The organism is Maribacter polysiphoniae, from assembly GCF_003148665.1.
GTDB classification, from domain to species: domain Bacteria; phylum Bacteroidota; class Bacteroidia; order Flavobacteriales; family Flavobacteriaceae; genus Maribacter_A; species Maribacter_A polysiphoniae.
Map to the genome: position 1 here is coordinate 314775 of NZ_QGGQ01000001.1, position 57671 is coordinate 372445.

Sequence of the window (57671 nt, forward strand, 5' to 3'; positions counted from 1 at the left end):
ACCGCTTCATCTGCATTTTTTACCGTTTGTAAAATCTGCTCGTATTGTTGTTTGTTTGCAAGGGCTTCTGGGTATTCCTTGTCCAGTTTGGCCTGTGCCTTGGCTTGCAAATCGGCATCCCCGAGTTTTAATCGAAGGATCCTTACGTATTCCAATTGCTCGTCATAAGACTCCCCCAATAGGTTATACCCATGAATATCATCTATATAACCATTATTGTCATCATCGATGTTATTGCCTGGTTTTTCTTTCTTATTGGTCCATAGAACATCATCCAGGTCCTCGTGTGTAAGATCCATACCGGAATCAAGGACAGCTACAATGACCTTGGTGCCTTTTTTGTTACCAATAATTTCACGATAGGCTTTGTCGACACTCATCCCGGGAATGGTATCGGTAAGTAAATCGGCATGACTCCAGGATTTTTTCTGACTTTCGGTCATATCCGCGATCTTAAGCGGCATGGAATCAATATTTTCAACAGGTGTCGAAATTATAGCGGTTGCCCCGCAACCCATTAATAAGCTTGCTATGAAATATCCTAATATGGGTCTATAAAGTTTATGTGTCATGAATGGAATATTAAATTAATTTCTATGATTAGTGTATGTTGTGAAGTATGGGGGTTTTTAAAATTCAGATAAACGTGGGTAATTAGGTGTTAATTGAACAAATCATCGAACGTGTATATTTTGTCTAATCGTGCCCCTTTGGCTGTATCTTTTAGGGTACAGATTTGATGGTGGGCATCATGCTCCAAAAAGAGGTAGTAGTCATTTGACAGGGCCTTATCCATAAACACTTGTTTTTCGTCCATACTCAATAGTGGACGTGTGTCATATCCCATTACATAAGGTACGGGAATGTGACCTGTAGTCGGCAGTAAATCAGCGGCAAAGACCAAGGTCTTTCCTTTATATTGGATATGGGGAAGCATTTGTTTATCGGTATGTCCGTCGACAAATAGTATGCCAAAGCCCAATTCTGATTTTTCGATATAGGTACGGTCGTTCCTGGCAATGAACTTAAGTTGTCCGCTTTCTTCCATGGGGAGTAGATTTTCCTTAAAGAAAGAAGCTTTTTCGCGAACGTTCGGTTCAATGGCCCATTGCCAATGTTCTTCATTGGTCCAAAAATGGGCATTTTTAAAGGCAGGTTCATATCCCGTTCGGTCCTTGTTCCATTGAATGCTGCCACCACAATGGTCAAAATGAAGATGGGTCATAAACACATCGGTGATATCGTCACGGTGAAAGCCGTATTTCGCAAGGGATTTGTCCAAGGAGTGGTCGCCCCATTGATAGTAATAACCGAAAAATTTCTCCGACTGCTTGTTTCCCATACCTGTATCAATGAGAATCAATTTGTCGCCATCCTCGATCAGGAGGCTTCGAGCGGCCATATCTATCATGTTATTACTATCGGCAGGGTTGGTATTGTTCCAAATGTTTTTAGGAACAACCCCGAACATGGCACCGCCATCTAACTTAAAATTACCGGTTTCAATAGGATATAATGTCATTGCGCTCTAATGAAAAAAAGTGCAAATTAATAAAAGTGTGGAGTTTATCTGTTGTGGTTCCTGTTTTATTAGGTGTTTTTAACAAAAATATAGCTGTTTTGATGGTTTTGGACCAAAGCATTAAACTGTTGTCCAAAATAGAGCAAGGCCTTTATTTCCTGAACACTCAATAGTCTTTCTTTTTTTAGGATAAGTAGGGATGACCCGTTCGATTCTATGTGGTAATAGGGGTGGCTTTCCAGAAAAAGGATCAAATCATCGGAGAACAAAGACAAGATGGCCTCTGGATCCTCACCACTTAGAAAAAATCGTTTGTTGAAGTCCGGATGATTGTCAATCTCAATATCCTTAAATCCGGCGAGACTATATTTAAAACCTAACAGGCCTTCCTTATCCAATGTAAAGACGGGGATATCAAAATCCAACACTATATGCATCACCGTTGTTTTAACGGCTTCCCTGGCGATAAAAGTACCTTCGGTGAATTCGACGTCACACAGCCTATATCCTTTATCCTCATTTGATAAGGTATTGTAGGTGTAGGGTATGTCCCTATTCCTGAAGAACACAAAATTGCTTAAAAATCCAGTTCGGGTATTTCTTTGTGCCGCATAGGACAATTTGAAATTTTGGGCTGTTGACTTCAGTAGTTTTTGTCTTTTCGTAAAATAACGTTCGATGGGCATAAGCTTATCGAACGGAAGGACCTTACGGATCGCAAAGGGGTGATGCGAATCGGTTATGTGTTTGTCCAAGCCGATGATTTCAATATTGCCTCCCTTTTTGGCAAAGGTTTCGGTATAATTCCCCAACCCTTCCAAAGCCGTATGGTCGACGAAGTTGCAAAGTGAAAAATCGAGAATGACATCCTGGTCTTCAGGAACCATATCGAGTTTGGCCTTGAGCTTATAAAAATTGACAAAAGTGCAAAAGTATTTGACACTCACGTAAAAGTTGCCCTCATCCTTTTCCTTGTATAAAAGGATATTGGGTTTCAGTAAATTCGATAGGAAGAAAGCAATGTCCTTGTTGATTACGGCGTGAATGACAAATGTTACTATAATGCCTGCGAATATGCCCGTAATCAGATTGGTGAATAAGGTGGTCAATAGGGTAACAAAGAAAATAATGATTTGTTCCCTCCCGATTTTAGCGATTTTGGTAATGGTCTTTGGCGTGGCAAGTTTGTAGCCTGTATAGACCAATATCGCAGCCAATGCCGCTAATGGGATTTTACGTAATTGATCTTGGAAGAGCAAAACGAAAACAATCAAAAATAGGGCGTGGAAAAAATTGGAAGACCTATTCGTGGCTCCGTTGTTCACATTGACCGAGCTCCTTGCGATAACCGTAACCACATTCAGCCCCCCTAAAAATCCGCTCAAGGTTGTAGCGACACCTAAGGCTTTTAAATCCTTGTTTACGTTGGATCTTCTGCTTTGGGGATCCAATTTATCAACGGCCTTTATGCTCAACAACGATTCAATACTTGCAATCAATGTAATGGCAACGACGGCTTCAATAAAATCGAATTGAAAGGCTTTGGAAAAATCTGGGAAAGCGAGATTGGACATCACATTATCGGGAATGTTGATCAAATAGGAATCATCCAATGGATAAGGGATGTTCAAAGCGGCCAAAAGATAACTCAGGCCCACGGTCAAAATAAGAATCCACATGGGGGCCGGTATCAATTGAAAATATTCATTCCTGATCTTGGAGTATAAGATCATAATCAAAAGACTCACAAAACCTATTCCCGCAGCAACGATGGCGGGTAGGTCAAAGTTTTGGAAAAGATCGAAAATTCCGTTGGGGATTTGGGCCAACAGGCTTATGATGCTTCCATGTTCATTATTGTGGCCGATCATAATATGGAATTGCTTCGCAAAAATTCCGAGACCAATGGCAGCCAACATGCCTTCAATGGCCGATGCCGGGAAAAAATCGGCCATACGACCCATTTTTATGAATCCCAAGAGTATCATTAGAACTCCGGATATTACTATGGCGGCCAAGGTATACAGGTATCCCTGGTGCATGTCTCCTGCCCCTAGGGTGGTTATGGCCCCCAGAAGCACGATGACCAGGCCATTTCCAGGTCCGGTGATGGTAATATTGGCTCCTCCTATGATGGCGGTTATCACACCACCAACGATTGCCGCAATAATTCCCGATATGGGTGGCGCCTCACTCGCCAAAGCCAAGCCAAGGCCTAAAGGCAATGCAATTAATGACACCACGAAACCCGCAAAGATATTCTTGGGTAGTGCCGTGATGAAATTCTTGGTTTGGTTGGTTTTTGCAGGCACTGTTTATCTTCTTATGATTAAAAGGTCAGTTGGTAGGTCTGAAAGGATATGTTCCAGATCATGTTTAAAAATACGGTCGAGCAATCCAATTTTGGTGGGGGCGTTCATGACCAAAAGATCGGCCCTTACGACTTCTGCGTAATGTCCGATGGAATAGCCTCGTTTACCAAATATACTTTGTGTCTTTACTTTGACCGTATTGGTCAAGGAGGCAGGAAGGTCGGCCAATATTTTGCGTATGCGGAAATCTTCACGGTGTTTAAGGCGTTCCTTTACCAAATTCGCCTTTTTCAAGGAACGGTCATCTTTTACCGTTACATGTATTTCACTTTGTTTTATCTCTTCGACAATGGTCAATTGTTGGGCATCCAATGCGTTGGCCACGTAAAAGGCGTCGGTAATCGCCAAAGGGGTATCCGGTGCATTTAAACCATTGACCACAACATGCTTACAGGCTACTCGAACGGCAGATGGTTTAATGAGCAATAGCACGGAACAACAGACTTTCCTTGTCAGTTTCCGTGCAATGGAACCCACATAAAATTGAAACATATTTTCATGCTGTAAGGCCCCGAGGATCAATAGGTCTATGTGTTGGTTTTTACAGGTATCCAAGATAACATCATAAGGTTTTCCCTCTTGCCATTTTATATCGATAGGGAGGTCCCTATGCTCGATTTCGGCGATTATCCCATCGATTGTTTTTTGCTTTTCAACGGTTTTTTCACCCACATGCAACAAAATCAATTTTGCATTGAAATAATGGGCAATACGGGCAGTTTCCAATACATTCGCCTTTAAGGAAGGGGAAAATGCAAAGCCAAATAGAATGGTTTTGAACGGATGTATTTTGGGTGGCATCTAAAATGTTTGGGTGGTCCAAGATACTACATTATTATTAAGCAAATTGCTGTAGCTATATATTGTACGTTAAGTAATAAAAAGGTATTTTTCGTTAAAATTTGATGAATGATTGAATTAGCGGGAATCGTAATACTTGGAATTATTGCGCAATGGGTGGCATGGCGTTTAAAATTACCGGCCATTTTACCACTTATCTTAATTGGTTTATTGGTTGGACCCATTGCTACTTTGTTCACTGAGGATGGAAGCAAATTAATAGAGCCTATTTGGAATGGCCAGAAAGGGCTTTTCCCTGGGGAAGGCTTATACTATTTCGTCTCCTTGGCGATTAGTATTATCCTATTTGAGGGGGGCTTAACCTTAAAGCGGTCTGAGATAATCAATGTGGGGCCGGTCATCACAAAATTGATTACCGTAGGTTCCGTGGTTACATTTTTTGGCGCAGGTTTGGCCGCTCATTATGTTTTCGGGTTAACCTGGCAAATATCATTTTTATTCTCTTCCCTGATTATCGTGACAGGTCCTACGGTAATCACTCCTATTTTGAGGAACATTCCCTTAAAGAAGGATGTTTCCGCGGTTTTGAAGTGGGAAGGCATCCTCATCGATCCCATTGGTGCCTTGGTAGCGGTATTGGTATTTGAATTCATAAGTGTCGGTGAAGAACAAGCCTATACCCTGACCGCCTTGATCGAGTTTGGTAAGATCCTCCTTTTTGGATTTACCTTTGGATTTACCTTTGCGCATGCCTTGGCTTTTGCGATCAAGAAAAGCCTTATACCGCACTACTTGCTCAATGTGGTCTCTTTGTCGGTAGTCTTATTGGTTTTTGTGGAATCGGATATTTTTGCGCATGAATCCGGATTATTGGCTGTAGTTGTCATGGGTATGGTCTTAGGTAATATGGATTTGCCCAATATTAAAGAGCTATTGTATTTTAAGGAGTCGCTGAGTGTATTGTTGATTTCCATCCTTTTTATTTTATTGGCCGCCAATATCAACATGTCCGACCTCGAATTGATCTATAATTGGAATACCGTTATCCTTTTTGCGATAGTCGTCTTTGTGATTAGGCCTTTGGGGGTATTTCTTAGTGCTTCGGGATCCAATTTGAAACCCAAGGAGAAGTTATTCATCGGATGGGTGGGCCCAAGGGGTATCGTGGCAGCAGGTATTGCTTCACTTTTTGGTTCCAAATTGATGTTGAGGGGAGAGGTCGATGCCGAATATATAACGCCGTTGGTTTTTATGATCGTACTGGGTACGGTCTTACTCAATGCCACGACAGCACGTATTTTCGCAAAGGTTGTTGGGGTGTTCCTGACAAAATCGGAAGGTATCGTCATTATTGGGGCCTCCAAGGTATCACGATTGATTGGGCATTATCTAAAAATGAACAACAGGCATGTGGTCCTTATCGACAATAATGAATCGAATATCAATAAGGCAAAAAAAATAGGATTGGAGGCTTTTACGGCCAATATCTACTCTGATTCGCTTACCGATAACATCGAACTGAATGATGTGGGTTATTTGATGGCCCTAACGGGAAACTCGGATATCAACAAATTTGCCATAAAGAAATTCGAAAAACAATTTGGGGAAAACGGCTCGTTCCGTTTGGTCGATGCCGATGAGATGATCGATTCTGGGAACAATCCCAAGGAAGGCTTGTTTTCCCATACCGATGATTTTATCAAATTAATAGAGGCGGCCAGGAAATACCCTGCCATTCATGAAATAACCTTGAACGGGCAGGAGCATTATCAGGATTTGATTGCGATCACCAACAAAGATGATGACATTATTCCGATCTTTTTAAAAACCCCTGATGGGGAACTAAAGATCATTTCTTCCCACAGTGACCAATTTAAGGACGTAAAAAAAGGTTATCAGTTGGTTTATCTTGGAAAAATGTTCGATATCGATGAGACAGAGACCGCTTTGAAAGCTGAAATTTCAACGAAGTGATGGTTTTTTAATCACCAATACCCAAGGGTTGTTGTCTGGGGCCTTGAAATTTCCATGCGTCACTTTCCCCATTTGTTTTAGAAGCCCGTTTTTTGGGTTTATCCAACTATAATCCAAGTTTTCGGGCAAGTCCTTTATGGTAAGTTCCCCACCATTTCCCAAATAGGAAATATATAATTCACCTTCCTTGGCCAATAAGGGTTTTCCTTCGGCAAGGTCCCATCTTTTTTGAATATCCTTGATGTTCAGGTTCTTGGTCAATTGGCCAAGAATACCGACATAAGTGGCGCCTTCCAACTGTAGCGCCCCTTCCCAGGAAAGAGGTTGGTCTGTCCAGGCATCCCATCCTTTTTCATCCGGTGTTATCTTCCATTGCCATAGGCATGCTGCACCGTAAACCACGCCCATAGTGCCGCCGTGCATCAACTGCATCCATGCTTCTTCACCCTGCCACCAACCGAGTCCATGTTGACCATTACCCATGCCTTCATAGGTAGGCTCCCCATTGGCGACCGCCTTTGTGGGTTGGTTTTCATACATACGATCTACTTTGTGGTAAAGATGCTCGCCTTCATGTCCGGTTTGCGCCCATTGGAAATCCAACCATGCCTCATCCTGATAGGTTTTGTTATAATGCATGCAATGCTTCCGTGGATCGTCGCCCTTGGCCCAAGTTGCCACATAATCATCACAGGGGTTATAATGTATCCCAACGGGTTGTTGATAGCAATCCCATTTTTGGAACATTTCCCCACTCTCCTTAACTCCAGGGTCCTTTCCGTTATGGTCCCCGGCGATTAACCATAGGGCAGGCATACTTCCATATCGGGCTAGGAGGTATTTGGAGTAGCGCACATATTCCTGGGGATCGATATTTGTTCCCAATACTTGTAATCCTTTCCATCCAAATCCATGAAAAACAGGTTGATATACAGGGACTATTCCATGGTCGATGAGAATTTGAATCAAGGAGTCAAAGTATTGAAAGTAGGTAATGTCCATTGTATTGATGTGTCCCTCGGACAGATCTTTAAAAGCCCTTTTAAAACCCATGACGGTATTGCGTTCATTAGGCCCGTCAGCGTTCATGTCGGGTTGAAGGGTCATCATTAACGCGGTATTAAAGCCTTTTTGCTGTCGGTCTTGGGCGTATGCGGTCACTTGTTGTTTGGTAGCCCTAAAGGGTATGGCCCAAGGCGTATCCGCGACCATTAAAAAGGACTTGCCCGAATGGTGCATTACATTTCTATGGCTCGGACTTATTTTCATCAACCCTTCACGCAGTAAATCGTTATTTCCTGAATATGGGATTGATTTGAATAGACCCGTTTGACCATGCAGTCCAGAATCTTCCTTTTCGGAGGCATAGGACCTCCATGCCCATATTTGATTGTCATCGGTTGGGGCAAAACGAATTTTCCAGGTATTGTTACCATCCCAAAAGGCAGGTCTTATGAGGGAATCCCCTTTTTGATTGGTAAAAGTGGCCCATACCTCAACATCGGTATAAGGGTTGGGGTAGTCCAATGCGGCGGTTAAGGAAATCTCCATGGTGGTCCATTGGGATACTTTTTCATGGACTTCCTGGCCGTATGAGAAAATCCCCAGCAACACCAGAACGATTATAGCACTTCTATTTTTCATGGTCTTTACGGAATGAGTATAGAAAGGTACTAAAATTAACGTATTGGGATTGAAGTGTCCCTTGGTATTTTATGCCGTGTATGTAGGGTGTACCCTTATTGGGTGGGTTTAATCGGTCTATCCGTTAAAAGGTTCTGCCCGCCAAATGGTAACGGTAATATCCTCAAGGTCTATTTTATAATTCTTACCGGCCACCATATTGAAGAAATGAACGGAAGACTCCCTTTTAATCTTATCGGCAAGCATTGAAGTATCGATTTCACCACTATCCTGTCGCCACATAAAAATGGAATTTTCCTCTACTTGGATGATGCGGTGTTTAGCTGTAAACTGTGCAATATAAAGCGTCATTAACTAAGGAAATTTAGTACAAAGATACGGCGTAATTTTGAATAATTGGAACTGAAAATCCCCATTATCCATACGTTTCCATGATCAACAAAAACCCCATAAGGTCAATATATTACAGCTGTGATTACAGGTGATCCCACCCCGAAAGATATTCAACCCATATTGGAAAAAGAACAAAATCCTTCCTGTAAGGGCTTTCTTAGTCGTTCAATTTTAGAACGGCCATAAAAGCTTGCTGTGGTATTTCCACATTACCCACTTGACGCATCCGTTTCTTACCTTTCTTCTGTTTTTCCAAAAGTTTACGTTTACGCGAAATATCACCCCCATAACATTTGGCGGTAACATCCTTTCGCAGGGCCTTGATGGTTTCCCTGGAAATGATCTTTGATCCGATGGCAGCCTGAATAGGAATATCAAATTGTTGTCTTGGGATAAGTTCCCGTAATTTTTCACACATTTTCTTTCCTATGTTGGCGGCATTATCGGCATGTATAAGGGCCGATAAGGCATCAACGGGTTGTGCGTTCAGAAGAATATCGACCCGTACCAATTTAGAGGTACGCATTCCGATAGGGGCATAGTCAAAAGAAGCATACCCTTTGGATACGGTCTTTAATCTGTCGTAAAAATCAAATACTATTTCCGCTAGGGGCATATCGAAATTCAATTCGACCCGCTCAGTGGTCAAATAGGTCTGATTGGTAATGACTCCCCTTTTTTCAATACATAGCGACATTACGTTACCCACAAAATCGGCCTTTGTGATTATAGTGGCCTTTATATAAGGCTCTTCCACACGGTCTACTGTTGAAGGATCGGGAAGGTCGGAAGGATTGTTCACAATCAAGGGAACTTCAGGATCCTTTCGTGTATACGCATGGTAACTTACGTTGGGTACGGTAGTGATTACCGTCATATCAAATTCACGTTCCAGTCTTTCCTGGATGATTTCCATGTGAAGCATGCCTAGGAAACCACAACGAAAACCAAAGCCTAGGGCTGCACTGCTTTCTGGAGTGAACACCAAGGAAGCATCGTTAAGCTGTAATTTCTCCATAGAGGAACGAAGCTCTTCGAAATCTTCGGTATCCACTGGATATATTCCAGCGAAAACCATGGGTTTTACATCTTCAAAACCTGCTATGGGGTTTACGGTAGGATTGTTGGCATCGGTGATGGTATCACCCACTTTGACTTCCCTGGCATCCTTTATACCGGTAATCAAATAACCCACATCCCCGGTTCGAATGACCTGTTTGGGATGTTGCGTCAATTTCAAGGTACCTACTTCGTCCGCATAGTAGTCCTTATCCGTGGCAACGAATTTTATTTTTTGTCCCTTTTTTATTTCGCCATTAATAACCCTAAAGTAGGTTTCTACACCTCTGAACGGATTATAAACAGAGTCGAAGACCAAGGCCTGTAAAGGTTCGTCGGCAACGCCCGTTGGTGGTGGAATACGTTCAATAATGGCCGTAAGGATCTCTTCGATCCCAATACCGGTCTTGGCACTGGCAGGAATGACCTCGTCGGCATCACAGCCTAAAAGATCCACAATATCATCGGTAACTTCCTCTGGGTTGGCACTTGGTAAATCCACCTTATTGAGAACAGGAATGATCGTAAGGTCATTTTCCAGGGCAAGATATAAGTTGCTTATGGTTTGTGCCTGTATACTCTGTGCGGCATCGACTACCAATAGCGCACCCTCACAGGCCGCTATGGAACGGGATACCTCGTAGGAAAAATCAACGTGGCCCGGGGTGTCGATCAGGTTAAGGATATATTCCTCACCCTTATAGACATAGTCCATTTGAATGGCATGACTTTTAATAGTGATACCACGTTCACGTTCAAGATCCATACTATCGAGAAGTTGTTCCTTTTTTTCACGTTCTGTCACAGAACCTGTAAAATCAAGCAACCGATCGGCCAAGGTGCTTTTACCATGGTCAATATGGGCAATAATGCAAAAGTTTCTTATTTTTTTCAACTACTCTTCAGATTAAATATCGATTATCAAAGGCCTTAAGTCTTCATAAGAAGACCCATTTCTTTTAAAAGTGCAAATATAATGTAAAATAAACCGTGGTTGATTTGAGGTATTTATTTATAGCAGTGTTTTTTATGATAAACTCGATGAATCGTACATATATTTGTAGGATTATTCAGTTAATAATTGTTAAATTCACGGGCCAATTACATCGTTACGTGAAATATAAAGAACTTTTCCTTACCTACCTTTGTTTATTAACTACAGGTTTTATAATACAAGCCCAGGAGTTTTCGATACAAGGGAAAGTGATCAGTAACGAAGGGGAGCCTGTTTGGCTGGCCAATGTATTGTTGTTAAGCCCTACGGATACTGTTTTGATCAATGGGTCCTCCTCGGATGAAATCGGGCTTTTCAAGATTACCAGAATACCACCTGGCAATTACCTTCTTAAAGCCAGTTACCTCGAGAATGAATCTGATTATGTGGCTGTGGATATTACCTCCGATATGAACGTTGGTACATTGTCGATCAGTAATTACGCCCAAATGTTGGATGAGGTGGTTGTATCTACCCAAAAACCAAGGATTGAACGCAAGGTCGACCGTTTGGTGTTCAATATCGGTAATACGGCCCTTTCCGACAGCGATATTTGGGAGGCCTTAAAACGTGCCCCAGGCGTCGTGGTCATTAATAACCAGCTTTCGGTCAATGGGAATAAGGATATTGGGATCATGATCAACGGTCGAAAGGTTAACCTTCCTAAATCGGATGTGATCAATCTTCTTTCAGGAACATCGGCAAGCAATGTTGAATCTATTGAGGTGATTACCAATCCACCTTCAAAATATAGTGCCGAGGATGGCATGTTGATAAACATCAAAATGAATAAGAACCTTGTTGCAGGCTATAATGGGGCCATATTCAACCGATATACGCAAGGGGTCTTTCCGAAACATACCGTAGGTACCGACCATTATTTTAAGGGGAATAAGGCGGGATTGTCCTTAAACTACAGTTTTAACAAGGAAAAATGGTTTACAAAATATACCGATATCACCAATTATATCGAAGATGGGGAGGTAGCCTCTACCTGGAAAGCCAATGAAGACTACATTCGACACCGGGAACGCCATAATTTCAATGCCTTTTTCGATTATATGTTCAATGATAAAAATACGCTGACCTTTTCTACCTTAAACCAGTGGAGTCCAAGGATAGATCGGGTCTATTCCACCGAAACCGATATTACCGATGCCAATGGTGGCGATCTTTCAAGTTTTATAACGATAAACGATTCAGGGGAAGATCAAATAAATACTTCATTTTACCTTGATTTTGTACATAAATTCGGAAAAAAGGGGGCCGAACTGTCGTTGAATACGCATTATACCTATTACGACTATGAACGGGGCCAGGATTTGAACACTACCTTTTTTGATCGAAATCAAGCGCTGACAGACAGCAACGATTTCTTTACGAATGCGACCCAGGATATCAACCTTTTTAGTTTACAGGCCGATTTTGTTACCCCGATGGGTACGTTTTCAAATTTCGAAACAGGGCTTCGGTTTGCGGGAATCCACTCCGGTAATGAGATAGACCAATCGGGATTCGATCGTGACCAACCAGGTATCAACCCTACCGAATCCGCATCATTCGACTATGATGAGAGTATTTTTGCAGGCTATGCGAGTATGGATAATAAATGGGGAAAATGGAATTTTAAGGCCGGTTTACGGGGCGAATTCACCAAGACCAAGGCGAATTTGGATGTTCTCAATTCATTTAACAAGGACACCTATTTAAAACTTTTCCCTTCGTTATCACTTCAATATACACCCAATAATGAGCATGATTTCCATTATCATTACTATCGAAGGATTACGCGACCTCGTTATAACAGCTTAAACCCGTTTCAGATTTTTCAAAGTTATAATTCGGTGATCGAGGGTAACCCGGAACTTTTGCCCTCATCACGACACTATATGGAAGGCGGGTATACGTATAAGCGGGCCTATACCTTTGAGTTGTTCTATAAAAATCGGGTAAACAATTACCAATTACTGGTATTTCAGGACAATGACAATAAGTTTTTGCGTTTTATAAGCTCCAATGTGGATAGGGATATCGCCTATGGTTTCAATGTGACGGTAAATAAGAACCTCACCAATAATTGGAGTTTCTATTTTATGGCATCGACCTCATACATGGAAAGTAATTTTACTGATCTGGATTCGGGACAAAAGGTCAAGGAAGGGTTGTGGAATACCTACATACGATCCAATAGCGGATTCACTTTCCTGACCGATAAAAGCCTTAAGGCCGATGTCAGTATCCTTTATTCTTCCCCCGTGATCCTCGGTAACTCACGGCAGGAGGATTATTTTAATATGGGTATAGCCCTACGCAAAACCATTTGGGACAACAATGCCAGTATTTCCTTGGGTATCGATGATGTTTTTAATGAGGCCAGCCTTTTCAACACCAGAAAATACCTGAACCAGAACAACACCTCGTATTATCGTCCGGAAAGCAGGTTGTTGGTGCTCGGTTTTAGATATCGTTTTGGGAACACCAAAATACGCAGTAATAAAAAATCGAAAAAGGTCGATGAACGAGGTCGTATTTAATCTTGCCACTCGGCGATAAACAGATTGGTATCCCTACCACCCCCATTGTTTCGATTGCTCGAAAATGCCAAATACTTACCGTCGTTCGAGAACACAGGGAATGCATCGAACGTCTGCCCATGGGTTACACGTTCCAGGTTTTTGCCATCAATATCAATGAGGTATAAATTAAAAGGAAACCCTTTCTCAGCCTCAAAATTGCTCGAAAAAAGGATTTTTTTCCCAGAGGGATGAAAAAACGGACTCCAATTGGCATTGCCCAAAAAGGTCAGTTGTTTTAGGTCGCTACCATCGGCATTGCAGATAAACAGTTCCATTTCGGTAGGCTGTACCAGTCCTTGCGCCAAGAGGTCTTTATATTCCTTAATGGCTTCCGGTGTTTTGGGTCGCGAGGCCCTAAAAATCAATTGGGTGCCATCAGGGGAGAAAAAGGCCCCACCATCATAGCCCAACTCATTGGTAATCTGTTTTACATCGCTTCCGTCCAGGTTCATGGTATAGAGTTCCAGATCCCCACTTCGGGTAGAGGTGAAAACAATCTTGTCTCCTTTGGGCGATACCGTAGCTTCTGCATCATACCCCGGTTCATCGGTTAATTGCCCCGTGATATTTCCTTCCAGATCAGCCACAAAAATATCGAAGGAATCATAGACGGGCCATACGTATTTACCATTTTTACGTAAGGGTACTTCAGGACATGCAGCATCGGCCAAATGGGTAGAACCGTATACAAAATGTTTGTTGTCGGGAAGAAAATAGGCACAGGTGGTTCGTCCCAAACCCGTACTGACCTTAGGGGGTTTCCTGTTCTTAAAGTTTTCATTGACATCCATGAGGAACATTTGGTCGCATTGGAGTCCCCAATCGGGATTGTTAGACTGAAAGATCAGCTGATGGTCATCAAAACTCCAGTAAGCTTCCGCATTGTCGCCCCCAAACGTAATTTGACGAATCGATTTAAAGTGTTTTTCCCCATCGTAGATCAAGGTATCTGAACCGGCCATTAACGATGTAGGTTGTTCTTTTTCCACCAGTGCCTTCTTCGACTCGGTCTTACAGTTCGTGAATAGGATTACAAGGGCGAAACACAGTAATAATCTCATAGGATGTTTATTTTTGGTAAAAACTTGGTACAAAAATGATAAAAAAGATAGTAATACCGCTGATTTTAGTTTTGATCGTTTCCTGTAAGCAAGAAAAGTCGATTGCATATCGGCTCCAAGACGATGTTTATTTCTTGGCGAGTGATAGCCTAAAAGGAAGGGCTACGGGAACCGACCAGGAGCTACAGGCTGCATCGTACATTAAAGAAAGAATGCAAGGGCTGCACTTGAAACCTGCGGGGGATTCGGCCACTTTTTATCAGGCCTTTTCCTTTACACCCAAGAAAGACCCCCACCAAGAGGCTACCTATGTCCATGGTGACGACGCTGTAACCGGTACCAATGTGATAGGTTTTCTCGACAATAAGGCAGAACATACGGTAATCATCGGTGCCCATTACGACCATTTGGGCATGGGAGGGGAAGGTTCACTTTATCGGGAGGGTACGGCCATACACAATGGGGCGGACGATAATGCCAGTGGGGTGGCGGTAATGCTTCAACTTGCCGATAGCCTACAACAAAAAGACTTTAAGAACAACAATTATCTCTTTATGGCCTTTTCCGGGGAGGAAATTGGCCTCTTGGGAAGTAATTATTTTGCCAAGAACCCTACCATCAATTTGGACGATGTCACCTATATGGTCAATATGGATATGGTCGGAAGGCTACGGGAAGACAAGACCCTTTCCGTTAGTGGAACGGGAACTTCCCCCATTTGGAAGCAAGTTCTTAACGCGACCAACCCAGGTTTTAAATTGGTCCTTAAGGAATCCGGGGTCGGACCCTCGGACCATACGTCCTTTTACTTACAGGATATCCCTGTATTGCATTTCTTTACGGGGCAGCATGAAGACTACCACAAACCGACTGATGATGCCGACAAGCTCAATTACGAGGGCATGCAAATGATTACCGGCTATATTACGGAAGTCATCCGGGAACTGGATGATCATCCTAAATTGGTATTTAAAAAGACCAAGAACGAGAGTGAGGAGGTTCCCCGATTTAAAGTAACCTTGGGTGTAGTTCCCGACTATCTTTTTGATGGTAAGGGGATGCGTATCGATGGCATCAGCGAGGACCGTCCGGCCCAGAAGGCAGGATTGCAGAAGGGCGATGTGGTGGTTCAAATGGGTGATAGTACCGTGGTGGATATGATGAGCTATATGCGGGCCTTATCCGCTTTTGAGAAAGGGAATACCACAAAGGTGATCATCAATCGAAATGGAGAAAAAATTGCCGTAGACATCACTTTTTGATTCGTTTGGTCTTGTAAACGATAATACGGGCAATAGCGATGCCGAAATCCCTTGGCGTTTAAAACTTTTGGGAAATAATCGTGTATTCGACTTTCGCGGGTACATTCAGGATTGTTTTAACCCTATGGAATCCTGCAAAGCATACATTAGTGAACGGGGTATTTCCGCAAAGGAACGGCCGACATGTTTAATTTTTTGGCTTCGGGGCGCTTTTCGCGTAGTTTTGCATTCCAAAATAATATGATGCCAAAAATCGGAGACATTCAATTACCCGACTTTCCACTATTGCTTGCCCCCATGGAGGATGTGAGCGACCCACCCTTTCGTGCCTTGTGCAAGGAACAGGGGGCTGATGTGGTTTACACAGAGTTCATCTCTTCTGAAGGATTGATTCGGGATGCCGCAAAAAGCGTCATGAAACTCGATATCTACGAAAAGGAACGCCCTGTGGGCATCCAGATTTTCGGTGCCAATCTCGATTCCATGTTACAATCGGTGGAGATTGTTGAAAAGTCGAAACCCGATATCATCGACATCAATTTTGGGTGTCCGGTCAAAAAAGTTGTCAGTAAAGGTGCCGGTGCAGGAATTTTAAAGGATATCGACCTTATGGTATCTTTGACCAAGGCCATGGTCGAGCGCACCCATTTGCCTATAACCGTAAAAACCCGTTTGGGGTGGGACCAAGACTCCATAAAGATCGTTGAGGTCGCTGAACGGCTTCAAGACGTAGGGTGTAAGGCCATTTCCATCCATGGGCGAACCCGGGTTCAAATGTACAAGGGGGTTGCCGATTGGACACCGATTGCCGAAGTAAAGAACAACCAGCGCATGCACATTCCTGTCTTTGGCAATGGGGATGTAGACACTCCTGAGGCGGCCATGAAAATGCGTGATGATTTTGGACTTGATGGTGCCATGATCGGAAGGGCGAGTATTGGCTACCCTTGGTTCTTCAAGGAAGTGAAACATTTTTTTAAGACCGGGGAACATTTGGCACCTCCCACCATGCAAGAACGCGTGGAGGCAGCTCGTAGGCATTTACAGATGTCCATTGATTGGAAAGGGGAAAAACTAGGTGTTTTTGAAACCCGTCGCCATTACACCAACTATTTTAAGGGCATTCCCAATTTTAAGGAATATCGCATGAAAATGGTGACCAGCGATGATGCTGTTGATGTATTTTCGACCTTGGATGAGGTTTTGGAAAAGTTCGGGGATTATGACTTTAAGGGTTCCTAGATCGAAATCAATTTTTTGGTGATTCTACTACTCGCGATTTTTGAAGCGATAATGCCCAGGACAATAATGGTGGCCAATACGATCAAGATGTTCACCAAGCGATATTCAACAGGGTAGGATAGGGATGGGGTGATCTTTAGCCAACCAAATGCCAATTGTGACCAAATCAAAATTGAAGCCAACAAAACCCCTATGACTCCGCCAGCCGTAGTGACGATGACCCCTTGCACAAAATAGATCCTTCGAAGATCTTTGATCGTAGAGCCCAGGCTAAAAAGGGTTTTTGAGTTCTGCTGCTTATCCAAGATCATCATGATGATGGCCCCGACCACATTAAAAAGGGCAATGATCAACACCAAGGTAAAGATCAGATAGGTCGCCAGGTTTTCGGTATTCAACATACGGTAGAGCGAGCTGTTCAGTTCTTCCCGGTTCTTTAAGGTGATGGTATTCTTGAAAATGGCGGCAATTTTGTTTCTTAGTTCGGGCGTATCGGCATCGGGGAGCAATTTGAAATTGATACCGGAAACCATGGTAGTGTCTTTTTCCAAAAGCGCCTGTACAAGGGCCAGGTCGGTAAATACATATTTATGGTCCAAGTCCTCTTCCACCGAATAAACGCCACTGATGACGAGTGGTAATTCGTTATAGGGTTTGGTTTGCGAAAGGGAACCTTTGCCCGGTTTGGGGGCAATGACCACGAGTGGGTTTCGTGTTTGGTTTATGGTCAGTCCCAATTTATTGGTCAAACCGATGCCTGCCACTCCCTGTTGGGGTGCATAAAACCAGTTCCCGAAAATAAGGGCACTATCAATTTCGGTTGTCGTGGTATACCCTTGATCAACACCCTTGATGTAGGCAAAATGGTTTTTGCCCTTATGGGTAAAGGAAACCTGTTCTTCCAATTCCTTGGAAAAGGAAGCAATATCGGTAATCTGGGCCAGCGCCTGTTCCTGTTCGGGGTTGACGCTAAAGAATTTTCCCGTGGTCGGGGTTGCCTTGAGGTCAGGGTCGAAGATATTGGTATAGGACAGGCTAAAGGTCTTTAGGCCCGCAAAACCGGATAGGACGATAAACAAGGAGGCCGATCCAATAACAATGACGATAAAAGTGACAAAATTAATGATGTTCACAGCGTTTTGGCTGCTTTTGGAACGTAGATATCGTTGCGCTATGTAGAACGGAAAATTCAAGATAGAGGCCTACTTTTTTTTACGTTTTTCAAGAAGCTCCCTGTTTTCAATGGGGTTTTCTTCCCTTTTCAATGACTTTTCAATGTTCTCGATATAATCCAGGGAATCGTCTAAATAGAACAAAAGCTCGGGCACCCGTCGTAGTTGGTGTTTGGTACGCTGGGCCAGTTCATGCTTGATCAGGGGTTGGTTCGATTGTATGCCCTTGATCAATTCCTTGGCATCTTTATTGGGGAAAATACTGAGGTATACCTTGGCAATGGAGAGGTCAGTGGTTACGTTGACCTTGCTCACCGAGATCAAGATACCGGTCAACCCCCCATCAATGGCGGCGCGTTGTAAAATATCAACGATATCCTTTTGGATGACCCCGCTTATCTTTTTCTGTCGTTGTGTTTCCATGGGGCAAAAATACGCAGAAATACGTGTAAATTTGTTTTCAGCGTATATTTCGACGAAAATGGGCATTTTTGAGGTTATTTATGCTTGCAGCGTTTAAAAATAAACACTAATATTGCATCCGCAAATTGCGAGTCCCATAGCTCAGCTGGTCCTGACGCGTAGCCACGGTCAGGATGCTGATAAGCAGAGCTTCGTCAGCATTAGAGCAGGGACAGAAGGAATAATAGTAAGGTAAAATAATATTTTGGTCCCATAGCTCAGCTGGTTAGAGCATCTGACTCATAATCAGAGGGTCCTTGGTTCGAGCCCAAGTGGGACCACTTTTTAAGGAATCCAATCTATTCATTTAGGTTGGATTTTTTTGTTTAAGCCCTATAAAGACTGCACTAGTTGCATTTAGTGCATTTATAACAAAAAGTCAACTTGTCACTCTCCTAACGTGTAATTAACCACCACAAAACCAATTTGTTGGCTGGGTGCATTGGAATCCAAATTCCATTTGTGTTTAAAAGCAGTTTTCTTTGCAGGTTCCAACAAACAAGGATTATTATTTGTTGTGCCTTTTACACCAGGGGTCGCACTGATCACTTTACCTGTTCGATCTACCACGATTTTCACGACGACCCTTCCCTCTTGATTACATTCTTGCTGCACTTTACCTTTACTTACCAAGGATCGTCCACTTAACCCATACCCACCGGTTCCATTACCAGATCCGGGGCTACCATAATAACTTGTTGCATACGAATCCCCATTTGACTGACCTTGTTCATTGTTAAGTCCTCCCATCAGGGCATCTAATTTTGTCTTCTTGGGCTTCTGCTCCTTTTTAACGGCAACTTCATTGACACTATCAAGATTATTGAAAAATTTAGCGATTAGATCCTTAGTCGAGATGGCTTTATTTGAAGCTGACCGATTCACTTCTTGAAAATCGTATTTTTTAAGTGTATATCTAACAGTATTTATATTGCTGTTTTTCATTTTATTCACTTGTTCATTTGTCAAAGAGTACACTGCTTTGGCAGTGTCATCTACATAGTAGGATTCTCCCCTGTCCATGCAAGAGATAACAGTTCCATCATCAAGATAAATTATTAGTTTTCCACTAATTAATGTTCCTTGCAGTGAAGATTTTGTAGTTACGGCAATAATGGCCGTTGCTCCATCCTTGGCAAATAGTACATTCAAGTCTTCACCGTCATCTAAATTAGATTGTAGTGCAAAAGATTCAGTACAGGGGTAACTATTTTCGTCAATGAAGAATAAATTCTGTCCGGCAGCTGTTAGTGTAATAAACAACATGGAAATTAAAATAATCGGAATCTTTCTCATATTTCCTTTCATCAAATTATTGCTAATGCGTTTTATTCGAGAATAAATATAGCATTTATACCCATAGTACCTAAAAAGATAAGACCTATGCAGAAGTAAAGATTACGCAGGAGTGCTATGGAATGGTTGTTTAGAAAAGAGTGGGTGAGGAGATGGAGAAAATAGCTCAAATAATCTCGTTTTTGAATTTAAGGGCCTGGAATATAAATGTCTCAGATTAAGGTAGAATTTGTTTGCTTTTTACCTCAGTTCTTCTTAAGATTTAAAAGTGATTTATCCCTAATCGCTTTAAATTCAGATTTTTCATTCCAAGTAGGGTAGCTATCTTCATTGGCCAGTTTATAACCAATTTTAAAAAACAACTTGGCATCTTCAATGCAACCTTCTAAATCTGATGTTTCTGGATTGTACTCATCGGCTGGTTTATGGTATGCTGTTGCCCAATAGTTTTTAACTTGTTGCTTGGCCCAATCCTTACCATGTTCCCTACTGTCTTGCCAACCTTTTATAAATAACGAAGGAATACCGACTTTGGCAAAACTGAAATGATCGGATCGGTAATACATTCCATTTTCAGGAAACGCTTCTTCAACGATATACCTATCTTGTTCTTTAGCGGATTCAGCAACATAATCATCCAATTCAGATTGCCCCAAACCGGTAATGGTAACATCCTTCATCTTACCCATGGGCAAAAGCAATTCGTAATTTAAATTGGCAATAGTTTTTTCCGGGGGGAAAAGACCATTCTCAGCGTAATAGGCAGATCCTGTCATACCGGTTTCTTCGGCTGTAACAGATAGAAAAACAACCGATCTTTTAGGTTTCTCTTTTAAGTTGGCAAAAGCCTTGGCCGTTTCAAGCATTGCGGCCAACGCCGTTCCATTGTCCATAGCTCCATTGTAAATGGAGTCTCCGTTATGTTTTGGACCAATTCCAAAATGATCCCAATGTGCACTGTAAACAATACATTCGTCGGCTTTTTCGGTACCTTCTATAATTCCAACAACATTTTTACTGTTTTGAAATTTCAATTCCGTTTTTATGGTGAGGTTTAAATCACAATTTAAACTAACTGCTTTAAACTTATTTGAAATGGCCTGTTCTGCCAATTCATCAAAGTTCAAGCCGGCTTTTTCGAATAAATTTTTACAGGCTTTATCCGTAATCCAACCTTCCAATGCACATTTGGAATGGTTATGGTCTTTTGCCTGGAGTGAAATTCCAGAGTTGGAAGTATTCGTTAAAACTTGCCAACCGTAACCTGCAGGTTTTGTAGCGTGGATCACCATAATCCCTTTTGCACCCTGCCTTGCCGCTTCTTCATATTTGTATGCCCAACGACCGTAATAGGTCATTGAATTCCCTTTAAACAATTCTGGGTTTTGAGTAGCAAAACCAGGATCGTTTACAAGTACCAAGACAATTTTATCCTTTACATCAATACCTTCATAATCATTCCAATTATATTCGGGCGCAACAATTCCGTACCCTGCAAAGATGATTTCAGCATTTTTGATGGCTACAGTATCATCAAGGTAAGGTGTTTTAGCAATATAATCCGTAGTTTTTTCTAAAACCACTTCCCCGTCTTTTGTGGTTATGGAGATTTTATCATCTGGGGTGAAATTCAGTTCTACCAAAGGAACATTCTGGAAATAACTATCTCCATAGGCCCCTTTAATCCCCATTTTTTTGAATTCATTGGCAATATAATTCACTGATTTTTCTTCCCCTATCGTAAAAGGCTTCCGGCCTTGGAATTCATCGGAAGAAAGGGTTATTAAATGTTTTTCGAAATCGGTTGAATTAATGGTGTTCTCAGCTTCTAAAGCATTATTTTCATTTTTACAACTAGAGAAAAGAATTAAAAATGCAATGAAAATCGGGAATCTACTGGAAGTAAATAGCATTATTTTTATTTTGAATGAATCTTATAAAAGTACATTTTTAATACTGAAATATAATGCTTTACGGTAGGGAATTGAAGGACGGTAACTTTACGGTGGCTTTATCAATTATTGAAAATAGGAAGCCCGAAGAAAACAGGGTGTTATGGATATATCGTGAACAGTCTTTTCCTTTTTTAGGGTATGTAATAGGCTTTGTTTTCCCAAAAGGGCAACATCTGCTTTATGGCATTATAAAAGAACAGGGGTGGTTCACATATTTGTAAACCACCCCTGTTGTTATGAAAAGCGTGCTTATAACTTATAAGTGATTCCAATTCTGCCTCCACTTACTACATTTCCTCCGCCAATTTGAAGATTTACCCCAAATTTATCATTAAAGAAATATCGACCACCTACTTGTAATCCTATTCCGAAATTATCAGCACCACCATAATCAAAAGTCTCTCCATCAAGCTTGGTACTCCAACTAAAATAATTCAAATTGGCACCCGCATAAAAATCCCATTCACTGGGAATATTAAAAACCTCATTGAAATGATAATTGCCATTGGCTTGAATTCCTATAATAGAACTCTTGTAATCACTGCCAAAACCGCTATTGTGATTATAGGATTGATAGGATAATTCCCCTCCAACAGATATATTTGGAGCTACCCCGAATTCCAATCCTGCGTAAATAGGTGTCCCCCATCCTGAAAAACCGAAGCCTGCATTTACTTGTAAATTCCCCTCTTCCAATGGAGCTTGGGCAAAAGTAAATCCAAAAGCACACAGGGCTAAAAATAAAGTGATTTTTTTCATGTTTAAAGTTTTGATTAATAATTAGTTGATTAAAATTGATTTTATAATTCTGAATGAATAAAAAACGCGCAAGATAATTAAATATCCTTTGCTTTGAACTTTGCTTTCCCAAAATACATCATTATTTGACGAACCGTTATATCTAGAAAAATATTGATTTTCTTACATTTTATACAATCAGGACAGCACTTCACACAATTGTATACCCCAAACCCATGATCAGTTACTAGTTTAACATCAAAATAAAAATCACGCCCTATTATTAGAACTGCCTTTTAATTAAAAAACAGAAAATTATGAATCCACTTATATCCTTCATCGCGACTTCATCCATAATTTTTGCCCTTAGTGTTATTGTTTTTATCCTTACTGGGCTTATCAAAAATAGACCTAATCAATAATGAGCCGATGGACTTTCTTGAAGTCATCCTATATTTGGGCATTAACATGGTCTTGCTTATCGAATGGATTAATTCAATTACACTAATTTTATTGGATTAAAAGCCCCCATGATTAATCCTTAAACATAGGTCTAAAAGGTTCGCCCTTTGGATTGGGAAAGGACCAAAGGGTGTCCATTATCATTTTGATGTATTGAACAGGCCTCAACTGGTAATTTCACAAAAAAACAAACCAAATTATTTTATTTAATAAAAAAATAATGTAATATTGAATATCCTAAACCGATTTAGGTTTCGTTAAGGAGATACTATGTTAGGTTTCATTTAATGGAATTGTTACCATTTAAACAAAAATGGTTGGTAGTATCGAAATTAGCTAAACCGCTTTAGTTTTTATTGATCATGAAGAAAGTTTTCTTAAAGGATATTGCAGAAAAACTGAACGTTTCAAAAACGGCCGTGTCGTTGGTTTTGAACAATAAGGGTGATGAAAACAAAATCAGTCAGGAAACCCAACAACGGATCATTGAATACGCCAAAAAACATAATTATGTACCCAATCAACTTGCCCGGGGATTAAGTAGGGGCAAAAGTGAAACCATAGGATTGATCATTCCCAATATATCGGATACCTTTTATTCCAAGATTGCGGGTTATGTGGAACTCAAGGCAAAAAATCTGGGGTATACGGTGCTTTTTAGTAGCTCCAATGAGGACCCCAAAAAGGAGGGGGAACTCATCCGGTCAATGCTCAACCGTCAAGTGGAAGGGTTGATCATAGCATCCACGCAGCAAAACCTAAAAGAGATCCAGTCGTTAAAACATGATAAGTTTCCTTTTGTGTTGATCGATAGGCATTATCCTGAAAGCGACACCAATTATGTGGTTGTGGATAATTTTAACGGATTAAAAACGGCTACAGAGCATTTATTGCAATTGGGAAGGCGTAAAATCGGGTTTATTACCTTAAAACCTGGATTGGAAGCCATAAAACAAAGGTTATTGGGGTACCAAAGTGCCCTAAGGGATTTTAATATTGAATACAAGGAGGAACTTGTAAAAGAGCTAAGCCCTGGCAATTATGAAAACGAGATCGAATCGGCTATTCGGGAATTATTGAAATTCCCTAACTCCGTTGACTCCATCGTGTTTTCAACACACTACCTAACCTCTGTGGGTTTAAGGGAATTGAAAAGGAAAAATGTTAAAGTACCTCAGGAAGTAGCCATCGTAAGTTTTGATGAATTGACTGCTTTTGATCTGGTGGATCCACCCATTACCGCTGTTATTCAGCCTGTAAAGGACATAGCCAACACCGCCGTGGATATATTGATCAATGAAATTGAGGGTAAAGACAGCACAATGGACAATAAAAGAATACTGGATTCCAAACTTGAAATCAGAAAATCATGTGGAACGTTTTAACCCATGGCTCGGAAATAACATTACAACAATCAACTAAACCGATTTAGTTTTATAACTAAATGAAGTTGGGGATGTTGTCTTTGGTTGGCAATCATAAAGGATAATAAAAAGAATAAAAAATAGAATGATGAAACATCAAATTAAACTAGCGGCTAGAATACTATTTGGTAGTTGTTTTTTCCTTGTTTTGAATATTGTGGATGCGCATTCATTTTTGGAGGAAAGGACCACTACAATACCTATGCCTTTCCATCAAGGCAATGGTAGTGGAAATGGCCATATTCAAGAGTTGAATACGAATTATCGTTTATACGATCTTGCCAAGAATGATATTGAAGGCTATACGCAAATGCTTTCCGGTTCGGAGTTCTTTCTGTATCCCTCGTTACGTGAAGATGTCAATGTTTCGATGATCGCAAGGGCGACGACAGGTGAAATGGGATTTGAATTCCTCACGGGAGTGGTGCCTGCAAACTATAGTTCCGATACGGTTACCTTTTTCATGTTGAGTGATATCGATTTAAATTTAAGGGAGTCTTTCGATATTCATGTAAACGACAAACACCTATTGACTTTCAATTCCAATGAGGATGGTACGCTTACGGTGACGGATAATCCCGGTAAGGGAAATGCACAATATGTCTTGGTCCGAAGGGATGGCAATGGGGATGGCATTGGTGCTTTTCGTTTAACCGTTCCTACCTCATTATTGGAAAAAGGCAAGAGCGCAAAAATTAAATTCAACGGTCATAAAAAGAATTCAAACTGTTGGCTTATGGTGTTTAAGGCAGACGATGCGGTTGAACGTATTAAAATGTCCGTATCCGATGAAGCCGCTTTTATGGTGAAACAAAGAAATGAAATGCTCTATGTTGATGCACCAACCCATTTTAATGGCAAACAGGTGTATTTGATCAGTGACGGAAAGAAAAGTATGGTTAAGAAGTTCAAGGCACAAGGGGAAATGTCCAAAGTGTCTTTCAATATCGCTCCACCAAAAAATACGTTCTCCATTGTTTATGATGGCAAAGAGATAGCACTCGATTTTGTCAAAGGTGATGGTGTTCTTTCTAAAACCGATATAGAAGGAAAATACCTCTATCACCATAGTACCAATTATAATAATGGTTGGTTCGCTTCTTTGACCAAGTTGTACAAGCCCGAATTCAATGAAACCTTTGATGACTTTTTTGAGAAGAAATATGAAAATGGATTGGTGTCCATTATGAATTCAAGCCATCAGGATATTGCATGGGTCGATCGCCCGGAGGTGTGCATAATTTTAAGGGATACCCTTTTATTGGCCCCTGTTTTAAAAGATGCATTTATAAGGGATGATTACGGATTTGATATAGAGGATGGACTAATGTTACGGGAATATCTGGAAAGGCATCCCGAATCAAGGGAACAGTTGACGACCTTGTTGAAAAGAAATTTGATATCGGTAGGTGCCACATATAACTGTCCTTACGAAGATATGTACGATGCCGAAGACCAGGTACGCCAATTGTATCTGGGTAAGAAGTGGGTGAAAAAGAATTTTGGCGGTTACGATTCCAAGGTATATTGGAATGTGGATGTGCCGGGCAAATCGTTACAAACGCCCCAAATACTCAAAAAAGCTGGAGTGGATTATATGGTAATCAGTCGGCATGCCAAAGGCATGTTCCATTGGGCGAGTCCGGATGGAAGTTCTGTATTTACGTATTCCCCGGGGCATTACGGTAACGATCTGCTCTATCTCTTAAGGGATATGAACAATAAACTGAAATATGGTGCGGACCAGACATTGTATTGGGAAGAAACTTTTAAGGGCGGAGAGATCCAGACCCCTTTATTGTCTAGCCAAGATATGCTTCCCGCTATAGATTATTCAGAATATATCGATACTTGGAACGCTTTTGATTCCCTTAAGGATGAAGATGGGACCACCAAAAAATTGTACCTGCCCAAAATGGAATTGCAGACCGTAGATGAGTTTATGCCTTTGGCGGAGAAAAATGCGATAAATGTTGATACGATTATGGGAGAGCGTCCTAATGTCTGGGTGTATATCCATGGCCCCGGTCATCACGATGCCCTGACTGCCAGTAGGGAAGCATCGAAATTGTTGCCGGCTGCCGAGAAATTCCTGTCCATCGCCAATAGTATCGATCCTAAAAAAATGCAATATCCCTTTAAGGAGTTTGATGAGGCGTGGCGGGCAAAAATTTATCCCGACCACGGTTGGGGTGGCCACGATGGGGACATCACCGATAATCTGTTCAAGGAAAATTTGGTGAAGTCACGTACCATGGGACAAAATTTACTAAACCAAGGGGTCGATTTTATAGCTCGGAGAATCAAGAAGAACGAGAAACTCGGAATTCCTATCGTGTTGTTCAATAGTCTTTCATGGAAACGAACAGATCCCGTTAGCACAAAAATCGAATTTGAGAAAGGTACGTTCAAGGATGTTACTGTAATGACGGCCAATAAGAAAAGGGTTGATGTACAGACAAGTAATGAAGCCTATTATGATGACGGAAGCCTAAAAAGTGCCGATATAACGTTCATTGCAGAAGACATTCCCTCGATCGGTTACGCCACATTTTATGTTTATGACAACAAATCCGGGAATGTTATGAAAGCCGCAAAACCTGGAAATACCTCAACATATGAAAACCCTTTCTACAAGGTAAGCTTTGAAGATGGTGGCATTGCCCAGGTATATGATAAGGCATTTAAAAGAGACCTTTTCTCGAATGACCATTTTAAGATAGGCGATGTTTTCACCATGCAATCCGTTGGGAACGGTGCCGGTGAATTTGGTGATGTGCAACAACCTAGTATGGTCGATTTTGACAAGGTAAGCCTTCATAATCCCCAATGGGAAATTTTAGAGAATGGCCCGGTGTACACCAAATATAGATTGGAACAGCAAATACTACACGCCATTGTAAGGCAGGATGTTACCTTATACCATAATTTAAAGAGAATTTATTTTGATACCAGCCTTCGCAACTGGTCTGGGGAACTGTACAGGGAATTCAGGACTGCATTCCCGGTGAATATGGAGAACCCTGAGATTGCCCATGAAGTACCTTTCGGAAGTGTCCGTGTCGGAAAGGATGAGATTAAAACTGCGGGCGAGCGGTATACCCCGCTTTGTAAGGATGTGCATCCAAGAGCGATCATTGATTGGATCTCGGCCACGGATGATGAGGTTGCCATTACGTTGAGTTCATCAGTATCCGCCGCGGATTGGATCGATCCAACTTCGCATGATAATGGCAAGGCTGTTTTACAGAATTTATTGTTGGCCAGCAGAACATCCTGTCATTGGGAAGGCAACGAATACTCCCAGGCGGGCAACCACGATTTCAACAATGTGCTTACCTCGAATGAAGCCGGAAGCATAATGGGCCAAAAAATCGCGAAACAAAAAAACGAACCCATACATGTTGTGGTCTATCCCGACACATCAAAGGATGCATTCTTGCCTGCGACAACCAGTTTTTACACTATCGACTCGGATAATGTGATCATATCGACCATTAAGAAGGCAGAAGATACCGACGAGGTCATTGCACGCATGTATAACGTAAAAGGCCATAATGAAACGGTTAATGTTTCATCCTATTTTGATATTGTTTCGTACAAGCATACCAATATAATCGAGGAGAATCCAATACCTGTTGCTCCAGTATTGAAGGTTGGTAAATATGCGATTGAAACATTTAGCTTGGACGCGAACAAAAAATAAAACGATAATAAAACTTACTCAATGACGACACTTTGGAAAAGTGATAAGGAGCTATATGAAATAGCAAAAAAGGAATTATTTGTAGCCCTGGTCGGTGATATTTTGGATAAAATGGGATATTTACATCAATTTCTTCCCCCGAATATTAAACCCCTGAACAATGATTTTGTGGTCATAGGTAGGGCAATGCCCGTATTGGAGGCCGATGTTTTTGAAGAAGTTGCGGAAAACACCAATAATCCCTTAATGCAAAAGCCATTTGGCATCATGTTCGAAGCCTTGGACAGTTTAAAAGAAGGAGAAGTATATATCTGTGCAGGATCTTCCCCCAATTATGCCCTTTGGGGTGGATTAATGAGTACAAGGGCAATGAAATTAGGTGCCGCTGGGGCTGTGGTCAACGGATATTCAAGGGATACCAAAGAGATTCTAAGTCTTGATTATCCTACATTTTCATTTGGCGGCTATGCGCAAGACCAAGGTCCACGGGGAAAGGTTATCGATTATAGGGTTCCCATAGAAATTGCAGGTATTCGGATAAACCCTGGCGATATTGTGTATGGTGATATAGATGGCGTTTTGATTGTGCCAAAAGAAGCTGTGAACGAAGCCTTTACGGGAGCAATTGAAAAAGCTAGGGGAGAACAATTGGTAAAGGAGGCACTCCAAGCCGGAATGAGTACAGTTGAGGCTTTTGAGAAATTCGGAATCATGTAAACATACAAGTCAAAAACGACAATGATAATGAAAAACCGGTCTTCTTTTTACCTTCTGGCAATAAGTTTCGTCTCTACTATTGGCGGATTTCTATTTGGTTATGATACTGCTATTATTTCTGGATGTAATTCATTTTTGGAAAGTCAATACAATCTTACGGCCAGCATGCTCGGTTGGGTAGTTTCCTCTGCATTGTTAGGAACCATTTTGGGATGTATTATTTCGGGAAAGGTAACGGACAAATATGGTCGTAAAAAAGCCTTGATATTAGCGGCAAGTTGTTTGACTGTCTCTGCTTTTGGCTCTATGCTGCCCCCACAGTTTTTGGGAAATCCGGACGCTTCTTTTTGGTTGACTTCTAGTTTGGACTCCTCATTCTTAACCCTAATCGTAGTCCGCATCATTGGTGGTATAGGTGTGGGTATTACCTCGGTTGTAGCACCTATTTATATTTCAGAATTGACCATGCCCGAGAAAAGGGGGAAAATGGTATCCCTATATCAACTGTCCATAACATTGGGTATTTTACTGGCTTTTCTTGTTGATTGGATCGTTCTTAATCAAGCAGGTGATAAAGCCGGGATTATCAGTGGTGCTGATGTTGGTTTTTGGGATTGGCTTTTCGTAGAGGAGCTTTGGAGAGGCATGTTTGGTACTGAAATACCCATTGCCATTCTGTTTTTGGTTTTACTCATGTTCGTACCTGAAAGTCCAAGATGGCAGGTGGTCAATGGCAAAGAAAAGGAAGCTCTCGCTACTATGTCAAGGTTGGGTAATTTGGAAATGGCCAAAACCCAATTGGCAGAGATGAAAGAAGCCACGGTTCAAGAAACCCAAGGATTGAAAGAACTGTTCAAACCCTATTTAAGAAGGCCATTTTTAATCGGCATTTTACTACCGATGTTCTCCCATTTAAGTGGGATTGCCGCGATCATGTATTTTGCGCCCAATATTTTGAATGAATCGTTCAAAAGTGTTGAGAGTTCTTTCTTAGGTGCAGTCTTGGTCGGTTTGGTCAATTCAATCTTCACTTTTGTTGCCATATTGAATATTGAAAGGTATGGTAGGAGAAAACTATTATTAATTGGGGTTATAGGTGCTGCTATATCATTAATGGGTGTCGGTGTATTGTTCGCTATGGGTTCCAATCTGGTAATAATTCCATTATTGATTTATGTGGCGTGTTTCGCTTTCTCATACGGCCCCATAGTATGGGTGATTATCAGCGAGATATTTCCAACAAAAATCAGGGGTCTGGCCGTAAGTATCGGCAGTCTGTCTTTAATGGTAACCGGTTTTTTCATCACACTGACAAATCCACTTTTTATTGAAACGATAAACCCTTCAGGGACATTCTTCCTTTATGGGGCCCTGACGATTCCTGCCATTTGGTTTATCTGGAAATTTGTTCCGGAAACAAAAGGTAAAACCTTGGAAGAGATTGAAATGTCATGGAAAACCGCAAATAAAAAGCAAAAAACTATTAAATGAAATTGATAGAGCAATATCATATTGGTGATAAGGGTTATCATCCTTTTCTAATTCGGGATGGTTGGCAGGTCGCCCAACTGAATTACATGCCCGAACAGGAAATTGGAAACATTAAGAAGTTGGACATACATCACCTGACTGATGAGGTTTTTATCCTTTTAAAAGGAAAAGCGGTATTGATCACAGCAAAAATCGAGGGGGATGAAATTGAATATGACGTTGAGCTTATGCAACCTAATATAACATATAACATTCCGGTTGAAACCTGGCATAATATTGCTATGGATGTGGATTGTGAAGTGATCATCGTCGAGAAATCGAATACCCATGAAGGTGATTTCGATTTTTTCGATTTATCGATTGAAAAAAGGATGGAGATGAAGGAGTTGGTCGAAAATGCTTTTAACCCAGGAAATTAATTTTCAATTTAACAAATAATAAAAGTAGCGTTATGCTTCAAATAGATTTAAAAGAGAAAAAAGCTTTGGTTACCGGGGGAAGTATGGGAATCGGAGCGGAAATATGTAAACAACTGGCCAATTGCGGTGCGGATGTTTTTATCAACTATTACAGCAACAAGGAGAAAGCGGAAACCTTGGTCAAGGAACTGGATGAAGCATATGGCGTAAAAGCAGTCTGTGCAGGGGCCAATGTTGCCGATTCGAAGCAGGTAAAGGAAATGTTCCTTAAAATGGATAATGAATTAGGCGGTATTGATATTCTTGTGAACAATGCAGGAACCGAATCCATCCACCATGTATTGGATATGGAAGAAAAGGAATGGGATAGGGTCATGAATACCAACCTAAAAGGTCCTTTCCTTTGTTCCCAACAAGCCGCCCAAAGAATGGAGCTCAGTGGAGGTGGGGTCATCATCAATATATCCTCCATTCATGATGTGGTACCGAGAAAAGGGTTAATACACTATTGTTCGGCAAAGGCCGGTCTTAAGATGTTTTCCAAATGTTTGTCCCTGGAACTTGCGGATAAAGGTATTCGAGTGCTTTCCATCGCCCCAGGAGCTATCGAAACCAATATGAATCGGGAAGAGATTGGAAAATTCGGGAAAGACAAGTTTGAAAAATGGATTCCACAGGGTCGAATTGGGGAAGTATCCGATGTGGCTAATACCGTAGCTTTTATGGCAAGTGATTTGGCTAGTTATGTAAATGGTACGGACATATATATTGATGGTGCATATATGAACCATACAATCCAATATGACCCACGTCCACCAAGAAGAAAAGATTAGATTATTAAAGGAATTCTGAGCGAATTTTGTGGATTTAACAGGTAATGGATATTGAACTATAATACATATAAATTAGAATGGCCTTTTCAACTTTTTTTATTGGCAGCTATACCCAATTTTTATCTCCTGAAATTGTAGGCTCAGGCGATGGGATCACTACAATGCAACTGAATGAAGAATCCGGAGAATTAAAAGTCTTACATACAAAAAAGACATTGAGTCCCAGTTATTTGGCAATAAGTCTCGATAAGAAATATTTGTACTGTAATACCGAGGTGATTGAAGAAGATAATCCCGTAGTTCAGGCATATCGCATTAAGCGCGATTTTTCGCTGGAGTTGATTAATGAGCAACCTATTCAGGGTGGTTGTCCTTGTCACATTGAGGTTTTAGGCAATAGGGTATTAGTCGCCTGTTATGTTTCAGGAAACATGCTGGAGTATCCTTTGGGTAATTCTGGGGAATTAAAGGAATGTGTCAATAATTTTAAGCATTCAGGAACAAGTATTAATTCGGAAAGACAAGAAGCCCCACATGCACATCATGTGGCTGTTCATCCAAATAAAAAGGAGGTGTTTGTATGTGATTTGGGAATAGATAAGATTAAAGCCTACGAATTCAAGAATGGTTTTATAAATCCAAATAACCAAAAAGATATTGATGTAACTGAAGGAGGAGGTCCGCGACATTTGGTATTCAAAAGCGAAGGTAATTTGGCATATGTAATCAATGAGCTGACCAGTGCTGTATCAGTATTGAAAAGCTATGATGGTAAATTCAAACAAATAGGGTCTTATCAGTCATTACCGGATTCTTATCTAGGTCTTCCAAGTGCTTCAGCAATTAGAATCCACCCTAATAACAAGTTCTTGTATGTTGGAAACAGACAATTTGATGGAATCACGATTTTCAAGATTGCAGGTGAGGAACTAGAATTGATCGAATATCAAAAAACAAAAGGCGAAGAACTAAGAGAGTTCAATATTTCACCCAACGGTAGATGGCTGATAGCGTCTCATCAAAATTCAAATGATACTGTTGTATTTAAAATTGGTAAGGATGGCGATTTAGATGAGGTTTATAGGACACAAGAGATAAAAACACCGGTATGCGTGGCGTTTTTTTAATGAATTTTACCCTTTAGAATAGAAAAAATGAAACTAGGATTCGGATTATATAGACATATGTTGAATGAGGACCATTATAAATTCGCCAAACAATGTGGAGCCACACATCTCGTAATTCATTTGGTGGACTATTTTGGCCACAACAAGGATAATGCAGACCAGCCTATTGGAGGTAAGGACGGTTGGGGAAAGGCAGGTAGCCCAAGTGATATCTGGTCATTGGAGGATCTTTTGGCCATTAAAAAAGAGATCAATGATCACGGTTTGGAGTTAGAGGCCATTGAGAATTTTGACCCCGCCCATTGGCACGATATCTTATTGGATGGCCCTAAAAAAGAGCTTCAAATGGAAAACTTGAAGCAACTTATCCGCAATGTGGGTAAGGCAGGTATACCCATTTTTGGTTATAATTTTTCATTGGCAGGGGTTGCAGCAAGAAACCAAGGGCCTTATGCTCGGGGGGAGGCCGTTTCTGTAGGTATGGACGGTGGGGATGATACACCCATTCCCAACGGTATGGTTTGGAATATGGTTTATGACGAAAATGCCCCAGAAGGTACTTTGCCAAAAATCGACCATGATGAACTGTGGAATCGCCTACAGTATTTTTTGGATGAGATCCTGCCGGTTGCCGAGGAAGCAGGTGTGAAAATGGCAGCCCACCCGGATGACCCACCAATGCCCTATGTTCGCAACACACCAAGATTGGTTTATCAACCCAATATGTACCAGAAATTGATAGACATGAAACCTAGTCCATCAAATAATTTGGAGTTCTGTTTAGGTTCCATAGCAGAAATGACCGAGGGCGATGTTTATGAGGCTACGGATACGTACAGTAAACAGGGTAAGATCGGTTATATCCATTTTAGAAATATCGTAGGGAAGGTACCCAATTACAAAGAGGTATTTGTGGATGATGGTGATATTGACATGTTCAAAATCTTAAAAATCCTTAAGAAAAACAATTTTGATGGTGTGTTGATCCCCGACCACACCCCACAAATGACCTGTGATGCCCCATGGTATGCGGGAATGGCGTATGCTATGGGATACATGAAAGCGGCTATGTCGCTTTTAGATTCAGAAGACCTTATCTAGATCATTATGCCATATTATTTATTGACAATTGGAAAATAGACAAACAATGAAAAGAAGAAAATTTATCAAGGCGACAGGTGCTTCCGCAATTGCGGTTACGGGAGTATCCCCTTTATTGACATGGGCTTGTAGTGAATCTAAATCAAGTGATACTTTATTGAAAGAACAGGCCTTGTTAGCTTTTAAAAGATTTGAAGAGGTATGGGATTTTCAAGATTTCTGGAAGAGAGGTAATACGTTTGATGCTTGCTTGGTATTTGTAGATGCTTTACAAAAGCGTTGGTCAGAGGATAAAGAGGTTGTAGCCATTCAAGAAAAAGTGGGCAAAATGCTGGAGGAAAACCTAACTTTTTTCAACAGTTACGACCCAGGAACTCTTTGGGCAGACGACTTTGGCTGGTGGGGCCTTATGGCACTCAATGCAAGAAAACATCTATTACGAACAGGGAATAAGGAACTTGCCGATAAGTATTTAAAACTATCGACCGACCTCTGTTGGGAATACAAAAAGAAAACGGCTTATGATCATTCCGAAACGGGTAATCCTGTTTTGCACGGTTGTAGAAATGGAGACGCCAATGGCGATAGTCTAGGCGTTAAAAATACGGTTACCAATGTGCTGCTCTTTTTGCTCTCATCACGAATTTACCGCCTATCATTGGCTGAAAGTTGGCCTGATAATGAAAAATATCTCAATATGGCCTATCGTCAATGGCTCTGGTTTAATGAGTGGTTCGAATTGGATAGCTATCAGTATTTAAAGGAATTGTCCACTTCCGGCGCTTTGGTACAGGAGCGTCCCATGGCATTTGTCGAGGGATCTACCTATCAGGATAAAATACATCCACCTTGGGCCGAAGGTTGGGTTTGGACAGGTGACCAAGGGATGTTGGTTGCCGCTTTGACCGATATGTTGGCGATAAAAAATGAGTTGTCCATATACCTCACCACAAAAAATAGTGATGCCGAATTTGATGTAAAGGCCTATGAGTCAAGATTAAGGGACTTGATAAAATTGATAGGCCAAGGTGTAAAAAACGCCTTGATCGCCGATGTTGATGGTATTATACGTGAAGCGCCATGTTTATCAAGTTTTGGTCCCGAACATGGTAGGGACTACCTCGCCGGTCGCGGAATTATGATGCGTTATTTGGGAAGTGAAGAAGAAAGGACGCTTATCGATGTTGATGTATCGGAAAACATAAGGAAAACGGTAAAAGCTATTTGGGAAACCCGTGATAAAACCAACAATCAATTTCGAGCGGAGTTTACCAGCCGTGAGAACGATGCGCTTTATGTTGGGCAGTTCCGGGAACTATGGGGCTTGGCAGATGATGTACATGAATGGGATATTAAATCAATGAAAGAAAAAAATAAATTTGGTGTTTGCCAATCTATCGGTTTGGATGCATTGGGGGCGGCACTTCTTTTAAGTTAATTTAAGGCAGAAATATGAATTTCGAAAAGAACGATATGATACCAAAACCAAATACCAAACGAATTTCTTTACTACTATTTTTAGCCTGCTGTATTCAAGTATCGACGATACAGGCACAGAAAGTCAACACCCCCGCAGATCCTGAATATTATGCCATGGACAGGGAGGATATCGCTTTTGATGACGAACAGGTAATATTAGCAAATTATAGGGGATTTGTATCACCCAGACAGTACAGCGTAACACAATTTACCAATGTATGGTTTTTGCCAATCGGCGCACCGCGCTACGAATTCAATCTAAACTTTTTTGATAAGGGAACAGGTCGTTTAATAGAGGATGACGTTCCAACAAAATGGAAATCATGGATCGATGATGGGGGTAGCTATGACCCTTTGGGCTCAAATTTTCGCCCCAATTCCCCATCGATAATGGTTACCCAGGATGAAAAATGGCAACCCAACCAATATGAGCGTACGGCGACATTCCATAAAGAATATAACAAGAAATGGGTTAGTTTTTCAGCTAAGAGTTGGACGAATGTCTCTTTTGATGATGATGAGGTTTTTATAAAATTAAAGCTTACCAATCGTAATTCGAAAGATTTGGAAATGACCTTGATTCCAAACCAAGTGGCTGAAATATTGGAATGTCATTTTAAAAAAGGGTCGACAAAAGTAGATTCACTTGATGCTTTTACCATTGGAAGCGAAGTGGCCCATGCACGTGTTTCATCTTCGATCCAAAAAACAAGTGGTAATGGGTTTGAAATAAGTATAGCTCCCGGAAATACGGAGACCTATTATTTTGCCATTAAATTCTATGAACCCCAAAACGGAGCGCCGGAAATTTCCCAGTCAGATATTAAGGAGCGTATGGAACGTGCAGATAAAAAGACACGGGAAATGTTGTCTTGGGCCTATGATAAACTCCCGAAATTTACAAGCTCAAACAAGCAACTGGAGGAGTATTATTACCGTTGTATGTTGTCCGTTTTAATGAGTCGTTATGAAAATCCAAATTTCATTTCCGATGTGTTTTGGGCGGTTGGTACGTGGCCCTATACAATTAGTTGGGATACTTCCTATACTTCGGATGTCATCGCAATGTTAGATCCGGAAAGTTTGAAAAGTGCGATCCTTACTGATTTTGAACAAGTACAATTGAAAAGAACCTATGTCGGTTGGAACGGAGCACATTGGGATATTCTATACATTCAAGAACCATTTGCACTTCAACTCATGATTGAAGCCTACATACGCCATACTGGGGATTATTCCATTTTTAATGAAAAAGCGGCAGGTGTAACCGTATGGGAATGGATGCAACGCTGGGTAGATGAACTTCAAACCAACTATACCAATGAATTAGGACTTATTGATGTCGGATATAACACTGAAAAAATAATTGAGATCCGTACCGATGGTTATAATCATGCCGTACCGATCACCAATACCTTGACCATTGACTTGTTATATACGATGTCTGATTGGGCAAAAAAGAGAAACGAGAAGAAATTAGGGCAAACATATTTCAAGGATGCCGAAAAACTGAAAGGCCTTGTAAACAAGTACATGTGGAATGAAGAATTGGGCTGGTTCGACAATTACTATCCAGATGGCACCAAAGGCACCATATGGACCTATCATTTATTCGATCTCTTGGGAACGGATTTCCTGCCAGACCATCAAGCGTATCGTTTGGTAAGTCATTTACAGGAAGGGGAATTTCTTGGTAAATACGGCGTGTATTCCATTGCTCGGAGAGATAGTGTGCATTGGGATCTAATCGACTCGGATTGGGGAGGCGGTGGCCAGTATGCAGGAATGCCGGGTCGTATTTCCCGTAACCTATACCAAAAAGGATTTGCAGGTAAAGGTTGGGATGTCTTAAAGCGCAATATCAGGTACATAGACCATTTTCCGTATTTACCTCAAAATCCTCGTATTGATACCGCCGAACAAGACCGTTCTTCAATGCCTTTACAAATTTCTGCAGGGGCAGGAATGGAAGCCATTGTCTTTGGCACATTTGGAGTAAATATGGGAGAAAAAGAATTGACCATAAAACCTTTTAATCACGAAGATATCGGTGAAGCAACACTAACTGATATCAGATGGAAAGGCAGAAAATTCGGGATTCAATTGACCCGTAAAACATTTTCGGTTTATGAAGGTGGTAAATTGATTGCTACTAAATTTTATGGGGAAGAAGTGGTTGTTCAATAAACAATCCGGGTACAGGAATTATAAATAATCAAAGATTGATACGATGAAAACCAAACATTTACCAATACTGTTATTACTATTTATTTTGGCGCCTATGGTACAGGCCCAAGAAAATTATTTAGCGGGTTATGAACAAAAAGTCAGTGGAACCGATTTTACGTATCACTCCCCTTTTTCCTATAGGGAAAAATGTCTTTTGACCAGAGCGCGGGCCGATGTGCCTCCTATTGCTTGGAAGACAGAAGTTGTACCCAATGATTATTCAAAAAAAACCGTATCCTTCATATGGTTGTATGGGATTGGCGCAAAGACCCCTTCCAATAAATTCGATCTTTATGTAAATAAGGAAAAAGTAATGACGTTTTCGTCTCCCACCAAGAATGAGGAAGTACGTACCTTGTCGGGTAAAGACGGGATTCAATTGGTATTTAACCGCTCAATGGTAGATACGAACCGTGATGAAATGGGTACTGCGGTATTAACGATTCCCAGTAACTATTTCACACTGGGAAATGCCGTTGAATTAATGGTTGATGGCGTGGACAATCACAGCAATGATTGGTTTATGACCTTTGACAAGGTGCTGAGTGAAGACATCAAATCAAAACAGCTAAAAACAGTGACCAAAAAAGAGGGTTCGCTGTACCATACGGTCCGGTTTGAAATCGTGCATTTGAAAGCACCTACCAAGGCAAGAATTACCACTTCGGATCTAACACAGAAATTTGATATCAAAACGGGATTTAATGAAATTGATTTACTTATTCCTGCAGTAACAACTCCAACAAAGGTTGACGCGGAGCTGCGTATGGGCAAAGTGAGGAAGCAAGTTGGTTTTAGGGTTGAACCTGTTAAGGAATGGACCATTCATTTAGTGCAGCATAGCCACACCGATATTGGCTATACAAGATCACAGACCGAGATTTTGACCGAGCATTTACGTTTTATTGATTATGCCCTTGATTATTGCGATCAAACTGATGATTACCCAGATGAAGCCAAATTTCGATGGACATGTGAAGCCGCTTGGACCGTTCGTGAATATTTGAAAAACAGACCCAAAGAACAAATAGATCGATTGCTTCAAAGAATAAAAGAAGGGCGGATAGAAGTGACCGGTATGTTCTTCAATTTTTCGGAGATCATTGATGAAACCGCTTTGGCCATGCAAACACAGGCACTGAACCATTTTAAGGAAAGGGGTATCGATGTAAACACGGCCATGCAAAATGATGTGAATGGCATAGGTTGGGCCATGATCGATCTGTACAAGAATACAGGCATTAAATACCTGACCATGGGTCAGCACGGGCATAGGGCACAGGTTCCTTTTGATAAACCGACCTCTTTTTGGTGGGAGTCTAACTCGGGTAACCGTCTCTTGGCTTATAGAAGCGAGCACTACATGCATGGCAATGCGTTAAGCTTAACCTCAGGGGAGTTAGATCAATTTAGGGCCAATTTATCCCAATATCTTGATGGACTGGAAGCAAAAGGGTACCCACATGACAGGACGGCTTTTCAATTTTCAGGATACCTGACCGATAATTCACCCCCTTCCACCAAGGCATGTGATATTGTTAAGGAATGGAATCAAAAATACGAGTGGCCCAAATTGAAACTATCGCTGGCAAGTGAGTTCATGGTTTATTTAGATAAAAATAAAGGTGATGACTTGCCTGTTAAAAAAGAAGCGTGGCCCGATTGGTGGACCGACGGTTTCGGTTCTGCTTTTACAGAAACAAAAACGGCAAGAACGGTACATTCGAATATGATCGCAAATATGGGACTCTTGTCAATGGCGAAGTTCATGGGAACCGCGCTTCCAGAAAACATTACTGGAGACATTGAAAAAGCCTATGACGAATTGCTATTTTATGATGAGCACACCTTCGGTGCTGCTGAGAGTATTACGGATCCTTTAATTGAAAATTCGGTCATACAGTGGGGACAAAAATCGGCATATGCATGGACGGCCTTTAAGGAATCCAGTTTAATCCAAGAAAAGGCTTTGGGGTTAATGCAACAACACATCCCTAAAGCCAAAGAGCCTACCATAGCGGTTTTCAACACGTTGAATTGGGAGCGCTCAGGATTGGTCAAGGCCTATATAGACCATCAGTTGTTACCATTGGGCAAACCCTATAAAATATTGGATACCAAAGGGAATGAAATTGCTGTGCAAAGGATATCCAGTAGGGCAGATGGCAGCAATTATCTGTTGTGGGCACCCAATGTTCCCCCAATGGGTTATGCAACTTTCAAAATTGTTTTGGAAGAAGGGAAAAAGCAACCAAAACAAAATAAGGAAGTAGAAGGGCCAATTCTTGAAAATGAATATTATCGTATTCAGATCGATTCAAAAAGAGGAGTGGTAACTAGTTTGTTCGATAAGGAATTGAATAAAGAATTGGTCGATTTAAACAGTGGGTATAAGTTAGGTGAATTTGTATACGAACAACCGGATAACCGGGAATCGATGGAGCGTCTTACCAATGCGAATAGGGATACGGTTTATGTTCCGATAAAAAAGAAAATGTCCGGTTTATCCGAGATAAAGGTTTCGGGTATAAAGGAAACCCCGTTATGGAGCAGTATACATATTAATGGGAAAAATGAGGAATGCGCCGATTCAAGGGGGGTTAATTTTGAAATAAAATTATATAAAAACTCAAAACGGATAGAATTCTCCTATGACATGGTCAAACGTGGGCATACTGCTCCTGAAGGTGTTTTTATTGCCCTTCCTTTTCGTATGAAGGATAATGATCAATTGGCTTTTGATGTACAAGGAGGGATTGTAAATCCAGGTATGAACCAATTGGAGGGTACTTCAGCCGATTGGAACGTAATACAGAACTTTGCGGCGGTTCAAAACGATGAAGCCCAGATTTTATTCAGCTCCAATGATGTTCCGCTGGTCCAATTCGGGGATATCAATACCGGTAGATTTTATTATAAGCACAAACCTGAAAATCCACATATTTATTCTTGGGTACTCAATAATTATTGGACGACCAATTTTAGGGCCAGTCAAGAAGGTGAAATGAAATGGAAGTATTATTTGACATCATCCAAAGATCGTTCTAAATCTTTTGCCACCCGATTCGGATGGGAAAGTAGGGTGCCAATGCTTTCCCGGGTCATTCCACCAAGTAAATCAAACAAGGCCAATAGTACGGTTTCCAAATCTTTATTGGATTTTGATCTGCCCAATTTAATTCTTGTCAGTGCTAGGCCTTTACTTGGTGATAAAGGGGTGCTCCTTCATCTGCGGGAAACAGAAGGGGATCATGCCATTCTTGATGTTCCAAGATTGCTTGGGCAAACCGGGGCGGTTAGAGCCGTAGAGACCAATGTACTGGGGGAAGAAATCAAGGAGTTGACCAAACCATTACTTATAGAGCATTACGAAACTCGATTTGTATTGTTGAAAATGTTATAGATCATAATAAGTACGATGAAATTTAGAATGATAAAGGATTTGGTTTGTATTGGAGTTAGTTGAGATGAAAACCAAGGGAATAAGGATTTGTAAGATAGTGGGTATTTGGAATATGTAGATACAAGAGTAGGTACGGCAGCCAGTATAGCCGATATTACGGTTACCGTGGATGAAGAGCCAATGGGGTACTTTTCCCCTATTGTAAGGGATCTATCAGCGCTTACCCAGTGGACGCCCCAAACCGCTAAATGGCCAAACCTCATTATTACTCCGTACAATTGGATGATTACAACATAAAGGCGGAGTTTACAGCGGCAGCAAAAACGGGATTCTTCCGCGCCGTATCGATTGAATTTTTTCCGTGAAAAACAGCCACTATTCATCGGATATCTAGATAATACGCAACAAATGGACAAGGGATTTTTCTCCCATTGTCCTTTTTTCGATTTAAAACCGCTAAATGTTACATATGCAAAAGCTTATGTTACATATCAAAAAAGGGTACAATCCACTCCGAACTACTTTTACAATGTTCTATAAGTTCGCTGTTATCAAATAGAGGAACGAACAACACAAAACTCCCCCATTAACGTATCATTTAATAACTATTAAAACAGTGATTATGAAAAAATTAAAGGGAATTTCAAGACTTTTACTCCTTATTTTGATTCTTGGTTTGGGAGGATGCTCTGCTGAAGATGGGGCTGATGGACTACAGGGGCCTCAAGGTATTCAAGGGCAGGATGGTGCCCAAGGTATTCAAGGTGAACAAGGACCGCAAGGGGAACAAGGGCCGCAAGGTGAACAGGGAGAACAAGGTTTGAATGGAGCCGACGGGGAAGATGGCAATGCCAATGTCATTTATTCAGATTGGTTCTATCCAAATTGGAATGAATTTGACGCTCCAAGAGCCAAGCGAATGATCGTAACTGACCCTCTATTTGGAGAAAATTATGATGAAGGTGTAATCCTTTTTTATTGGATTACCAATAACGGATCTACATTTCTTGTTCCTTGGAATTCATATAGCACAATTACAGGGGAATTAAAAATTTCTAGATCAATGAATGTTAGGGGTACATCCGGCGATGTATGGATAACCATTAGAAGATATGATCGGGATTTTGAAATTAGGGATACGTATGGTCGGTATGATAATATAACCTATAATAGACTTAGGTATGTTATAATCCCCGGCAATATAACGGCAGGCGGGAAGTCATCCTTGGATTATAACGATTACGAAGCGGTAAAGGCATTTTACAATCTTCCGGATTAATACCCACTACCAAAAAACACATCAGATGAAAAATCTTATTTTATTATTTATATCCATTGTATTTGGATTTCAGGGTATTGGTCAAACAAAAAAGATGACTCCGTTTAAACCAGACCAACATGGGTTCAAGTTCGATAACACTTTTAAGAATATTTTTATTGACGCTCTGGATTGGAGAACAGGAGGGTTATGTGGCGGTATGGTGTACACTGCCCTGGATTATTACAAAACCCGGGGTAGATCAATTCCCAAAACTATTTATAGGCCAACTGAAGGCAGTCCCTTGCAGCGTTATTTATATGATCGACAAGTTACATCACTTACTTCCAATCTTGATAAATGGGGCGAAATCGGTTTTAATCCGGACGGTGCTCGAAACAGTGAATTTTTTAATTGGGGCATTGAGAATAAAAGAGGCAGTAGGATTAATGAGTTGCGCTCTTATATAGATCGTGGCATTCCTGTGCCTTTGGGAATGCAAAGTGTGGGTGAGGAGGAAACAGACCCAGGCAATCATCAAATATTGGCCATCGGTTACGATTTTGGCTCAGCACAAGATCTTGCCAGCGGAAGTTACAAGCGTAAAATGAAAATTTATGTTTATGATCCAAATTTTAATGGGGCGATAAAAACCCTGGTACCAAACTTTGAACAGGAAACATTCTTTTATCTGGAAAACCCAAAAAAGAGATGGCGCACCTATTTTGTAGATAAGAACTATCGCGCAAAAACTCCAATAAAAATCTCCCTTACAGATTATCCGAACGACGGAAAGATACATGAACTTGTATTTGAATTTGGTGTGGGTGGAGACGATTTGAGGGGAGGGAATGACAATCTTAACCTTACTTTAAACTATCATGGTTCAGCCCCACAAAAGGTTTATAACGTTAACAAGGGAAATAAATGGATAGACAATTATTCGCAGTTTATCACAGTTCCCCTTAAGACCCCTATTGCCTTAAACAAGATAAAGTCAGTAGAGTTGCATACCATCTCCGGGAACGATAATTTCAATTTAAATAAATTGAAAATCAATGCTAGGGGATATAAGGTGAACAGACGCATTTATGAAAAACTGGGTGCTCCGCTAAAGCGTTTTACAGGGAAAGACAAAATTTTTAGGGTACTTGTCAATCCTAACCCTCCTACAATTGCCCTTTCTAGAGTCAACCTTGGAACAGGTAAGACAGGGGTTAAACCAACCCCTACAGGTAAGAAGAAAATCGATAAGTTAAGATTATGGATAAGAACGGGTGATGATGATCTAAGGGGAGGTAATGACAACCTGAATATTGTGATTCATTATGGAAATGGAAGAAAGCAAGCGGTGAACAATGTGAATAAAGGAACGCGCTGGAAGGATAAGAGTCTGAATTCGGTGGATATTTCATTAAACAATAACATCTATGCCATTTCAGAGATTTCCCAAGTAGTGCTCCAAACTACATTTAGAGGAGGTTTGGGAGGAGATAATTGGAACCTCAATGCCATCAGAATTGAAGCGCGCAGTGGCAATACTGCGGTCGGAAACTATTATGAAAGAGGGGTAGACGACAAGATATTACACAGGTTTACAGCCAATAAAAGAACCTTTACCGCTAGGCGATAAAGGCGATAAATCAAAAAATATAACCACAAAAAATATAATATGGGAACAATTAAAACAATCGGTGTTCTAGGTCTTTTAATGCTGTCTTTTGCTTGTAGCAATAGCGATGACGATAACGATTCACCCGAAACACCTTCAACAGCGAATTTACTGATTTCAGGAAAATGGTATTTAGAATCCAAAACACCAAACGATTTTTCAGCTTGTGAAAAAAACGGCTCACTTCAATTTCATGATGATGGCTCGGTTGAACAGGAAAACTATGAGGAAAATTCTGGGACCTGCGAGGCTACAGATCTTAATAGCGCTACATACACATTAAGTGGTTCGTCTTTAGTGATCACATTTGGTTCTGATACTATTACAACAACTATTAATAGCATTACCGATAGTGAGCTTTCAATAACGGATTCAAATGGTGATACCATTATACTTGATAAAACACAGGGATGAAAAACTAAGTGCTTATTCTAGTCAGATTGCTCTTGTATTGAGAATATACTACCGCACGGGCAACCATAATGTAGTTGACATTGAGAATAAGCACGGATTGTCAGGTTTTTATAAGGAGAAAGAATTTTTGGAAACCTGTGAATTACCCATTAAGAAATCAAATTTTGTATCTTTTAAGGGAAAGATTTTTAAATAGTATGAAAACGCACCTTTGTTGTTTATTGACTTTTTGGGGGTTTATATTGAGTTGGGGTCAGGAAACAATACAAATAGATTCATTGAAAAGACTGCTTCATGAGAATAAGGATCCGACAGAAACTGTGAGACTTTCCAATGAACTTTTTGAATCATATTTATATACTTCGTTGGATTCTGCTGATCGGTATCGCAAACAAATAGGACAGATTTCAAAACAGAATTCCTATACTCAAGGCAACTATTTCTACAATTCCCAAAGCGGTAGATTCTATTTTGCAAAATCCAATCTAGATAGTGCATTTTTTTATATCAAAGCGGCCGCAACCATCGCAGAAGAGTTGGACAACAAGTCCTATATGGCGGATAATTATAAAAAAATATCGATTATCTATGATGTTTGGAGGAATGACTCTTTGTCCTTAATATTTATTAATAAAGCTTTGGTAAACGCTAAGGAAACAGACGACTGGCGTTTGCTATCCTCTATATATGTGGCACTCGGAAATCGTAGTTTTCAATCCACGCAATATCCGGAAGCATTATCCTATTACCTAAAATTGGACTCAATCTACACAAATCAAAATAGCCTAGACAAATCATTGGCTGCAGCATACTCCAATATTGGCCTGATATACTCAGAACTTAAAGACGCACAAGCAGTCAAGTATTTGAAAAAGAGTATTGATGTGTACCAAAAACTAGGACATCAGGAAGGAATGTATTATGGTGAAGCGGCTTTGGGTATCCATTATGAACTTCAAGGTAACTGTAAAGCTTCCATTCAACATTTATTAAAGGCAGAAGACTTTTACGAGGAATATAAGGATGCCAATATGCTTGCCGAAATATACATGAGACTGGGCAATTGTTATTTAAAAGAGGATATTGGAAAAGCTGAAAAATACCTTTTAAAAAGCAATGTGGTTTCTGAAGAGGCACAACGGATTACATTTTTGGCCACCAATAATCTAGTACTAGGCAATCTATATATAACCAGGAAAGAATATCGGAAAGCCATATCGTATTTTAACAAAACCATTGAACTAGTAAGTGGTTTAGAGAATAACAAATCAGAGAGACTTAATGTTTTGGCAGCATATAAAGGATTGATAAAAACGTATACTAAAATAAAGGATTTCGAGGCCGCCGTAGCAACCTATGAGAAAAGCACTGTTTTGGAAGATAGTGTTAAAAGGTACCAAAACCATTTGGCAGTTGAAGAACTGGAGAGGAAGTACCAAACAGAAAAAAAAGAACAGGAAATAAAATTGCTTACCTCACAAGCGGAATTGGAAAAACAAAAAGCGAAAAATGAGAAAAGCCTTTTTATTGCCGGTATTTTGATTTTGGGTCTTGCGGTTATAGGGCTTTACTTTCTTTTTCGCAACAAGCAAAGAACCAATGATAAACTCAGGCAGTTAGAGGCTGCCAAATCCAGGTTTTTTGCAAATATTTCCCATGAATTCCGCACTCCACTAACCCTTATTTCTGGACCTGTGGCACATCAATTGTCAAAGGAGCAATTATCATCGGAAGATAAAACGGACTTGGGTTTGATCCAACGAAACGCAAATAGATTGTTGGATTTGGTGGATCAACTTTTAGATCTCTCCAAGATTGAGGCCGGTCGTAGAAAGTTGAAAATATCAAAAGGGAATCTGGAGTTGTTTCTTAAACATCTGGTGGAGCCTTTCAGCTATCAATCTGTTAGAAAGGGTTTAACCTTTAATAGTAATATAAAGCCTACGGAAGAGGCTTGGTTCGATAAGGACTTAGTTGAAAAAATAATAGGAAATCTTTTGTCAAACGCACTTAAATACTGTGATGAAAATGGTAAGATCGATTTTAAGGCAGAAATTGTAAAAGATAAGGTTTGCATCCATGTTACCAACGATGATAGAAATTTGACTGAAAGGGATCTTCCCAAATTGTTTGATCGTTTCCACCAGAACAATTCGGTAAATCAAGGTTTTGGCATAGGGCTGTCTTTGGTAAAAGAATTGGCCCACCTATCCCATGGGGAAGTTAAGGCAGATAAACCCAATGCAGGAACGGTTCGATTTAGTGTTACTTTGCCAATTTCCAAAAAAGCATTTGCAAAGGATGAATTGGCCATGGAAAATAGTCTTTTGGAAAGTGCTAAACCTAACCCCATTGCAAAGATGATCTCTATGCCAGAAGAGGAAGAGCAAATTAATGATGAAACTTTACCATTACTGCTGATTGTGGATGACAATGAAGAGATCAGACTCTTTATAAAATCATTATTGAAAAACGATTATCGTGTACTACAGGCAAAAAATGGAAAAGAAGGGGTAGAGGTGGCATTTGAAACAATACCTGATTTAATAGTTTCTGATGTTATGATGCCTGTTGAAGATGGGATATACTTGGGAAACCGTCTTAAATCGGATGAGCGTACCTCCCATATTCCTATTGTACTGCTAACGGCAAAATCTGCTGAAGAAGACGAACTGGCGGGACTTAAGACAGGTGCTGATGCTTATATGACAAAACCTTTTAAAGAAGAAAAATTAAGAGTGGTCATTGAAAAATTGATTGCTTCTAGAACGGCAATTCAGGAAAAATTCAGCAAACAGATATTTCTTAAACCCAACGAAATTGAACTAACTTCCTTAGATGCCCAATTGCTCCAAAGAATCCAAGTTATACTTGATGACCTACTGACGGATCCAAATTTTGGGGTAACAATGTTTTCGGACCAGATTGGTTTAAGTAGAATGCACTTACACCGGAAATTGAAAGCGCTGACCGGATATTCTACCACGGAATTTATAAGGGCCCAACGACTTAAGCTTGCTGCCCAACTTATTAAAAAAAAGGGAGTGAATATCTCGGAAATCGGATATGCCGTAGGGTTTAACCAACCGGCATATTTCTCTACATGTTTTAAGGAATATTTTGGTTGTTCCCCTTCTGAATATACCTCTTGACAAATTATAACCCACAACAAAATAAATCTTCTTGACAAAGCAAATGAAGAACCTTGGCCATGGGTGAACAACCTTTATTTTCGCTTTACGGAAATTGGTTATCTATATATTAGGGGTGTTTGGAGCACAAGAGGTACAATGAGTCCTGAGAAGTAACATTTCCATGATTTTTCCCGTATCAACACCTAAAATATGGAGGAATACGATTTCGCATTTTTTGCTAACTTTTCCCTTAGCATTGCGAACGCCTTGGTAATCTGATTTTCAACGGCTTTACGGAATATTACAACAACGATAAGTTGGAAGGTGAATCTGCCGGAAAGGAACACTATTCCAAACTGAATTACAAATGGTTGAAAGCCCCTATCGAGGGAATTAAGGATGATTTCTTTTCTGCAAGATACACAGGCACCTTGAATGGCAAACCCTATAACCTGGGTTACATACACCATGATGCCATCATGGAAGGTAGTGAATTGATTTTTGAGATGGGACCAGAACCAAATACGGAATGGGGAATTTCGAAGTAAGGCGTTAAGCGGAAAAATTCCGATAACAAAAAAAATATAAAGGATTAATGCCTTATCTTTTGTATATTTTTCAGATGGGGTATCAAGCATTTTTTGGGGTTGTATTAGTTGTTATGGTTTCCTCCTGTTCACATAGGATTAAGACAGGCGGAAAAGAAGTTTATGCCGGAAATCCGGTGTTGAAAGGCTGGTATGCCGATCCAGAGGGAATAATTTTTGACGATGAATATTGGATATATCCCACCTATTCCGATGATTACGGACAACCAGATAAGTCAACCGTATTTTCAGTATCCCAATTGGAGGCCCAGAAAAACACCATCAATCCCCAATACCTCAAGCAAACCTTTTTCAATGCTTTTTCATCCAAAGACCTGATTAGTTGGACAAAACATCCCCATGTTTTGGACATCAAGAATGTACCATGGGCATCATATTCGGTGTGGGCACCATCGATTATCCGTGTCAATGCGAAATACTACCTGTTTTTCTCTGCCAATGATATACAGCGTGAGGCGGAACTGGGAGGGATAGGTGTGGCCATTGCCGATAATCCTGCCGGCCCTTTTGTGGATGCCTTGGGAAAACCCCTTATCAATGGGATTAAAAATGGTGCCCAGCCAATCGATCAGTTCGTTTTTAAGGATGATGATGGGGAGGTTTATATGTATTACGGGGGTTGGAGGCATTGTAATGTGGTAAAATTGAATGAGGATTTTTTGAGCATCAAACCTTTTGACGATGGGGAAATATATAAGGAAATCACTCCCGAGAACTATGTTGAAGGCTCTTTTGTGTTCAAGCGAAATGGGAAATACTACTTTATGTGGTCGGAAGGGGGCTGGATGGGACCGGATTACAGCGTTGCCTATGCCATTGGCGATTCACCGATAGGGCCTTTTAAGCGAATCGGGAAAATTTTACAACAGGATTCAACCATTGCAACCGGGGCCGGACATCATTCTGTCTTTAAGGTTCCCCATACCGATGATTACTATATCGTATACCACCGACGCCCCATAGATACCGATCAGGCCCATCATCGCGAAACGTGTATTGATAGAATGACCTTTGACGAGGAGGGTTTTATCAATCCGGTTAAAATGACTTTTAAGGGGGTAAGGAAAAGGATATTGAAAAAGGAATAGTTTCGTTAGGTGAATTCCCATATCGATCATCTTATTCCTTAGGTTTTCAGACTACGGGTTTTTATACTGATGGAATGTGATGAAAGAAATGGTTGTCTCAGGGTTGTGATAGCGGTAACGGGAAACAGGGTGTCCTAAATTCTTAGTTGAAAATAGTATCTTCGACACAGTCAATAAAATATAAAATGCCGAAAAGCAATAGGTCCAGCTCTTGGATAACCGTTTTGAGTGAATTGGTAGCCGTCTTTTTTAAAAGTATGCGTCTAAGCAAACGAGGAAGAACCTGGCACCAACACGTGGTACCGCATGAAAACGGCTGGGCGGTACGTCGCGAGGGCAACAAACGTATCACCTCTACCCACCGACGCCAAGATACGGCCATTAATAAAGCAAAACGATTGGCTCGGAAACACAAGGCCGATGTGATCATCCATAGAGCGGATGGAACCATACGGGACCGTATTGGTTATGACTGATTCCTATTTCTGATAAATGGATGGCTTCCCAATTTGTGTCCCGTGATCGCAATGACACTCCAACTGCTTTTTAAAAAGGGACTTTCCTCTTTTTTGTTTTTAAGGGTTTGCGTAAATTGGATTTATAGATCGTAAACAGATTACAAGAATCGAATGACCCAAAATTTTAAAAGTCTGTGGGATAGGTTAATCCATACTCCTGAAAAAGAAAGAGTTCATCTCGGTTATGTTCAAGGATTAAATGTTTGGAGGTACTCTTTGAATATACCCTACCACCTTTTTTCTTGCATATTTACGATGTTAACAAATGAACGGGAATACATTGACCAATCGACTACTAAACCTTATTTATCATGAAAGAAAAACTAAAAGTCCTTAAAATTTTACACATCACCCTTTGTGTGGGGATGGTGCTTGCCTATTTGTATATCGGCAATCTTACTTCGCTCGACTTTTTAAAATTTCCCGAATTGGATACGGAGGTGATGGTGTATTTATGCATCCCCTTTGCGGCTATTTTTTTGGGCAATTTTCTTTTTCGGTCTCAATTGGATAAGATAGACCACAAAAAGAGTTTGGAGGAAAAAATACCGTTTTACCAAGGTGCATCCTTGGTACGTTGGGCCATTTTGGAGGGTGCGGCGCTAATTATCCTTTTCTTGAAGCCGGCATTGGTGGTTCTTGGCATTTTCATTATCGTGTATATGATCTTCCTGCATCCATCCGAAGCACGTATAAAACATGACCTTAGACATACAGGGCGGTAAAAACCCCATAGAAGTGGTGATTGGGTACCATATACTTTGAACAGGTCATTGATTTGGCTATTCAATACCTTCCAAAGACAACATTTTTTCGGCATATCGGGTGCCTAATTGGCGAACGCCCTCCGAATTGAAATGTACATGGTCTTCCCTTACAGGGCAACCTGTTGATGAAATCACATGGGCCGTAGGTATTGTTTCGGGCAAGGTATTGATGATAGGGTTCATACTGGCGCAGACCCCGTTTTGGTCTACACCAACAACCTCTCCGGCCAATAAGGGAACCTCTTCGGCGGTAAGTCCTAAATCTGTCAACATATTGTTATAAACCTTCTGTACATACTTGGGCCATTGGCGATCATCTTGATTCGTTTCACCCTGATGCAGGAGTATACCCTTGATTACACCATCTTTTTGGGCTTTTTTGGCCATTGCTATAAGACGTGCATAGGGGTTTCCACCATAGGCGGCGATCTTATCGGTAAACCAGGCTTCCCTATAGGTCTCCGTATAATCCTCGTAAATATCCTTATCGAATAAGCGAATATCACAACCGCCAATAGCAACATTGATTACCCCTACCGAAATACTGTCCGGTAGTTTTTCAATCATGGTGCGTCCAAAATAATCGGCAGGGGAGAGTCCAGACCAGCATTGGCTCAATGGGGGCACTGCAGTGTACCAAAACCCTTTTTGCTTTCCGACATCCGGACAGTCCGTGGTGGGCATTACCTTAAAGCGACTGCTTACGATGAGGTCTTGGGGCTCTATCGTAGCAGAACCTTCCATATTCGATTGACCAAAACAGAGGTAAATATGAAGATTGGGATCTTGGGAAAAGATATTCATGGTGGTCATAATCAATATTAAAAAAGGGAGTACAGGTGTTTTCATTCCTTTATTTCTTTGTACAGAAGGGATTATTAAAGCTGCTTTCCACATATAACAAAATACGGGGCAAAGCAGCTGATAATCAAAAGTAATAAAAGTAACCGATAGTTTTTTTGCCAAACCACACCAACCAAGGTTTCACTTTTTTCTTTCCAAAATTTGGTCGATCAGGTATTCCCGGTTCCTTTATCGATTTGGGAATTGGAGAGGAAAGACTCTTGGCATTCACATTAAGTGCTACCATAGCGTTGACCCTCTTTGCCTTCCGCGTTCTTAACCTACCTACACTTATGCAGACAGGATGAGGTTTGGATCATATCGTTCAGGGAAGCCAATCACGTCACAAGGAAGATTTAAGACAGGGGAAAGACTTGATAATCAACAGAAAACCAGTGTGATCGACTAACCGGCCAGCATCAATAAAAAGGGTAGGCTATGGTTTACCAAAAATCGAATGAAGGCTTTTATCCAGAAGCACTAGGGTTGTCCTAAGGTGAAAATAGAGGGTTTAATATGGATTGGAGTAACTTTTATTTCCTATCTTTTTCGTCGTTTATTGGTGCTAATTAATTTCCAAGGACTTTTGAGAATTGCTATTTCATCTATAGTTATCCCCGAGTATTGGAGAGATAAATAATACAAATGATATGGCCAAAGTACAGGAATCATCCAACAACCGACTTCTTTCCCTTGATTTTTATCGGGGCGTAACGATGTTCTTGCTCATAGCGGAGTTCTCCCACCTGTTCACATATATGGTGGCTCCCGAATTTGAAGGAACCATTGTACATGCTATAGGGGAACAGTTTCATCATATGGAATGGGAAGGGATGCATTTTTGGGACCTGATCCAACCATTTTTTATGTTCATAGTAGGGGTGGCCATGCCATTGTCATTCCATAAAAGAATTGCCAGGGGCGATACGTACAATCAAGTTTTTAAACACGCACTAAAAAGGGCTTTTCTAATGTTGGTCTTGGGTTGGGCCTTATACTGCATAGACCCAGGGAAAATCGTCTTTAGGTTCCAAAACGTACTTGCCCAGCTTTCGGTGACCTATATTTTGGCCTTTATCATTTTAAAAAGGCCCGTGGCTGTTCAAATCGCTTTTTCTGTTTTTCTGATTCTTATTTCAGAGGCACTTTACAGGTTTTTCCCGTTAGAAGGCTTTAATCATGCATTCCTCCCCGGCGAAAACTTTGGTGCTTGGTTCAATATCCTTATTTCAGGGAAGGAAGATGGCGGCCATTGGGCAATGTTCAATGCCATACCTACTGCGGCCCATACGATTTGGGGTGTTTTGGCAGGCCAATTGATGATGGGCAATAAGACAGATAAAAGAAAGTTACAGATTCTTTTGGTAACGGGTGTTTTAGGACTGATAATAGGATTCGGCCTAAGCCCGTTTACCCCAATCATCAAACGTATCTCTACAAGTACATTTGTCTTTGCCAGTGGTGGATGGTCAATCTTAGCGCTTGCCTTATGTTATTGGTTGATTGATATGAGAAAGTATCAAAAAGGGGTCCTGTTTTTCGCGATTGTCGGAATGAACCCATTATTTATCTATCTCTTTGCCCATGTGGGCGGGGCCGATTTAATCAGGAAAATCGTACTCCCCTTTTCAAATGCCATTTTCGCAGGGATGGGCGAAGTATACGCCATGCTCATCTTAAGCATTATTGTACTTTTCTTCCTCTGGTATCTTTGTTATTGGTTATATAAAAAGAGGATTTATATCAAGATATAAATAACAGAACTGCTAGAATCAGCAGTATCGAAACCGATTGGGACCAATGGATGTTTCCCCAAATGGCCGCTGCCATAAAGTTGCACCTTGAATATGGCAATGGTTTTTTATGGCAGTCCTCTAAGCATACTAAATCATTCCACTGGATTGTTTGGGGTATAAACCCTTATATTTCGTTGAAACTACAACACCCTTTTATTTTATCGGATAAAATTTGGTTTTAGTCCAAAACCCGTACACAAATGATATTTCACCTGTAATATTGCGAGTTGAAAATAAAATTTACAGCTGATGCGAACGAGGATAGATTATGTGGAAATAGGACGGTTTCTAATTTGTTTGGGGCTTTCATGGATCGCTTGGATGGGGATGTACCATACCGGTTCCATTTTTTAGTCCATACAAGACAACAAAGACCTAAAACCAATGTGAGGCATATTTTTCAAAAGGTCTTATTTTATTAAGATCATAATTGCACCCAGGGCAGTTAGTACGAGAATCATTTTGCGGTAAAAATCCTCTTTTATGATCTTTACCAAACGTACTCCGACAAAAAGTCCAAGAAAGATCGCAGGGGCCAATTTAAGGTTGATCAATAAAGTTTCTGGGGTGATGGTACCCCAAGCCCAAATATGAAAAGGGAGTTTGAATAGGTTGATAATCAGGAATAACCAGGCTGCGGTACCGATAAACTCGTTCTTGGGCAGCCGCATGGCTAAAAAGAAAATATTACTGAAAGCCCCAGCCAAATTGCCGATCATGGTGGTAATACCTGCTAGGACACCTATGAATCCGGCAAAGGACCAATGTGAGGGAACGTTCTTGGTTTTTTTTCGGTCCCACCAATACATCATCACCACACTACCTAAAATAATGATGGCCATTCCGATCTTAAAGGTTTGCTCATCGAGGTCCATCCCAATAAAGACCCCGATTAAGATCCCCACGATAATCCAAGGTAAAAACCGTAGAATATATGACCATTGGCAATGTCTGTTGTAATAGACGACGGCAAAGATATCGGCTAGGATCAGTAAGGGAACTACGAGTCCAGTCGATTCCTTGGCGCCAAAGGCCAATGCCATTAGGGTTACATTGATGATGGCCACCCCCTTGATTCCTGCCTTGGAAATGCCGACCACAAAGGTCGCAGTCAATGCCATGATCCATGCCATTGTTGGTATATCTGATTGTATTGATAGGAGCACAGACGTTGTTTAGCGATCAATGCACAAATGTATCCTAAAATATTTATCTTTATCCTTTAATCAACAAACTACCCGATGGTAGCAACCGCCTTTTCCATTGATATTCCGAATTTCATCACAGAACCTGTTCAATTAGATTTGTCTTCAGGTAATAATAGATGGTGGAGTTCTTCAAAAATTATTAATAACTGGAGCGTTGAAAGTTTTTGTTCACATCATATACTTATTAAATGCTAAAAGGGCACGAGTTATTTTTTGAAAATTTTGTCGGGCAGACAATGTTGAAACGATAAATGGAAACAAAATTTAAAAAAATATGAAAACAGATGTAATAGTAGGTGTTGATATTGGAGGCACTTCAATAGGAGCTGGTTGTATTGTGGACAAGAAAATAATTAGGACCTACTCCCTTCCTACAGGGGCCGAAAGGACTGCTGAGGAAATACTTGAAACGCTTTATGAGGTTATTGATAAGGTGATGCTCCCCGAAACGAAAGCAATTGGTGTTGGTGTCCCTGGATTGATTAATGCGGGAAAGGGAGAAATTGTTAAAATTTCAAATATTCCCGCATGGAACGGTTTGGGTCTCGTTAAAAAAATCAGTGCACGCTTCAATATACCCGTATATATCGAAAATGATGCGAATTGTTTTGCCTTGGGAGAAAAACATTTTGGCAAGGGACAAAAATTCAATAACATGGTTGCAGTAGCCTTGGGAACTGGTGTTGGTGGTGGTATCATCATCAACAATAAACTGCATTCGGGCTTATTCGGCGGTGCGGGAGAGGTAGGTCACATGCCATATAAAGACAGTATTTTTGAAGCTTATTGTGGTAGTGGTTTCTTTAACAAAATAAATACTATTACCGGAAAGGAGTTATATGATAAAGCGATGAAAGGGGATAAGGATGCTTTGGCTCTCTTCAACGAATTTGGACATCATATCGGTAAACTCGTCACTACCATTTTATATATACTCGCACCTGATGCCATTATTTTCGGAGGCTCTATCAGTAAGTCGTTCCCGCTTTTTAAAGATGGTATCCAAGAGGAATTGGCTGAATTTCCTTTTGATGTAATGAAAGATATTATAGCTATTGAGCAATCAGAGCTTGACGACATCGCGATATTGGGTGCCGCCGGTTTATATTATAATGCCTAACGATTTCTAATCAACTTAAATTCTTATTATGACCAATTCTAAAAAATCGAATTACATCATTCCACTGGCAATTGTTAGTGTCCTATTTTTTGTCATAGGTTTTGGTGTTGGGATCAGTGGTTTCCTGACCCCATTTCTTCAAGACGCATTTGACCTATCCACATCCCAATCGTATCTAGTCACTGCCGCAATTTTTTCGGCTTTTGTGGTGTTTGGGGCTCCTGCAGGATGGATTATTAAAAAAGTTGGCTATAAATACGGAATGGTCATCGCCTTTTTTGTAATGGCCATAGGAATGGTGCTTTTTGTTCCATCCTCCAACATGCTTAGTTTTCCTTTATTCCTGATCGCTCTATTTGTAGGTGGGATTGGCAACACTATCTTGCAAGCTTCGGTTAACCCATATGTTACCATTATTGGACCAAAAGAGAGCGCAGCCATGCGCATGAGTCTTATGGGTATTTTTAATAAATCGGCCTGGTGGCTGTCATCGTTGTTTCTTGGCCTGTTCATGGATTTGAACAATGTTAAACTCGATGATGTTATTGTTCCGTTCTATATTGTAACCGGCATTCTAGTGGCATTGGGCATATTCATGATTTTTGCCCCACTACCGGAAGTGAAGGCCGAAGGTGAAGATGAAACGGACGAAGCGGCCATATCTGGTTATGCTGCGAATAAAACAAGTGTTTTTCAATTTCCACACTTACTGTTGGGTGTGCTTGCCCTGTTTATCTACGTTGGGGTAGAAACTTTGCCAATGGCATCGATAATTGGTTTTGCAAAAGCGGTATTTGGGGATTCGGTACAGAACCTTGATAGTTTTGCCATGTATGTTCCATTGGGGCTGGTACTGGGATATGTCTTTGGGGTTATTATGATTCCTAAGTTTATGTCACAAACCGTGGCACTCAAATTGTTTTCTTGGATAGGAATAGTATCCGCCTTATTATTGATTTTCTTACCTGGTGAATATGGTATTTATTGCATGGCACTTATTGGTTTTTCCAACTCTCTTATGTGGCCGGCCATCTGGCCCCTTGCGATTGCAGATTTGGGTAAATTCACAAAAACCGGTGCGTCTATGTTGGTCATGGGTATTGTAGGGGGAGCTGTGATTCCTTTAATTTTCGGTTTTTTGATTGATGCGGTCAAAACTACCGAGGTTGCTACGGTTGCAAATTATCAGACCGCTTACTGGTTATTTATCCCAGCTTACCTGTATATTCTCTATTTTGCCGTTAAAGGAAGTAAAATCAGAAAGTAGTTATTCTAAAATCTAAAGATATGTTATCGGAATTAAACAATATCGCTAAACAATTTCAAGTTGAAGGCGAAATAGAATCCATCAAACCCCTTGGTGAAGGTTTTATCAATGACACCTATATTTTAAAAACCATCGGTGAAGATTCGCCTAACTATTTGTTTCAGCGAAAAAACAAGACAATTTTCAAGGATGTACCTTCCATGATGGATAACATCCATAACATAACAACACATCTAAAAGCGAAAATTGTTGCGAATGGCGGCGATCCTTTACGCGAGACAATGACCCTGACCAAAACCCACGATGGTAGGCTTTATCAACTTGATGAAGAGGGCGAATTCTGGACGATGTGCCTTTTCATTGACGACAGTGTGTCCTACGAATCGGCAGATACCCCAGAACTAGCCTATTCGGGTGGTAAGGGCATAGGAAAATTCCAGCGCATGACTTCTGATTACAAAGGACAACTTGTAGATATCCTACCCGGTTTTCACAACATCCGCTTTCGCTTTGAACAATGGGATGAGGTATTGGCAAAAGATCCTGTTGGACGTAAAAGCATGGTAATGGAAGAAATCTCATGGATAGAAGACCGTCGTGAAGAAATGTTGCAATTTTGGACTTTGGTTGAAGAAGGCACCATTCCTACACGTGTAACACATAACGATACCAAGATAAACAATATTTTGTTCGATAAGAAGGGGGACGTTTTATGCATGATCGACCTCGATACGGTGCTGAGCAGCACTGCTTTGAATGACTTTGGCGATGCTATGCGGTCATACACCAATACCGGACTTGAAGATGATACGGAATTGGATAACGTGTCTATGGATTTGGAAATTTTCACGGCATACACCAAAGGATACCTCGAAGAGGCAAAATCGTTTTTAGTAGAGTCTGAAATGGATTATCTGGCGTTTTCGGCCAAATACATAACCTATGAACAGGTGCTTCGTTTTTTAATGGATTATATTGCTGGTGACACCTATTATAAAATTAAAAGCCCTGAGCACAATTTGGTTCGTACACATGCACAGTACAAATTATTACAAAGTATGGAG

General features: G+C 40.8%; 44 protein-coding genes and 1 tRNA gene (2 of these 45 cut by a window edge). 30 read left to right on the forward strand and 15 right to left on the reverse strand.

Annotated elements, in window-relative coordinates; genetic code table 11:
• The 4 genes from LX92_RS01295 to LX92_RS01310 form a co-directional block, all read right to left on the reverse strand.
• On the reverse strand, window positions 1-572 hold the 5' end (the start) of the coding sequence (locus tag LX92_RS01295) for a S8 family peptidase (RefSeq protein ID WP_109648468.1). 1048 nt of this gene lie to the left of the window's left edge; 572 of the gene's 1620 nt are visible here — the first part of the coding sequence; the start codon lies at window positions 570-572; the stop codon falls past the left edge of the window.
• An 89-nt stretch (window positions 573-661) separates the two neighbouring features.
• The gene (locus LX92_RS01300; protein WP_109648469.1) at window positions 662-1522 is read right to left on the reverse strand and encodes an MBL fold metallo-hydrolase; all 861 of its coding nucleotides are present in this window, start codon (window positions 1520-1522) and stop codon (window positions 662-664) included.
• A 68-nt stretch (window positions 1523-1590) separates the two neighbouring features.
• On the reverse strand, window positions 1591-3834 hold the full coding sequence (locus LX92_RS01305; RefSeq protein ID WP_109648470.1) for a SulP family inorganic anion transporter: 2244 nt from the start codon (window positions 3832-3834) through the stop codon (window positions 1591-1593).
• A gap of 3 nt (window positions 3835-3837) precedes the next feature.
• Complete coding sequence (locus LX92_RS01310) at window positions 3838-4695, reverse strand: universal stress protein (protein WP_109648471.1); 858 nt, start codon at window positions 4693-4695, stop codon at window positions 3838-3840.
• A gap of 108 nt (window positions 4696-4803) precedes the next feature.
• On the opposite strand from LX92_RS01310, the gene LX92_RS01315 reads away from it, so the two are divergent.
• Window positions 4804-6669, forward strand: a complete 1866-nt coding sequence (locus LX92_RS01315; RefSeq protein ID WP_109648472.1) for a cation:proton antiporter — start codon at window positions 4804-4806, stop codon at window positions 6667-6669.
• Here the strand turns inward: LX92_RS01315 and LX92_RS01320 are convergent.
• The 3 genes from LX92_RS01320 to lepA all read right to left on the reverse strand — a co-directional run bounded on the left by LX92_RS01320 (window position 6658) and on the right by lepA (window position 10660).
• A complete protein-coding gene (locus LX92_RS01320) occupies window positions 6658-8313 on the reverse strand; it encodes an apiosidase-like domain-containing protein (protein ID WP_109648473.1) in 1656 nt (551 codons plus the stop codon). The two genes, LX92_RS01315 and LX92_RS01320, sit on opposite strands and share 12 nt — an antisense overlap.
• Window positions 8314-8430: 117 nt before the next feature.
• Window positions 8431-8664 carry a GTP-binding protein LepA gene (locus tag LX92_RS01325; protein ID WP_109648474.1) on the reverse strand — a complete coding sequence of 78 codons (234 nt, stop codon included), beginning with the start codon at window positions 8662-8664 and terminating at the stop codon, window positions 8431-8433.
• Window positions 8665-8863: 199 nt separating this feature from the next.
• Window positions 8864-10660, reverse strand: coding sequence for a translation elongation factor 4 (gene lepA, locus LX92_RS01330; protein ID WP_109648475.1), 1797 nt, complete (start codon window positions 10658-10660; stop codon window positions 8864-8866).
• A 218-nt stretch (window positions 10661-10878) separates the two neighbouring features.
• Between lepA and LX92_RS01335 the strand changes: the two genes are divergently transcribed.
• Window positions 10879-13293 carry an outer membrane beta-barrel family protein gene (locus LX92_RS01335; RefSeq protein ID WP_170117774.1) on the forward strand — a complete coding sequence of 805 codons (2415 nt, stop codon included), beginning with the start codon at window positions 10879-10881 and terminating at the stop codon, window positions 13291-13293.
• Here LX92_RS01335 and LX92_RS01340 read toward each other — a convergent pair.
• Window positions 13290-14396: a TolB family protein gene (locus LX92_RS01340; protein ID WP_109648477.1), complete on the reverse strand. Its 1107-nt coding sequence runs from the start codon at window positions 14394-14396 to the stop codon at window positions 13290-13292. The two genes, LX92_RS01335 and LX92_RS01340, sit on opposite strands and share 4 nt — an antisense overlap.
• 38 nt (window positions 14397-14434) lie before the next feature.
• On the opposite strand from LX92_RS01340, the gene LX92_RS01345 reads away from it, so the two are divergent.
• Both LX92_RS01345 and dusB read left to right on the forward strand, forming a co-directional pair.
• Entirely contained in the window at window positions 14435-15658 is a 1224-nt protein-coding gene (locus LX92_RS01345; protein WP_109649027.1) for a M20/M25/M40 family metallo-hydrolase, read from the forward strand.
• A gap of 243 nt (window positions 15659-15901) precedes the next feature.
• The gene (gene dusB / locus LX92_RS01350; RefSeq protein WP_109649028.1) at window positions 15902-16900 is read left to right on the forward strand and encodes a tRNA dihydrouridine synthase DusB; all 999 of its coding nucleotides are present in this window, start codon (window positions 15902-15904) and stop codon (window positions 16898-16900) included.
• On the opposite strand, the gene LX92_RS01355 is transcribed toward dusB, so the two are convergent.
• Together LX92_RS01355 and rbfA are read right to left on the reverse strand one after the other, a co-directional pair.
• A complete protein-coding gene (locus LX92_RS01355) occupies window positions 16897-18093 on the reverse strand; it encodes an ABC transporter permease (RefSeq protein WP_109648478.1) in 1197 nt (398 codons plus the stop codon). The two genes, dusB and LX92_RS01355, sit on opposite strands and share 4 nt — an antisense overlap.
• Window positions 18094-18102: 9 nt before the next feature.
• On the reverse strand, window positions 18103-18495 hold the full coding sequence (rbfA, locus tag LX92_RS01360; RefSeq protein WP_109649029.1) for a 30S ribosome-binding factor RbfA: 393 nt from the start codon (window positions 18493-18495) through the stop codon (window positions 18103-18105).
• Window positions 18496-18741: 246 nt separating this feature from the next.
• Here rbfA and LX92_RS01365 point away from each other — a divergent pair.
• Window positions 18742-18815, forward strand: a tRNA-Ile gene (locus tag LX92_RS01365).
• 106 nt (window positions 18816-18921) lie between these two features.
• On the opposite strand, the gene LX92_RS22685 is transcribed toward LX92_RS01365, so the two are convergent.
• From LX92_RS22685 to LX92_RS01385, 3 genes are all read right to left on the reverse strand, one after another.
• Complete coding sequence (locus LX92_RS22685) at window positions 18922-19845, reverse strand: energy transducer TonB (protein WP_244915915.1); 924 nt, start codon at window positions 19843-19845, stop codon at window positions 18922-18924.
• Between the two features lie 230 nt (window positions 19846-20075).
• Window positions 20076-21743, reverse strand: a complete 1668-nt coding sequence (locus LX92_RS01375) for a M20/M25/M40 family metallo-hydrolase (RefSeq protein ID WP_109648479.1) — start codon at window positions 21741-21743, stop codon at window positions 20076-20078.
• A gap of 291 nt (window positions 21744-22034) precedes the next feature.
• Entirely contained in the window at window positions 22035-22544 is a 510-nt protein-coding gene (locus LX92_RS01385; protein WP_109648481.1) for an outer membrane beta-barrel protein, read from the reverse strand.
• Window positions 22545-23347: 803 nt separating this feature from the next.
• Here LX92_RS01385 and LX92_RS01390 point away from each other — a divergent pair.
• The 21 genes from LX92_RS01390 to LX92_RS01485 all read left to right on the forward strand — a co-directional run bounded on the left by LX92_RS01390 (window position 23348) and on the right by LX92_RS01485 (window position 50331).
• Complete coding sequence (locus tag LX92_RS01390) at window positions 23348-24370, forward strand: LacI family DNA-binding transcriptional regulator (RefSeq protein ID WP_109648482.1); 1023 nt, start codon at window positions 23348-23350, stop codon at window positions 24368-24370.
• A 124-nt stretch (window positions 24371-24494) separates the two neighbouring features.
• The gene (locus LX92_RS01395; RefSeq protein WP_109648483.1) at window positions 24495-28115 is read left to right on the forward strand and encodes a glycoside hydrolase family 38 N-terminal domain-containing protein; all 3621 of its coding nucleotides are present in this window, start codon (window positions 24495-24497) and stop codon (window positions 28113-28115) included.
• Window positions 28116-28136: 21 nt separating this feature from the next.
• Complete coding sequence (locus LX92_RS01400) at window positions 28137-28832, forward strand: RraA family protein (protein WP_109648484.1); 696 nt, start codon at window positions 28137-28139, stop codon at window positions 28830-28832.
• Between the two features lie 27 nt (window positions 28833-28859).
• On the forward strand, window positions 28860-30323 hold the full coding sequence (locus LX92_RS01405; protein WP_170117775.1) for a sugar porter family MFS transporter: 1464 nt from the start codon (window positions 28860-28862) through the stop codon (window positions 30321-30323).
• Window positions 30320-30742, forward strand: a complete 423-nt coding sequence (locus tag LX92_RS01410) for a cupin domain-containing protein (RefSeq protein WP_109648486.1) — start codon at window positions 30320-30322, stop codon at window positions 30740-30742. The genes LX92_RS01405 and LX92_RS01410 overlap by 4 nt, the downstream gene beginning before the upstream one ends.
• Before the next feature lie 32 nt (window positions 30743-30774).
• On the forward strand, window positions 30775-31575 hold the full coding sequence (locus LX92_RS01415; protein WP_109648487.1) for an SDR family NAD(P)-dependent oxidoreductase: 801 nt from the start codon (window positions 30775-30777) through the stop codon (window positions 31573-31575).
• A 77-nt stretch (window positions 31576-31652) separates the two neighbouring features.
• Window positions 31653-32702 (forward strand): lactonase family protein, encoded by a 1050-nt coding sequence (locus LX92_RS01420; RefSeq protein ID WP_109648488.1) that lies wholly within the window; start codon window positions 31653-31655, stop codon window positions 32700-32702.
• Between the two features lie 27 nt (window positions 32703-32729).
• The gene (locus tag LX92_RS01425) at window positions 32730-33803 is read left to right on the forward strand and encodes a mannonate dehydratase (RefSeq protein ID WP_109648489.1); all 1074 of its coding nucleotides are present in this window, start codon (window positions 32730-32732) and stop codon (window positions 33801-33803) included.
• A gap of 46 nt (window positions 33804-33849) precedes the next feature.
• Complete coding sequence (locus tag LX92_RS01430; protein ID WP_109648490.1) at window positions 33850-35241, forward strand: glycoside hydrolase family 76 protein; 1392 nt, start codon at window positions 33850-33852, stop codon at window positions 35239-35241.
• Window positions 35242-35276: 35 nt separating this feature from the next.
• Complete coding sequence (locus LX92_RS01435; RefSeq protein WP_146197785.1) at window positions 35277-37469, forward strand: glucosidase family protein; 2193 nt, start codon at window positions 35277-35279, stop codon at window positions 37467-37469.
• A 43-nt stretch (window positions 37470-37512) separates the two neighbouring features.
• The gene (locus LX92_RS01440; protein WP_109648492.1) at window positions 37513-40914 is read left to right on the forward strand and encodes a glycoside hydrolase family 38 N-terminal domain-containing protein; all 3402 of its coding nucleotides are present in this window, start codon (window positions 37513-37515) and stop codon (window positions 40912-40914) included.
• A 105-nt stretch (window positions 40915-41019) separates the two neighbouring features.
• Window positions 41020-41211: a hypothetical protein gene (locus LX92_RS22265; protein ID WP_146197786.1), complete on the forward strand. Its 192-nt coding sequence runs from the start codon at window positions 41020-41022 to the stop codon at window positions 41209-41211.
• On the forward strand, window positions 41163-41279 hold the full coding sequence (locus tag LX92_RS23025) for a hypothetical protein (RefSeq protein WP_394340334.1): 117 nt from the start codon (window positions 41163-41165) through the stop codon (window positions 41277-41279). The genes LX92_RS22265 and LX92_RS23025 overlap by 49 nt, the downstream gene beginning before the upstream one ends.
• A 257-nt stretch (window positions 41280-41536) precedes the next feature.
• Complete coding sequence (locus tag LX92_RS22880) at window positions 41537-42193, forward strand: collagen-like protein (RefSeq protein ID WP_211315824.1); 657 nt, start codon at window positions 41537-41539, stop codon at window positions 42191-42193.
• Between the two features lie 25 nt (window positions 42194-42218).
• Window positions 42219-43805, forward strand: a complete 1587-nt coding sequence (locus LX92_RS01450; protein ID WP_109648493.1) for a cysteine peptidase family C39 domain-containing protein — start codon at window positions 42219-42221, stop codon at window positions 43803-43805.
• Window positions 43806-43844: 39 nt separating this feature from the next.
• Window positions 43845-44258 (forward strand): lipocalin-like domain-containing protein, encoded by a 414-nt coding sequence (locus LX92_RS01455; RefSeq protein WP_109648494.1) that lies wholly within the window; start codon window positions 43845-43847, stop codon window positions 44256-44258.
• 197 nt (window positions 44259-44455) lie between these two features.
• A complete protein-coding gene (locus LX92_RS01465) occupies window positions 44456-47410 on the forward strand; it encodes a response regulator (RefSeq protein ID WP_109648496.1) in 2955 nt (984 codons plus the stop codon).
• 299 nt (window positions 47411-47709) lie between these two features.
• The gene (locus LX92_RS01470) at window positions 47710-47940 is read left to right on the forward strand and encodes a hypothetical protein (protein ID WP_109648497.1); all 231 of its coding nucleotides are present in this window, start codon (window positions 47710-47712) and stop codon (window positions 47938-47940) included.
• 47 nt (window positions 47941-47987) lie between these two features.
• Window positions 47988-49088: a glycoside hydrolase family 43 protein gene (locus tag LX92_RS01475; protein WP_223308306.1), complete on the forward strand. Its 1101-nt coding sequence runs from the start codon at window positions 47988-47990 to the stop codon at window positions 49086-49088.
• Window positions 49089-49273: 185 nt separating this feature from the next.
• Window positions 49274-49564 (forward strand): DUF2188 domain-containing protein, encoded by a 291-nt coding sequence (locus LX92_RS01480; RefSeq protein ID WP_109648499.1) that lies wholly within the window; start codon window positions 49274-49276, stop codon window positions 49562-49564.
• Between the two features lie 353 nt (window positions 49565-49917).
• A complete protein-coding gene (locus tag LX92_RS01485) occupies window positions 49918-50331 on the forward strand; it encodes an MFS transporter (protein ID WP_109648500.1) in 414 nt (137 codons plus the stop codon).
• 57 nt (window positions 50332-50388) lie between these two features.
• On the opposite strand, the gene LX92_RS01490 is transcribed toward LX92_RS01485, so the two are convergent.
• The gene (locus LX92_RS01490; protein WP_190263529.1) at window positions 50389-51222 is read right to left on the reverse strand and encodes a sialate O-acetylesterase; all 834 of its coding nucleotides are present in this window, start codon (window positions 51220-51222) and stop codon (window positions 50389-50391) included.
• A 644-nt stretch (window positions 51223-51866) separates the two neighbouring features.
• Between LX92_RS01490 and LX92_RS01500 the strand changes: the two genes are divergently transcribed.
• Complete coding sequence (locus LX92_RS01500; RefSeq protein ID WP_109648502.1) at window positions 51867-52970, forward strand: acyltransferase family protein; 1104 nt, start codon at window positions 51867-51869, stop codon at window positions 52968-52970.
• A gap of 452 nt (window positions 52971-53422) precedes the next feature.
• Here LX92_RS01500 and LX92_RS01510 read toward each other — a convergent pair whose 3' ends face one another.
• Window positions 53423-54145 carry a sulfite exporter TauE/SafE family protein gene (locus tag LX92_RS01510; RefSeq protein ID WP_109648504.1) on the reverse strand — a complete coding sequence of 241 codons (723 nt, stop codon included), beginning with the start codon at window positions 54143-54145 and terminating at the stop codon, window positions 53423-53425.
• A gap of 349 nt (window positions 54146-54494) precedes the next feature.
• Between LX92_RS01510 and LX92_RS01515 the strand changes: the two genes are divergently transcribed.
• The 3 genes in view from LX92_RS01515 to LX92_RS01525 are tightly spaced (at most 28 nt apart) and all read left to right on the forward strand, a layout consistent with a single transcriptional unit that may run on beyond the window.
• Window positions 54495-55340, forward strand: a complete 846-nt coding sequence (locus LX92_RS01515) for an ROK family protein (RefSeq protein ID WP_109648505.1) — start codon at window positions 54495-54497, stop codon at window positions 55338-55340.
• 28 nt (window positions 55341-55368) lie between these two features.
• On the forward strand, window positions 55369-56607 hold the full coding sequence (locus LX92_RS01520) for an MFS transporter (RefSeq protein WP_109648506.1): 1239 nt from the start codon (window positions 55369-55371) through the stop codon (window positions 56605-56607).
• Window positions 56608-56627: 20 nt separating this feature from the next.
• Window positions 56628-57671, forward strand: the 5' portion of a protein-coding gene (locus LX92_RS01525; protein ID WP_109648507.1) for a phosphotransferase enzyme family protein. The gene runs 45 nt beyond the window's last position; the window shows 1044 of its 1089 coding nt (coding positions 1-1044); its start codon is at window positions 56628-56630; the stop codon falls past the right edge of the window.

Excerpts from the sequence above, each read along its gene's own strand:
- LX92_RS01300 (WP_109648469.1), bottom strand. The coding sequence starts at position 1,522 with ATGACATTATATCCTATTGAAACCGGTAATTTTAAGTTAGATGGCGGT.
- LX92_RS01310 (WP_109648471.1), bottom strand. The coding sequence starts at position 4,695 with ATGCCACCCAAAATACATCCGTTCAAAACCATTCTATTTGGCTTTGCA.
- LX92_RS01315 (WP_109648472.1), top strand. The coding sequence starts at position 4,804 with ATGATTGAATTAGCGGGAATCGTAATACTTGGAATTATTGCGCAATGG.
- LX92_RS01320 (WP_109648473.1), bottom strand. The coding sequence starts at position 8,313 with ATGAAAAATAGAAGTGCTATAATCGTTCTGGTGTTGCTGGGGATTTTC.
- LX92_RS01325 (WP_109648474.1), bottom strand. The coding sequence starts at position 8,664 with ATGACGCTTTATATTGCACAGTTTACAGCTAAACACCGCATCATCCAA.
- LX92_RS01340 (WP_109648477.1), bottom strand. The coding sequence starts at position 14,396 with ATGAGATTATTACTGTGTTTCGCCCTTGTAATCCTATTCACGAACTGT.
- dusB (WP_109649028.1), top strand. The coding sequence starts at position 15,902 with ATGCCAAAAATCGGAGACATTCAATTACCCGACTTTCCACTATTGCTT.
- rbfA (WP_109649029.1), bottom strand. The coding sequence starts at position 18,495 with ATGGAAACACAACGACAGAAAAAGATAAGCGGGGTCATCCAAAAGGAT.
- LX92_RS01375 (WP_109648479.1), bottom strand. The coding sequence starts at position 21,743 with ATGCTATTTACTTCCAGTAGATTCCCGATTTTCATTGCATTTTTAATT.
- LX92_RS01385 (WP_109648481.1), bottom strand. The coding sequence starts at position 22,544 with ATGAAAAAAATCACTTTATTTTTAGCCCTGTGTGCTTTTGGATTTACT.
- LX92_RS01390 (WP_109648482.1), top strand. The coding sequence starts at position 23,348 with ATGAAGAAAGTTTTCTTAAAGGATATTGCAGAAAAACTGAACGTTTCA.
- LX92_RS01395 (WP_109648483.1), top strand. The coding sequence starts at position 24,495 with ATGATGAAACATCAAATTAAACTAGCGGCTAGAATACTATTTGGTAGT.
- LX92_RS01400 (WP_109648484.1), top strand. The coding sequence starts at position 28,137 with ATGACGACACTTTGGAAAAGTGATAAGGAGCTATATGAAATAGCAAAA.
- LX92_RS01405 (WP_170117775.1), top strand. The coding sequence starts at position 28,860 with ATGAAAAACCGGTCTTCTTTTTACCTTCTGGCAATAAGTTTCGTCTCT.
- LX92_RS01410 (WP_109648486.1), top strand. The coding sequence starts at position 30,320 with ATGAAATTGATAGAGCAATATCATATTGGTGATAAGGGTTATCATCCT.
- LX92_RS01415 (WP_109648487.1), top strand. The coding sequence starts at position 30,775 with ATGCTTCAAATAGATTTAAAAGAGAAAAAAGCTTTGGTTACCGGGGGA.
- LX92_RS01420 (WP_109648488.1), top strand. The coding sequence starts at position 31,653 with ATGGCCTTTTCAACTTTTTTTATTGGCAGCTATACCCAATTTTTATCT.
- LX92_RS01425 (WP_109648489.1), top strand. The coding sequence starts at position 32,730 with ATGAAACTAGGATTCGGATTATATAGACATATGTTGAATGAGGACCAT.
- LX92_RS01430 (WP_109648490.1), top strand. The coding sequence starts at position 33,850 with ATGAAAAGAAGAAAATTTATCAAGGCGACAGGTGCTTCCGCAATTGCG.
- LX92_RS01435 (WP_146197785.1), top strand. The coding sequence starts at position 35,277 with ATGATACCAAAACCAAATACCAAACGAATTTCTTTACTACTATTTTTA.
- LX92_RS01440 (WP_109648492.1), top strand. The coding sequence starts at position 37,513 with ATGAAAACCAAACATTTACCAATACTGTTATTACTATTTATTTTGGCG.
- LX92_RS23025 (WP_394340334.1), top strand. The coding sequence starts at position 41,163 with ATGGCCAAACCTCATTATTACTCCGTACAATTGGATGATTACAACATA.
- LX92_RS22880 (WP_211315824.1), top strand. The coding sequence starts at position 41,537 with ATGAAAAAATTAAAGGGAATTTCAAGACTTTTACTCCTTATTTTGATT.
- LX92_RS01450 (WP_109648493.1), top strand. The coding sequence starts at position 42,219 with ATGAAAAATCTTATTTTATTATTTATATCCATTGTATTTGGATTTCAG.
- LX92_RS01455 (WP_109648494.1), top strand. The coding sequence starts at position 43,845 with ATGGGAACAATTAAAACAATCGGTGTTCTAGGTCTTTTAATGCTGTCT.
- LX92_RS01465 (WP_109648496.1), top strand. The coding sequence starts at position 44,456 with ATGAAAACGCACCTTTGTTGTTTATTGACTTTTTGGGGGTTTATATTG.
- LX92_RS01475 (WP_223308306.1), top strand. The coding sequence starts at position 47,988 with ATGCCTTATCTTTTGTATATTTTTCAGATGGGGTATCAAGCATTTTTT.
- LX92_RS01480 (WP_109648499.1), top strand. The coding sequence starts at position 49,274 with ATGCCGAAAAGCAATAGGTCCAGCTCTTGGATAACCGTTTTGAGTGAA.
- LX92_RS01485 (WP_109648500.1), top strand. The coding sequence starts at position 49,918 with ATGAAAGAAAAACTAAAAGTCCTTAAAATTTTACACATCACCCTTTGT.
- LX92_RS01490 (WP_190263529.1), bottom strand. The coding sequence starts at position 51,222 with ATGAAAACACCTGTACTCCCTTTTTTAATATTGATTATGACCACCATG.
- LX92_RS01500 (WP_109648502.1), top strand. The coding sequence starts at position 51,867 with ATGGCCAAAGTACAGGAATCATCCAACAACCGACTTCTTTCCCTTGAT.
- LX92_RS01510 (WP_109648504.1), bottom strand. The coding sequence starts at position 54,145 with ATGGCATGGATCATGGCATTGACTGCGACCTTTGTGGTCGGCATTTCC.
- LX92_RS01515 (WP_109648505.1), top strand. The coding sequence starts at position 54,495 with ATGAAAACAGATGTAATAGTAGGTGTTGATATTGGAGGCACTTCAATA.
- LX92_RS01520 (WP_109648506.1), top strand. The coding sequence starts at position 55,369 with ATGACCAATTCTAAAAAATCGAATTACATCATTCCACTGGCAATTGTT.